This is a genomic window from Inquilinus limosus (genome assembly GCF_002195995.1).
GTDB lineage: Bacteria > Pseudomonadota > Alphaproteobacteria > DSM-16000 > Inquilinaceae > Inquilinus > Inquilinus limosus_C.
Genome location: NZ_NHON01000046.1, coordinates 1 through 50044, shown reverse-complemented (window position 1 = coordinate 50044; position 50044 = coordinate 1). Strand labels below are relative to the sequence as shown.

Here is a 50044-nt window from a genome sequence, read left to right as displayed (position 1 = left end):
GCGCCGAAGCCCGCCCCGCAGGCTTCGGCGCCGGTCGCACCGCCCTCGCCGCGGGTGCTGGGGGGCGGGTTCGACGAGCCTCCCCAGATCGCCGGCGCCCCGGCCGTCACCGCCCTGGCCCCACGCCGGAACGACACGCCGAAGCCGGAAGCCTCGGCCGAACCGCCGCAGCCGTCGCCTCAGCCCCCGGCTTCGGCCGAACCGCCGCCGTCGCCGGCCCAGCCTCAGGCTGCGGCCCAGCCGCCGCAGGCGCCGCCCATGCCCCAGGCTTCAGCCCAGCCGCCGCAGACTCCGGCCCCGCCTGCTGCCGATGCGAAGGAGCCGGCGGCACTCGGCTTCGACGCCATCCGGGTGAACTCGGATGGCGGCGTCACCATCGCCGGGCGCGGCCCCGCCGGGGCCCGCATCCTGCTGATGGATGGCGACCGGCAGATCGGTTCGGTCCAGGCCGACAGCTCCGGCGGCTGGGTGTTCCTCTCCGACGCGCCGATCCCGGCCGGTGACCACCAGATCTCGCTGCGCCTTGCCGATGGCGGCAGCGCCGCGGGCGAGGTCGCCACGGTGGTGGTGCCGGAGCGGGGCCATGACATCGCCGGACGCCCGGCGACCGGCAGCGGCGGCAGCGCCCTGGTGATGGTGACGCCGCAGCAGGGCTCCTCGACCGTGCTGCAGGCGCCCTCGGCCGGTTCGCCGGGCCCGGCCGCGCCGGATGGGACGTTGTCGATCGACGTCATCGACTATGGCGACGGCGGCGCCGTCTTCGTCAGCGGCCGCGGCCAGGCCGGCGCCACCGTGCGGCTCTATCTCGACAACCGCCCGATCGGCGGGGGCGGTATGGATCCGCACGGCCGCTTCCGCATTCAGGCGGCGGGGGCGATCGCGCCCGGCATCTATCGCCTGCGCGCCGACCAGATCGACGCCGCCGGCAAGGTGACGGCGCGGGCCGAGACGCCGTTCCAACGCGCCGCACCGGCCGAGGTCGCGGTGGCCGAGGGGCGGGTCGTGGTCCAGCCCGGCAACAGCCTGTGGCGGATCGCCCGCCGGGTCTATGGCGAGGGGCCCCGCTACACCGTGATCTACCAGGCCAACCAGGAGCAGATCCGCGACCCCGACCTGATCTATCCGGGGCAGATCTTCACGGTGCCGGCGGCGGGCGCCACGGCCGCCGTTCCCGGCTGACGCGGAAATCGACCGTGGTGACGCCCGTCACAGCGACAGGGCAGGCGCCGGGTTAGGTTAGGGGTAGCTCGTAAGCGTCTCCCGCTCGAGCAGCCTCCCTGTTCACCTCTCGGGCCCTGGTCCTCCAGGGCCCGTTTTCTTTGCCTCAGGCCAGCAGCGCCGCCATCACCGACCGGTAGCGCGCCGCCACCGCGGCCTCGTCCGCATGCCGGCCGTCGCGCACGCGCCAGCGGCCCCCGGCCATGACATGGCGGATCGGCGAGTCATTGCCGGCGAAGACGAAGCTGTCGAGCAGCGTGTCGCCGCGCCGGCCGATCAGCGCCGGATGGTCCGGATCCAGCACGATCAGATCGGCGCGGGCGCCGGCCTCGATCCGGCCGGTGGGACGGCCGACCGCGCGGGCGCCGCCGTCGATCGCGGCCTGGAACAGGGTCGCGCCGACCGAGGGCCGGGCCGGGCCACCGGCGACACCGCGCTTCCGCTGCGTCAGGCGCTGGCCGTATTCCAGCCAGCGCAGCTCCTCGATCACCCCGACCGAGATGTGGCTGTCCGAGCCGATGCCGAGCGCGCCGCCGGCGGCGAGATAGGGGGCGAGGGGGAACAGCCCGTCGCCGAGATTGGCCTCGGTGGTCGGGCACAGCCCGGCGACCGCGCCGCTGGCCGCCATGCCGGCGGTCTCGGCCTCGTTCAGATGGGTGGCATGGATCAGGCACCAGCGGTCATCGACCGCGGCGTGGCCCAGCAGCCATTCGACCGGGCGGGCGCCGCTCCAGGCCAGGCACTGCTCGACCTCCTTCACCTGCTCGGCGATGTGGATGTGGATCGGCGCCGTCGGATCGGCCGCATTGATACCCGCCACCACCCCGGCCAGCATCTCGGGCGGCACGGCCCGCAGCGAATGCGGCGCGACGCCGATGCGGACATCCGGGTCGCCGTCATGGTCGGCGCGCAGCCGGCCGATGATGTCGAGGATGCCGTCGACATCGTTCAGGAAGCGGCGCTGGCCGTCGCCGGCCTTCTGCCCGCCGAAGCCGCCGGTGTTGTACAGCACCGGCAGATGCGCGATGCCGAGGCCGGTGGCCTTGGCCGCCGCGATCACCCGGCGCGACAGTTCCGCCCGGTCGGCATAGGGCGTGCCGTCCGGCTGGTGGTGCAGGTAGTGGAACTCGGCCACGCAGGTGTAGCCGGCCTTCAGCATCTCGACATAGAGCTGCGCGGCCACCGCCTCGACCTGGGCGGGGTCGAGCACGCGGACGAAGCGGTACATCTGCTCGCGCCAGCTCCAGAAATCGTCGCCGGGGCCGGCCGTGGTCTCGGCCAGCCCGGCCATGGCGCGCTGGAAGGCGTGGCTGTGCAGGTTCGCCATGCCCGGCAGGACGACGCCGGCAATGGGTTCCGCGTCGCCCCGCGCCGCGCCGGCCGAGACGCGGGCGATGTCGCCCCGGTCATCGATCTCGATCAGGACATTCTCGGCCCAGCCATCGGCCAGCAGGGCGGCATCGGCGAAATAGCGCGTGGTCAAGAGGCGGCATCCCGTGAGATGAAGCGCGGTGCGGCAGAATAGACCCGGATTGCCGAAGGGAAAGAGGGATGTGGGATCGGCTGTGGATCAATGCGCGGCTGGCGACCATGGTGAGCGACGGCTACGGCGCTATTCCCGAGGGCGCGATCGCGATCGCGGGCGACCGCATCGCCTGGGTCGGGCGGCAGGTGGACCTGCCCGGCGCCCTCGACCGCCTGGCCGCTTCCGTCGAGGATGCCGGCGGCGCCTGGGTCACGCCCGGGCTGATCGACTGCCACACCCATCTGGTCCATGGCGGCGACCGGGCCCGCGAATTCGCGATGCGGCTGCACGGCGCCAGCTATGAGGAGATCGCGCGGGCCGGCGGCGGCATCGTCTCGACCGTCGCCGCCACCCGTGCCGCCGCCGAGGAGGAGCTGCTGGCTTCGGCCCGGAAGCGCCTCGACGCGCTGGCGGTGGAGGGCGTGACCACCGTCGAGATCAAGTCCGGCTATGGGCTCGACCTGTCGACCGAGGCCAAGATGCTGCGCGTCGCCGGCCGGCTGGGGCAGGAGAGCCGCCTGCGGGTGCGGCGCAGCTTCCTCGGCGCCCATGCCGTGCCGCCGGAGGATCGCGACCAGCCCGAGCGCTATCTCGACCGCGTGATCGACGAGATGCTGCCGGCGATCGCCCGGGACGGCCTCGCCGATGCGGTCGACGCCTTTGGCGAGAAGATCGCCTTCTCGCCGGTCCAGGTCGAGCGGGTGTTCCGCGCCGCCAAGGCGCTCGGGCTGCCGGTGAAGCTGCACGCGGATCAGCTCTCCGACCAGGACGGCGCGGCGCTGGCCGCCCGGTTCGGCGCGCTGTCGGCGGATCATCTCGAATACACCAGCGAATCGGGCGCCAAGGAGATGGGCCGGGCCGGCACCGTGGCGGTGCTGCTGCCGGGCGCCTTCTACTTCCTGCGCGAGACCCAGCTGCCGCCCGTCGGGGCGTTCCGCCGGCACGGCGTGCCGATGGCCCTGGCCACCGACAACAATCCCGGTACCTCGCCGGCAACGTCGCTGCTGCTAATGCTGAACATGGGCTGCACCTTGTTCCGGCTGACGCCGGAGGAGGCGCTGGCCGGCGTTACCCGCAACGCCGCGCGGGCGCTGGGCCTGGCCGATGAGTGCGGCCGGCTGGCCCCGGGATTGGCGGCCGATCTGGTGTTCTGGGACGTGGACGACCCGGCGGAGCTGTCCTACCGCATCGCCTACAACCCCTGTCGTGCCGTGATCCGGGCCGGTCGGTCGGTTTAATACGGCGGTATTCTGCCGAATCGGAGCTTTGTGCTAGAAGCGTCTGATCGATTGGCGGGGGAAGCCGGTTGCGTTGGTGAGGGGATTCGGTCGGATCGCGGCGCTCGCGATGGTCCTGTTCGGCCTGGCCGCGGCATCCGCGCCGGCGCGGGCGCAGGAGAGTTGCACGCCTTATATCCTGGCGATGGAGGGGGCGTTCGGCATCCCCCGCGGCATGCTGCTGGCGATCGCGCAGACCGAATCGGGCGGGAAGGGCGATCCCTATCCCTGGGCCCTCAATGTCGGCGGGACGCCGATGTTCCCGAGCAGCCTGGCCGCCATGAAGGCGGCGATCGAGGACAACGGCGGCGGGGAAAGCCCCAACATCGACGTCGGCTGCATGCAGATTTCTCTGCGTTATCACAAGCAGACGCTGCCGGATTACACGCTCATCTTTCAGCCACAATACAATGTGATCTACGGCGCCTATTTCCTGCGGCGGTTGTTCAACAAATACGGGAACTGGCTGCAGGCGATCGCGCATTATCATTCCAGCGACCCGGACCGGCAGTTCGCCTATGCCTGCCGGGTGCTGGAGCGGCTGAAGAAAATCCGCGGCCAGGGGGCCGAGCCGATCGAAGTCTGCGCGTCAGGTTGAGGGGACAGGGGATTGATTCGGGTTTTCTTTACCGGCCAGATCGTTCAGAAGTTGGGCCATTGGGGGCGTTGGCTCGATCTGCGCCGTGATCGGGCATTTAGAAGTCAGAAGCGGGGGACCATGAAGCCTGTGCACAGTGACCGTCGCCGCGACCGGCAGGGCGAGGCGCGTCGACTCCGATGGACCCTTCGCTACGGAATCGGCCCGGCCCTCCTGGCCTGCGGCATTCTGGTGCTGACCCCGGTGTCGGGTCATGCTCAGCTGAACGCGCTGGTCGACCAGCTGCAGCAGCTGGGCATCAACCCGTCGCAGCTGCAGCCGCAGGGCACCCAGTCCGATGGCGTGACGATCCCGAGCGGGCCGCGCGTGCCGTCGACGACGCCGGGCCAGATCACCGAGCCGGCCGTGGTCTCGCCGGGGCTGCCGTCCTCCACCGTCTCGGCCGCGCCTGTCTCGCGCATCGAGGCCGATTACGCGCGGCGCCTGAGCAGTGACATCAACCAGTTCGGCTATGACGTCTTCGGCGGCGGCGCGCCGGCGAGCCAGGTGGTCAGTGGTGCCGTCAGCGAGAACTACGTCATCGGCATCGGTGACCAAGTCGTGGTCACGCTGCGCGGCCAGGTGAACCAGGGCATCAGCGCCACGGTCGACCGCGAGGGACGCCTGATCCTGCAAGATCTGCCGCCGATCCCGGCCGCCGGCCGCTCTTTCGGCGATCTGCGCCGCGAGATCGAGACTCGCGTCAAAGAGAACTACGTTTCGACCGAGGCCTTCGTCTCGCTCGGCGATGTCCGGGCGATCTCGGTGACCCTGACCGGCGAGGTCGTCAAGCCCGGCACCCAGACCCTGACCAGCTTCTCGACCCTGGTCGACGCGCTGACCGCGGGCGGCGGCATCAAGAAGACGGGCTCGCTGCGCACGGTCTCGCTGATCCGGCAGGGGCAGACCAAGGTGGTCGACCTCTACGGCTTCCTGATGGGATACAGCAATGAAGCCGACCTGCTGCTGCAGGACGGCGACCGCATCTCCATCCCCACCATCGGGCGCACGGTCGCGGTCGCTGGCGATGTGGTCCGGCCCGGCATCTTCGAAATGCCGCCGGATGCCGCCGGCCCGCTCAGCGTCGCCGAAATGCTGGATTATGCCGGCGGTCCGATCCGCCCGGCCGGCAACCGGTTCAACCTGCTGCGGCTCGACCGCAACGGCCAGGACCAGGTGCAGAACCTGTCGGGCCAGACCGCGGTGCCGGTGCAGACCAACGACATCATCCAGGTGACGCTGTCGCAGGACCTGCGCGTCGGCAGCGTCTCGATCACCGGCAATGTCACGGTCGCCGGTGTCCGGCCGCTGACCAGCGCGCCGACCCTGCGCGCCCTGCTGGCGGATCCGCCGATCCTGGCGGACGACGCCTATCTGCCGTTCGGCGTGATCCAGACGACCGACCCGACCACGCGGATCCGCAAATTCGTGCCGGTCAACCTGGGCGTGGCGCTGCGCGGCGGCGGCAACTTGCGGCTGCACGACCGCGACAAGCTGATCGTGCTGTCGCGTGAGGACATCCGCTATCTCGGCTCGGACGACGTCCAGACCATGCTCGCCGGGATCCAGCCGGCCCAGGCCCGCTCGGCGGCGGCGGACCAGTCGCAGAACGTTCAGGCCCAGAACCAGACGCTGACCTCGAGCCTGCCCCCGGCCAACAACGTCAGCGGCAGCTGCCTCGGCCTGCGGTCGCTGGCGGAAGCGGTGCGCGCCGACTCCACCGGCCGCTTCCGCAACGCCCGGCAGACCTTCCAGAACACCGAGGCGGGCGGCTCGCTGCAGGTGAACCGGGCCTGCCCGCAGATCTTCGACGACATTCCGGACCTGCTGCCCTTCGTGATCGAGCATGTGGTCTCGCTCAACGGCCAGGTGCGGGTGCCGGGCAGCTATCCGATCATCCCGGGCACGTCGCTGTCGACCGTGCTCGACATCGCCGGCGGCACCACGATCGAGGCCGATCGCCGCGCCATCGAGGTCGGTTATTTCTCGACCCTGTCACCTTCGAATCTCAGCGGCTCCTGGCGGTCGGTGCAGAGCCTCGGCGCCAGCACCGCCTCCATCAAGCTGAACCCCGGCGACAGCATCCGCATCCCGCAGAACCCGCAGCTGCGCGAGGACGGGTCGGTCACCTTGGCTGGCGAGTTCACCCATCCCGGACGCTACGTGATCCGTCGCGGCGAAACCCTGCTGCAGCTGATCCAGCGCGCCGGCGGCTACACCAACCAGGCCTTCCCGTATGGCGCGGTCTTCACCCGCGAGGCCGTGCGGCAGCAGCAGCAGCAGGGCTATGAGCGCACCGCCCGCGAGATTCAGGCGGGGCTGCCCCAGCTGGTCCAGCAGAGCGGTGACGACAGCGGCAGGAGCGCGACCGCGGCCCTGCCGGCGATCCAGAGCCTGATTTCGGAGCTGAAGACCATCCCGGCCGCCGGCCGAGTGGTAATCGAGGCCGATCCCACAGTGCTGGCCGCCAAGCCCGAGCTCGACTTCGCCCTCGACGCGGGCGACCAGCTCTTCGTGCCGAAGCGGCCGCTCTTCGTCACGGTGTCGGGCGAGGTGCTCAACCCGGGCACGGTGCAGTACGACGGCAAGCTGACCGCCGACGACTATGTCGAGTTCGCCGGCGGCACGACGGAGGCCGCCGATACCGGCCGCACCTTCGTCGTCATGCCGAACGGCCAGGCGCAGCCGCTCGACCTGTCGTCGTGGAGCTACAGCTCGGTCCGGGTGCCGCCCGGGTCCGTCATCATCGTGCCGCGCGACCTGAATCCGTTCGACCTGTACCGCCTGGTCAAGGATGTGGGCTCGATCGTGCAGAGCCTGGCGGTGTCCGCCGCCTCGCTGGTGGTGATCAGCCGGCGCAACTGACGCCGGATCGATCGGCAGGAAGGGCGGTGCCGCCGGCGCCGCCCTTTTTGTTTGCGGCCGTGCCATCCGGATCGCGGGCATGCGCCAGGCGCCATTGTCCCGCGGGCGCGAAGCACACTAGCCTGACCGGGTCTGGCGGAAGCGGAACGAGCGCCTCATGCAGATCACCGACCTCATCAACTCGATCGCCGATCGCGGCCTCGAGCTGTTCGCTTTCGGCCGCGGCCGGCCCTGGCCGCAGGGGCCCGCCGGTCTCTGCCGCGCGCTGCTGTCGGAGCGTGGCGAGGCGTCCGGCATCGCCCTGGCGCGCGAGCTGGTCGCCCTCTATCGCGGCCTGGACGCCGCCGAGCGCGAGGCCTTCTTCACCCTGCTGGCGCGGGAGTTCGGGCCCGACCATGCGGCGATCGCCGCCGCCGCGCGCGCGTTCATGGCCGAGCCCAGCGCATCCGGCGCCCTGGCCCTGGCCGAGGCGGCCGAGCCGCCGCGGCGGGAGCTGCTGCGCCGCATCAACATGCTGCCCGAGGGCACCGAGTTCGTGATCGGGCTGCGTGCCGACGCGCTCGACCTCGCCGACGGGAATCCGGAGCTGCGGATCGTGGATGCCGACTTGAAGCATGTGCTGACCGACTGGTTCTCCGGCGGCTTCCTGGAGCTGCGGCGGATCACCTGGGAGACGCCGGCGATCATCCTGGAGAAGCTGATCCAGTACGAGGCGGTGCACGCCATCCCGGGCTGGGAGTTCCTGCGCCGGCGCCTGGCCGAGGACCGGCGCTGCTACGCCTTCTTCCATCCGGCCCTGCCGAACGAGCCGGTGATCTTCGTCCAGGTGGCGCTGGTGCGCGGCCTGGCGGGGGAGGTGGCGCCGCTGCTGGACCCCAAGGCCCCCATCGGAGATCCGGCCGCCGCCGACACGGCGATCTTCTACTCGATCACCAACACCCAGAAGGGGCTGCGCGGCATCTCCTTCGGCAGCTTCCTGCTGAAGCAGGTGGTGGCCGACCTGCAGCAGACCCTGCCCAACCTCGCCACCTTCTCGACCCTGTCGCCGATCCCCGGCTTCCGGCGCTGGCTGGAGACGGCGGCGCCGCAGCACGAGGTCGCGGCGGTGCGGGACGCGGCCGATGATCTCCTGCCGGCCCTGGCGGCGGGCGGGATCGAGGCCGTGGCGGCGGACAAGGCGCGGAAGGCGGCGCTGACCGGCCTTTGCGCCCGTTATCTCGCCGCCGAGCTGCGGCCGAACGGGCGGCTGGTCGACCCGGTGGCGCGCTTCCATCTCGGCAACGGCGCCCGACTCGAGCGGCTGAACTGGGCCGGCGATATCGCGCCAAAGGGGCTGGAGCAGGGCTGGGGACTTCTAGTCAACTACCTCTATGATCCGGCGGAGCTGGAGCGCAACCACGAAGCCTTCGTCAATGCCGGCAAGGTGGCGACGAGCCGCGCGGTGGCGCGCCAGCTGAAGCCCTATCTCTGACCCGCCGAGCCGCATGACCAATCTCTACGACGCCCTGTCCGCCCGTTTCCCCGCCGACCGGTCCAAGCCGGCGCTGGCGCTCGCCGACGGCCGCGCCATCTCCTATGCGGAGCTCGACGCCGCCAGCGCCCGCTATGCCAACCTGCTGCGGCGGCTGGGCGTGGCGCCGGGCGACCGGGTGATGGTGCAGGTCGACAAGTCGCAGGATGTGGTGGCGCTCTATCTCGGCTGCCTGCGCGCCGGGGCGGTCTACCTGCCGCTCAACACCGCCTACACCAAGGGCGAGGTCGCCTATTTCGCCGGCGATGCCGAGCCCGCACTGGCGGTGTGCCAGCCGGCCCGGCTGGCCGAGATCGAGGCGGTGGCCGGGCCTGCCGGCGCCAAGGCGGTGCTCACCCTCGGCGCGGCCGGGGAGGGGACCCTGGCCGAGGCCGCGGCGCGGGAGCCGGACGGGTTTGAGACGCTACCGCGCGAGCCGGACGACCTGGCCGCGATCCTCTACACCTCCGGCACCACCGGGCGGTCCAAGGGGGCGATGCTCAGCCACGACAACCTGCTGTCGAACGCCCTGACCCTGCACGATTATTGGGGCTTCCGGCCGGACGACGTGCTGCTGCACGCCTTGCCGATCTTCCACACCCACGGCCTGTTCGTCGCCACCAACTGTGCCCTGCTGGCCGGGGCGACGATGCTGTTTCTGCCGAAGTTCGACGCCGCCGAGGTGCTGCGCCTGCTGCCCCGGGCCAGCGTGATGATGGGCGTCCCCACCTTCTACACCCGCTTGCTGGAGCAGGCCGGCCTCACCGCCGAGGCCTGCGCTCATATGCGGCTGTTCATCTCCGGCTCGGCGCCGCTGCTGGCCGACACCTTCGAGCAGTTCCGGCAGCGCACGGGGCACACCATCCTCGAGCGCTACGGCATGACCGAAACCAACATGAACACCTCGAACCCCCTGGACGGCGAGCGGCGGGCGGGGACGGTCGGCTTCCCGCTGCCCGGCGTGTCGCTGCGGGTGGTGGGCGAGGACGCCAGGCCCCTGCCGCAGGGCGAGATCGGCGTGATCGAGGTCAAGGGCCCGAATGTGTTCAAGGGGTATTGGCGGATGCCGGAGAAGACCGCGGCCGAGTTCCGCGCCGACGGCTTCTTCATCACCGGCGATGTCGGGGTGGTGGATGACCGCGGCTATGTCTCGATCGTCGGCCGGGCCAAGGACCTGATCATCACCGGCGGCTTCAACGTCTATCCGAAGGAAGTCGAGAGCCTGATCGACGCCATACCGGGCGTCGAGGAATCGGCGGTGATCGGCCTGCCGCATCCGGATTTCGGCGAGGCGGTGGCGGCGGTGGTGAAGATGCGGGCGGGGGCGGCGCCGCTCGACCCCGCCGCGATCCAGGCGGCGCTGCAGGACCAGCTGGCCCGGTTCAAGCAGCCCAAGGCGGTGTTCGTGGTGGCGGAGATCCCGCGCAACGCCATGGGCAAGGTGCAGAAAGCCGCCCTGCGCGAGCAGTACGGGACGACCTTCAAGACCCCGGCCTAGTCTCGCAGCGGGTCGGTCGTCGGATTGCTCAGGAAGCCCTGGTGCCGCGCCACGTGGTTGCGGCCGGCCAGGCGGGCGACGGGATCGAATTCGGGCGCGGCCTCGATCCGAACCAGGCCGGGCTCCTGCCAGGGCGATCCGATCCCGCGCAGCGGCGGCCGGTCCGGCGCGAAGCCGGTGGCCAGGAGGGTCGCATCGAGATAGCGGCGCGCATCCTCCGGGTCCTCGGCGAAGACGATCATGTCGCTCATGAAGTCGGCGCCGTTGTCGGGGTCGACGGCGCGCCACAGCGGGGCCTGGCGGCCGGCGGGCACGATCCGGACGGAGTAGGCGTGCATGGGGCCTCCTTGCCAAACCTGGCCAACGCGGCGGGCGCGGCGCCGGTTCCAGGGATCAGCGGCAGGCGGCCTTGCCGGCCTCGATATGGAAGCTGCGCGGGCCCGGCATCGCCGGCTTGGTGCTGCTGGCGGGGTCGTCGACGATGCGGATGTCGAGCGAGCAGGGGCCTGCCTGGACCCGGTAGAGGTCGTCGCCCGGCCGCTCGATCCGGTCGATCGGATGCCCCTGAAGCCTCTCGGACAGCTCGTTGCTGTCCAGGATCGCCTTGATCTCCTCCAGGCGCTGCCAATAGGGCGGCAGCGCCGCTCGGGCCCCGGCCGCGGCCATGAGGAGCAGCAGCGCCGTCACGCAGGCGGCGGCGATGCGGCGAGGGCCTGCAGGAAACAGCGTCATCGGGCCTTCTCCTCGGCGGTCCCGCCTCAGGCGCCGACGTTCGGGATGAAGAAGCAGCGCATCGAGCCGTCCGGCTTGCGGCACAGCCAGTAGTTCTGGTCTTCGCTGAACTGGGCCTGGTCGGTCGGTATCAGCATCGACAGGGGGCGGATCATATACCCGTCGGGGCGCACTTGGACATCGCGGGACGCGAAGGCGGCGCAGTCATGCGGGCCGCAGCATTGCTCATGCGTGCCGGACAGGTTCCGGTACTGACCGTTCTGGATCCACGCCGCCGGTCCATGGGCGGCCGCGGTGCCGGCGGCGAGTGCGAGCACGGTCGCGATGGGAAAGAGGATGCGCATCAGCGCCCTCCTGGCCAGGATTGCGGGCGACCGGGCATCCCGCCCGACCGGCCGGCCCAGTGCGGCCGTCTGCAACAGGCCTGCAGAAGGAACAACGGAACCGACCCGCATCTTCGTTCCCTTGAACCAAGGGCCATGGCGCCGGGAACCCGCGACTCCAGCCGCGGCCGGAGGTCCGGAGCGGTCGGCCCGGCCAGCGCGGAAAGCCGCTGCGGCCCAGGCGCTCCGCGGCATATGCTTTGGCCTTGACTCCGAGGGGGCGCGGGCATACATCGCCGGTGACGCCGAGCGAGCCCAGGCCCGCCCGACGCCAATCTCACAACGAGAGACAGATGGACGACCACCCTAGTCGTGGCGTCGCCAAGGCCGATCCGGCCGCGGTGACGTCGCCCGAACATCACTGGATCGCACTCGGCCTCGGCCGGGTGGATGGCGTGAGCCGGACCTAGGGTCGGAGCGCCGTTCGCCCCGCTTCCGCCGCGTGCGGGATACGGAGCGAACGATGAACCTCGCTTTTCTCTCCTGCTTCGATCGCCGCCTGCGCCTGGCGCTGGGCGCCGTCATTTCCCCGCGGGCCGAGGCGCTTGCCGCCCTCCCGCGCTTCCGCAACCGCGACTTGCGCCACGACCCGATCCGGGACGGGGACAAGGTCCTGCTGCGCTGGACCCGCGATGCGGAGACCGGCAAGCTCGTCGCCCGCTGGGACGAGCCGGCCGCCGAGCCGACCCAGCCCGCCGCGCCGGTCGACGATCTGGCCGAGCACCGCGCCCGCCGGGCGCAGCGCTACCGCTCGCGCTTCGTCTGGACCGACCGCCGCAGCGCTTAGAGACCGCCTGTAAATTCGCTGGCGCGGCCGTCTGACGGCGGTTTCTGTGCTTCCGGTGCTCACGGACTATAACGTCCGCTGCGCTCCGGTTCTCGAAACCACCGCCAGCCGACTCACGCCAGCGAATTTCCAAACGGTCTCTGAACCGTACCGACCGGGCAACCGATCGCCCGGCTTGCATTTCCCGGGCGCAGGGCGTATCAACCGCGCCGTCGTCAATCCCACACGCGGGCATCGCGGCCTGCCACGGCAGTGGCTCGGTCGCTCCGGTGCTTTTCGCCATATCCGCAATCCGCGGTGCGGCGAGGGGCAAAGCCCGCGGCGGAACAACCGGAAAAAGGACCTTCCGACCATGGCTACGCCGACCTTCACCATGCGCCAGCTCCTCGAAGCGGGCGCGCATTTCGGCCACCACACCCGCCGCTGGAACCCGAAGATGGCTCCGTACATCTTCGGCGTGCGCAACGGCGTGCACATCATCGACCTCGAGCAGACCGTGCCGCTGCTGCACCGCGCGCTCGATGCCGTCCGTGAGGTCGTCGCCAATGGCGGCCGCGTCCTGTTCGTCGGCACCAAGCGCCAGGCGCAGGACCAGATCGCCGACGCGGCCAAGCGCTGCGGCCAGTACTTCGTCAACCATCGCTGGCTCGGCGGCATGCTGACCAACTGGAAGACGGTGTCGCAGTCGATCAAGCGCCTGAAGGAGATGGACGAGCAGCTGAACCAGGGCGCGGTCGGCCTGACCAAGAAGGAGCAGCTGACCCTGACCCGCGAGCGCGACAAGCTCGAGAAGGCGCTGGGCGGCATCCGGGACATGGGCGGCCTGCCCGACATCCTGGTGATCATCGACACCAACAAGGAATCGATCGCGGTCCTGGAAGCCGCCAAGCTCGGCATCCCGGTCGTGGCCGTGCTGGACAGCAACTCCAGCCCGGACGGCATCACCTTCCCGGTGCCGGGCAACGACGACGCGCTGCGCGCGATCGAGCTCTATTGCGAGCTGTTCTCCGGCTCGGTCATCGCCGGCATCCAGGCCGAGATGAGCGCCAGCGGCGCCGATGTCGGCGGGCTGGAGGAGGCGCCGGTCGAGGAGGAGCTGCCGCCGCCGGCCGAGACCGGCGGCGAGGCGGAACAGCCGGCCGCCTGAGCCGAGAGCGAACCAGGGGCGGCCCAGAAAGCCGCCCCTTTCTGTCGATGAGGGTGCCTGCGACCATGCTGGGGCGCGGCGCCGAACGAACCGGATGCGAGGACGATATGGCGGAGATCACGGCAGCGCTGGTGAAGGAGCTTCGTGAGAAGACCGGCGCCGGCATGATGGATTGCAAGAAGGCGCTGAACGAGGCCGCCGGCGACCTGGAGGCCGCGGTCGACTGGCTGCGCAAGAAGGGCCTGGCCGCCGCCGCCAAGAAGGCCGGCCGCGTCGCCGCCGAGGGCCTGGTCGGCGCGGCCGTCGAGGGCAATCGGGGCGCGCTGGTCGAGGTCAACTCCGAGACCGACTTCGTGTCGCGCAACGACAAGTTCCAGGGCCTCGTCTCGACCCTGGCCGGCCTCGCCCTGCAGGCGAATGGCGATGTCGCGGCGCTGGCCGCCAGCGCCTTCCCGGGCACGGGCCGCACCGCCGGCGAGGAGGTGACCCAGCTGGTCGCCACCATCGGCGAGAACATCAGCCTGCGCCGCAGCGCCGCCCTGTCGGTGTCGAACGGCGTCGTCGCCGCCTATGTGCACAGCCCGGTCGCCGCCGGCCTGGGCAAGATCGGCGTGCTGGTGGCCGTGGAGTCGACCGGCGACAAGGCCAAGCTCGAGGCGTTCGGCAAGCAGGTCGCGATGCATATCGCGGCGGCCCGGCCGGATGCGCTGCACATCGCCGATGTCGACGCCAGCAACCTGGAGCGCGAGCGCGCCGTGCTGGTCGAGCAGGCCCGCGCCAGCGGCAAGCCCGAGGCGATCATCGAGAAGATGGTCGAGGGCCGGATCCGCAAGTACTACGAGGAAGTGGTGCTGCACGAGCAGGTCTGGGTGCTGGACGGCGAGACCAAGGTCCGCGCGGCGATCGAGGCTGCGGCCAAGGACGCCGGCGCCCCGGTCACCGTGACCGGCTTCGTCCGCTTCGTGCTCGGCGAGGGCATCGAGAAGGAGCAGGGCGACTTCGCGGCCGAAGTGGCGGCCACGCTCGGCCGCTGAGCCGAACGCAAGACCAGATTGGCGGCGCTGAGGGAGTGGAGCGACATGGCGAAGGCGGCCCAGTATCGACGGGTGCTGTTGAAGATTTCCGGGGAAGCCCTGATGGGCGACCAGGATTACGGCATCGACCCGAAGATGGTGGAGCGCATCGCCGATGATGTCGCCCAGGTCCACGCCCTCGGCGTCGAGATCTGCATGGTGGTCGGCGGCGGCAACATCTTCCGCGGCATGAGCGGCGCCGCCTCCGGCATCGAGCGGGCGACCGCCGACTACATGGGCATGCTGGCCACGGTGATGAACGGCCTGGCGCTGCAGAGCGCCTGCGAACACAAGGGCCTGCACACCCGCGTGGTCTCGGCCATCCCGATGCAGACGGTGTGCGAGCCCTATATCCGGCGCCGGGCGATCCGGCACATGGAGAAGGGCCGCGTCGTCATCTTCGTGTCCGGCACCGGCAACCCGTTCTTCACCACCGACACCGGCGCCGCCCTGCGCGCCTCCGAGATGGGCTGCGACGCCCTGCTCATGGGCAAGCAGGTCGACGGCGTCTACGACGCCGACCCGCTGCGGGTCGAAGGGGCCAAGCGCTTCGACCGCTTGACCTACATGGATGTGCTGGCAAAAGATCTCCGCGTCATGGATCATGCGGCGATCTCGCTGGCCCGTGAAAACAAGATCCCGATCCTGGTCTTCTCCATCAACGAGCATGGCGCGTTCGCGGAGGTGGTCGCAGGGCAGGGACGCTACACCATCGTGACCGAGGAGGGCTGAGCGTGGCCAAAGCCGATCTCGACGACATCTCCCGCCGCATGGCGGGTGCTCTGGAGTCCCTGCGCAAGGATCTTGCCGGTCTGCGCACCGGCCGCGCCAGCATCAGCCTGCTCGAGCCGATCACGGTCGACGTCTACGGCGCCCAGATGCCGCTGAACCAGGTCGGCACCATCGGCGTGCCGGAGCCGCGCATGCTGACCGTGACGGTCTGGGACCGCAGCGCGGTCAAGTCGGTGGAGAAGGCGATCCGCGATTCCGGCCTCGGCCTGAATCCGCAGACCGAGGGCCAGACCGTCCGCGTGCCGCTGCCGGAGCTGAGCGAGGAGCGCCGGCGCGAGCTGACCAAGGTCGCCGGCAAATACGCCGAGGCCGCCCGCGTCGCGGTGCGAAACGTCCGCCGCGACGGCATGGACGCGCTGAAGCGCGCCGAGAAGGACCATGAGATCTCCGAGGACGAGCACAAGCGCCTCGCCGACAAGATCCAGGGCCTGACCGACGGCCGCATCCGCGAGATCGACGAAGCGGCGGCGCAGAAGGAAAAAGAGATCCTCCAGGTCTGAGCACCGGGATGCACCGTTTCGCCCCCAAGGCCGAGGATCAGCCCGCGCTCCATGTCGCGATCATCATGGACGGCAACGGCCGTTGGGCGACCGCCCAGGGCCTGCCGCGCGCCATCGGCCATCGCCAGGGCGTCCATGCCGTGCAGCGGACGATCGATGCCGCGATCGCGCTGGATGTCGGCTATCTGACGCTGTTCGGCTTCTCGACCGAGAACTGGCGCCGGCCGATCCTCGAGATCGGCGAGCTGATGAAGCTGCTGCGCTTCTTCCTGCGCGGCGAGCTCAAGGCCCTGCACCGCAAGGGCGTGCGGCTGCGTTTCATCGGCGACCGCGAGCGCCTGGCCCCCGACATCGTCGACCTGCTGGTCGAGAGCGAGACGCTGACCGCGGCCAACACCCGGCTGAACCTGACCGTGGCGCTGAGCTACGGCGCCCGGCAGGAGATCGCCGAGGCGGCGCGCCGGGTGGCGCGCGAGGTCGCCTCGGGGGCCTTGCTGCCGGAGGCGATCGATGAAGGGCTGTTCGCCGGCCGCCTGTTCACCGCCGACCTGCCGGACCCCGACCTGATCATCCGCACCAGCGGCGAGCAGCGGATCAGCAACTTCCTGCTGTGGCAGGCCGCCTATGCCGAGCTGATCTTCGTCGACACGCTGTGGCCGGATTTCGGCCATGCCGACCTGGAGGCCGCCCTCGCCGAGTTCCGGCGGCGGGAACGTCGCTATGGCGCCGTCGGTGGCCAATAGCCCCGGGGCGAAGCGCAGCAACCTGACGCTGCGGATCCTCTCCAGCCTCGTTCTCGGACCGCTGATCCTTGCCGCCGTCTATGTCGGGCAGTGGGAGTTCGCGGTCATCGTCGGGCTGCTCGGCGTGCTCGGCGTCGACGAGTGGCTGCGGCTGGTGCTGCGCCGGCCGCCGCCCGGCTGGGCCCGGGTCTCCGCCGCGATCGCCGTCGTCGCCGTGACCATCGCCACCGGCTGCGCCGGCGCCGTCGCCGGCCTGCTGGTGCTGGCCGCCGCGACCGTGCTGTTCGACATCGCCGTCAATCTCCGCCTCGGCACGCCCGGCCGCATGCCGGCGCTGGGGCTGCCCTATCTCGGCCTGACCGTCGTCGCGCTGCTGCATCTCCGCCAGGATGGCTGGCAGCCGGTGATCTGGCTGCTGGTGGCGGTCTGGGGTACGGATATCGGCGGCTACATCTTCGGCCGCTGGATCGGCGGGCCGAGGCTGGCGCCGCGGCTGAGCCCGAAGAAGACCTGGGCCGGGCTGATCGGCGGCGCCGGCCTGGCCGCCGTGGCCGGCGCCGTCGCCATCGCGGTGCTGCACCGCGCCGGCTCGGCCCTTGTCGCCGTGCCGGGGGCCGCCCTGCTGGCCCTGGTGGCTCAGGCCGGCGACCTTGCCGAATCCGCGGTCAAGCGCCATTACGGCGTCAAGGACAGCGGCGACCTGATCCCCGGCCATGGCGGCGTGCTCGACCGGATCGACGGGCTGCTGGCCGCGGCGCCCGTCTTTGCCCTGTTCACCGCCCTTTTGGATGCATCCTTCACATGACCTCGGCCCCGTCCGCGGACGCTCCGCGCTCCGTCACCATTCTCGGCGCCACCGGCTCGGTCGGCGCCAGCACCGTCGACCTGATCACCCGGTCGCCGGAGCGCTTCACGGTCGAGGCGGTGACCGCCAACAAGGATGCGGAACGGCTGGCGGCGATCGCCCGGCAGCTCGGCGCCCGCACCGCCGCGGTGGCGGATGAGGCCGCCTATCCGGCGCTGAAGGCGGCGCTGTCCGGCAGCGGCATCGAGGCGGCGGGCGGCGCTGAGGCGGTGGTGGAAGCGGCGGCCCGGCCGGCGGAATGGGTGATGGGCGCCATCGTCGGCGCCGCCGGCCTGCGGCCGATCCTGACCGCGATCCGGCGCGGCGCCATGGTCGCCTTCGCCAACAAGGAGTGCCTGGTCTGCGCCGGCGAGCTGATGATGGCCGAGGTGCGGCAGCACGGCGCCACGCTGCTGCCGGTCGACAGCGAGCACAACGCCATCTTCCAGGTGTTCCAGCCGGGCGCCAAGGTCCGCCGGCTGATCCTGACCGCCTCGGGCGGGCCGTTCCGGGAGTGGAGCCGCGAGCAGATGGCGGCGGCGACGCCCGCCCAGGCCGTCGCCCATCCGAACTGGAGCATGGGCGCGAAGATCTCGGTCGACAGCGCCACCCTGATGAACAAGGGGCTGGAGCTGATCGAGGCGTCGCACCTCTTCGCCATGCCGGAGGACCAGATCGAGATCGTGGTCCACCCGCAATCGGTGATCCACAGCCTGGTCGACTATGCCGACGGCTCGGTGCTGGCGCAGCTCGGCGTCCCCGACATGCGGGTGCCGATCGCCTACACCCTGGCCTGGCCGGAGCGGATGGAGACGCCCTGCGCCGCGCTCGACCTGGCGAAGATCGCCCGGCTCGATTTCCGGCAGCCGGACCCGGAACGGTTCCCGGCGCTGCGGCTGACCCGGGAATGCCTGCGGCAAGGCGGCTCGGCCGCCACCGTGCTGAACGCCGCCAATGAGGTGGCCGTGGCGGCCTTCCTCGAGGGCCGGATCGGCTTCCTCGACATCGAGCGGATCGTCGAGGCCACCCTTGCCATGATTCCGGCACAAGCTGTGGCGACTCTGGACGAGGTGTTCGCCATCGACGCCGAGGCGCGACGGCACGCCGCTGCGCTTTGAAATCGCGGGCGAGCGGGCCTACATAGGCCCTCTGGCCGAGAGGACCCTATGACGCTGTTCACCTATCTGATCCCGTTCCTGGTCGTGCTGACCGTCCTCGTCTTCGTGCACGAGTTCGGCCACTACTGGGTCGCGCGCCGCAACGGGGTCCGGGTCGAGACTTTCTCGATCGGCTTCGGGCCGGAGCTGTTCGGCTTCAACGACCGGCACGGCACCCGCTGGAAGTTCAGCGTCGTCCCGCTCGGCGGCTATGTGAAGATGTTCGGCGATGCCGATGCGGCTTCGACCCCGTCCAGCGCGGCGCTCGACGGGATGTCCGAGGATCAGCGGGCGGTGTCGTTCCACCACAAGCGGGTGGGGCAGCGCGCGGCCATCGCCGCGGCCGGACCGGTCGCCAACTTCCTGTTCTCGATCGTCGCCCTGTTCTTCCTGTTCCTGATCGGCGGCCACCCGTTCCCGCCGGCGGTGGTGGGCGACGTTTCGGCGGGCGGCGCCGCCGCCGAGGCCGGGATCCGGCCGGGGGACCGGATCGCCAGCATCGACGGCACCGCGGTCGACCGTTTCGCCGAGCTCGGCGAGGCGGTCCGCAACAGCGGCGGCAAGAGCGTGACGCTCGGCATCGACCGCAGCGGCGAGGCCTTGAGCTTCGCCTTGACACCGCGGCAGGAGACGGTGCCGACGACCGATGGCGGCAGCGCGACCATCTGGCGCCTCGGCATCGCCGCCGACACCGGGCCCTATGGCGTCGTCGAAGCGGCACGGATGTCGGTCACCGAGAGCTGGGCGATCGTGTCGATGACCGCCCAGGCCCTCGGGCAGATGGTGTCCGGCCAGCGCGGCACCGAGGATCTCGGCGGCCCGATCCGCATCGCCCAGATGTCGGGTGAGGTCTATCAGGTCGGCATCGTGGCGCTGCTCTGGTTCATGGCGATCCTGTCGATCAATCTCGGCCTGATCAACCTGGTGCCGATCCCGATGCTCGACGGCGGCCACCTGCTGTTCTGCGCGATCGAGGCGGTCCGCGGCCGTCCGCTGGGCGCCCGTGCCCAAGAATACGGTTTCCGCCTAGGGCTTGCTTTGGTATTAACCCTGATGCTCTTCGCGACCTGGAACGACCTGGTCCAACTCAAGGTAGTGGCCTTTTTCAAAGGCTTGGTGTCCTGAGCCGGGACGTGTTACCGGATCACGGCGGCTGTGACTCGCCGCGATCCGCAGCCGCTGGCAGTGGGGGCGGCGGTCGTTCGTCAAACCTCTTGTGCCCGATCGGTCGGGGGCGAGAGGGATGGGTGTGAGTTTGAGGGGAAAGCAGAAACCGATGTCGACCGTGACCTCCCGACTCTGGCTCGCGGCCGTGGCGGCTGTTGCCCTTGGGACCGCGCCCATGGCGGCGCCGGCACAGACCCGCGGTGGCGGTGGAACCGTCGCCGACGTCAAGGTCGAGGGTTCGCAGCGGATCGAGCCCGCCACGGTGATCTCGTACATGGCGCTGAAGCCGGGCGACGAGTACAGCGACCGCGCCGTGGACGAATCCGTCAAGAGCCTGTTCGCCACCGGCCTGTTCGCCAATGTGCAGATCCGGCGCCAGGGCTCCAGCCTTGTGGTGACGGTCGAAGAGAATCCGATCATCAACCAGATCGCGTTCGAGGGTAACGACCGCTTCGACGACACCAAGCTGACGGCCGAGATCGAGGAGCGCCCGCGGCAGGTCTACACCCGGACCAAGGCCCAGAGCGACGCCGACCGCATCCAGCAGCTGTATCGCCGCAGCGGCCGCTTCGCCGTCGCGGTCGAGCCGAAGATCATCAAGCTCGACCAGAACCGCGTGAACCTGGTGTTCGAGATCCGCGAGGGCGACCTCGCCAAGATCGAGCGGATCAACTTCGTCGGCAACCGCGCCTTCTCCAACGGCGACCTGCGCGACGAGATCCTGACCAAGGAGACCGAGTGGTGGAACATCCTCGCCTCCAACGACACCTATGACCCGGACCGCCTGGCCGTCGACCAGGAGATGCTGCGCCGTTTCTACCTGAACCGCGGCTATGCCGATTTCCGCGTGGTCTCGGCGGTGTCGGAGCTGGCGCCGGACGGCGAGGGCTTCTTCATCACCTTCACGGTCGACGAGGGCGAGCGCTACAAGTTCGGCAAGATCGACGTCAACAGCGCCCTGCCGGGCGTGACGCCGGAGGAGCTGAAGACCGTCATCGTCACCAATGAGGGCGACTGGTACTCCAGCAAGTCGGTCGAGGACACGATCCAGGCCCTGACCACCTATCTGGGCGACCGGCAATACGCCTTCGTCGACATTCAGCCCTCGGTGCAGCGCAACCGCGACGAGCAGCTGATCGCGATCACCTACGAAATCTCGGAAGGCCCGCGCGTCTTCGTCGAGCGTATCGACATCAGCGGCAATGTCCGCACCGCCGACGAGGTGATCCGCCGCGAGTTCGAGCTGGCCGAAGGCGACCCGTTCAACGCCTCGCGCCTGAAGAAGTCCGAGACCAACATCCGCAACCTCGGCTTCTTCAGCAAGGTCGACATCAAGCCGACCCCGGGCACGGCGCCGGACCAGACGGTGATCCAGGCGGCGGTGAGCGAGCAGTCGACCGGTGAACTGCAGCTTGGTGTCGGTTACTCGACCAGCGACGGTCCGCTCGGCAACGTCACGGTCCGCGAGCGCAACCTGCTCGGCCGGGGCCAGGACCTGCGGCTGTCGACCTCGCTCAGCGGCGTGTCGTCCGAAATCGACCTGAGCTTCACCGAGCCGTACTTCATGGGCCGCAACCTCGCGGCCGGCTTCGACCTGTTCCGCACCACGCGCGACAATCAGAGCTTCAGCTCCTACAACGAGACCAACACCGGTTTCGCGCTGCGCATGGGCTATCCGCTGAGCGAGAACCTGCGGCAGACGCTGCGCTACCGCCTGAACTACCGGCAGGTCTCGGACGTCAGCGACGACGCCTCGCGCTTCATCAAGGAGCAGGAGGGCAACACCCTGTCCTCCGCGGTGCAGCAGTCCCTGACCTATGACCGGCTGGACAGCCGCATCAACCCGACCGACGGCTACCGGATCACGCTGTCGAACGAAATCGCGGGTCTCGGCGGCGACGTGCACTACCTCAAGTCCCAGCTCAGCGCCGACTGGTACTACCCGGTCACCGATTCCATGGTGCTGAACATCGGCGGCCAGCTCGGCCATATCATCGGCCTGGGCGAGGACGTCCGTATCAACGACCGCTTCTTCCTCGGCGGCAACTCCTTCCGCGGCTTCCAGACCGGCGGCCTCGGCCCGCGCGATCTCGGCTCCGACGACAAGGATGCGCTGGGCGGCAACAACTTCGCCCTCGGCTCGGTCGAGCTCAGCTTCCCGCTCGGCCTGCCCAGCGAGTTCGCCCTGCAGGGGCATGCCTTCACCGATTTCGGCACGCTGTGGGGAACGGACGACAACGGCCCCGGCGTCGTCGACGACGCTGCGCTGCGCGCCTCGGCCGGCGTCGGCGTGTCCTGGGCCTCGCCCTTCGGGCCGATCCGGCTCGACTATGCCTATCCGTTCGCCAAGGAGAGCTACGACAAGCAGGAGCAGATCCACATCAGCTTCGGCACGCGGTTCTGATTGGCGCGGCAGCGGTCCGCCTCCGCGGTCGCGCGTCCCTTCGCGGCGCCGGTTCCAGCCGGCGCCGCTTTCGTTGGTCAGTGCCTCGACGTCATGGCCGGGGCGCAACTCTGGACGGACGGGCGGGGGACCGTCCTTCGCCAGTCGTGAGCAGAGAGAACGCCCATGCCCGATCCGCGGTTCTTTCGCAGCGCCGGTCCGTTCCCGCTCGGCCGCCTCGCCGAGATCGCCGGCGCGACCCTGTCGCCCGGGGCTGACCCGGAGCGGCCGATCGCCAGCGTCGCGCCGCTCGACGCGGCGGGGCCCGACGACATCAGCTTCCTCGACAACCGCAAATATGTCGACGCCTTCGCCGCCAGCAAGGCGGGCGCCTGCGTGATCGCCCCGGCCCTGGCCGACAGGGCGCCGGCCGGCATGGCGCTGCTGCTGACGCCGAAGCCCTACAAGGGCTACGCGCTGATCGCCCAGGCCTTTTTTCCGGCGCCGGTGGCGCGCCCCGGCATCGCCGCCACCGCCGCGATCGACCCGACGGCGGTGATCGGCGAGGGGGTGGAGGTCGGGCCCGGCGCGGTGATCGAGGCCGGGGCGGAGATCGGCGCGGGCTGCCGGATCGGTCCGAACGCGGTGATCGGGGCCGGCGTGGTGCTGGGTGAGCGCAGCGTGGTCGGGCCCGGGGCTTCGCTGACCCATTGCCTGGTGGGGGCGCGGGTCACGATCTATCCCGGCGCCCGCATCGGCCAGGACGGGTTCGGCTTCGCCATGGACGCCGAAGGCCATGTCCGGCTGCCGCAGCTCGGCCGCGTCATCATCGAGGATGATGTCGAGGTCGGCGCCAACTCCACCATCGACCGCGGGGCCGGCCCGGACACGGTGATCGGCCGGGGGGCGATGATTGATAATCTGGTCCAGATCGGGCACAACGTGCAGGTCGGACGAGGCGCCGTCATCGTCGCGCAGGCAGGCGTGGCGGGGAGCACCAAGTTGGGCGATTTCGCCGTTCTGGCTGCCAAGGCTGGTGTCGCGGGCCATCTCACCATCGGTGCAGGGGCGAGGATCGCCGCGAATGCGGGGGTGATGCGCGACGTCGACCCCGGTGCGGAGGTGGTGGGTTCACCCGCGATCCCGAAACGGCAGTTTTTCCGGCAGCAGGTCATGCTAGCGCGTCTAGCCGAAGGGAAGGGCGACTGAGATGGACGGAGCCGCCAGCGACAAGAAGAACATGTCGCAGCTGGACATCCTCAAGATCATGGAGATGATCCCGCACCGTTATCCGATGATCCTGGTGGATCGGGTGATCGACGTGGTGCCGGACGTCAGTTGCACCGGGATCAAGAACGTCACGATCAACGAGGGCTTCTTCCAGGGGCACTTCCCGCGCTACCCGGTGATGCCGGGCGTGATGATCGTCGAATCCATGGCCCAGACCGCGGCGGTGCTGGTGGTGGCGACGCTGGGCGAGGACGCCAACGGCAAGCTGGTCTACTTCATGACCGTCGACAACGCCCGGTTCCGCCGGCCGGTGACGCCGGGCGACAGCCTGCGCGTCCATGTCAAGAAGCTGCACCAGCGCCGCAACGTCTGGAAGTTCGCGGGCGAGGTGAAGGTCGACGGCACGCTGGTGGCGGAGGCCGAGTTCGCCGCCATGATCATGGACGATCTATGAGCGCTGCCGCCACCATCCATCCGATGGCCCTGGTCGACCCCGCGGCGAAGCTCGGGGCCGGCGTCACGATCGGCCCGTTCTGCACCGTCGGCCCGGAGGTCGAGCTGGGCGACGGGGTCGAGCTGATCTCGCATGTCGTCGTCGCTGGCCGCACCAGCATCGGCCCGAAGACGAAGGTGTTTCCCTTCGTCTCGCTCGGCCTGCCGCCGCAGGACCTGAAGTTCTCCGGCGAGAAATCGCAGCTGATCATCGGCGCCAACAACGTCATCCGCGAGCACGTGACCATGAATCCGGGCACGCGCGGCGACAAGATGAAGACCGTGGTCGGCGACAACTGCATGTTCATGGTGAACACGCATGTCGCCCATGACTGCATCCTCGGCAGTCACATCATCATGGCCAACAACGCCGTCCTGGCCGGCCATGTGACGATCGAGGACCATGTCATCATCGGCGGCAACAGCGCCATCCACCAGCATCTCCGCCTCGGCGCCCACAGCTTCGTCGGCGGCATGACGCCGGTGCGCAACGACATCATCCCCTTCGGCCTGGCGATCGGCGAGACCGCGACGCTGAACGGGCTGAACCTGGTCGGGCTGAAGCGCCGCGGCTTCACCAAGCCGCAGATCCAGTCGCTGCTGGCCGCCTACCGCACCCTGTTCGACGGCGAGGCGCAGTTCGCCGAGCGCATCGAGGAGACGCGCCAGAACTTCGGCGACAACGAGGTGGTGCAGCGCATCCTCGCCTTCATCGACGCCGATTCCGGCCGCAACGTGATGCAGCCTGCCCGCCGCCGGCATGCCGGATAAGCTCGGCATTCTGGCCGCCGCCGGCCCGTTGCCCGGGCGGCTGGTCGAGGCGTGCCGCCAGGCCGGGCGGGACTTCGTCGTCGTCGCCTTTCGCGGCATGACCGACCCGGCCCTGGTCGAGGGCGCGGCCGTGCCGCATTTCTGGACCCGGCTGGGCGCCGCCGGCCGCTGGATCGACGAGCTGAAGCGCCAGGGCGCCCACACGCTGTGCCCGGTCGGCAACATCCGCCGGCCGAGCCTGTTCGAGCTGATGCCCGACTTCAAGGCGGTGCGGATCCTGACCCGCATCGGCTTCTCCTCGCTCGGCGACGACGCGCTGCTGACCGCGCTGCGTCGGGTGCTGCAGGAGGAGGGGTTCCACCTCGTCGCCCTGCATGAGGTGATCGACGACTTCCTGGCCAAGCCCGGCCTGCTGACCCGGACCGCGCCGGACGAGCTGGCCCAGGCCGACATCGCCAAGGCGCGCGAGATCGCCCGCGAGATCGGCCGGCTCGACATCGGCCAGGGCTCGGTGGTGCAGCATGGCTATGTCCTGGCGGTCGAGGCGGCGGAGGGCACCGATGCGATGCTGCGCCGTTGCGGCCCGCTGGCCCGGCCCGGTCCGGGCGGCGTGCTGGTCAAGGCCAAGAAGCCGCAGCAGGACGTCCGGCTGGACCCGCCGACGATCGGCGTCACCACGGTCGAGTTGGCCGCCGCCGCCGGGCTGCGCGGCATCGTGGTCGAAGCCGGCGGGGCCATGATCATCGATTCCGAGGCGGTGCGGCAGGCGGCCGACCGGCACGGCCTGTTCGTGCTCTGCCTGGCGGAGGGCGAATGATGGTGTCGGAGGACACGACCGCGCCGCACATCTTCCTGGTGGCGACCGAACCCTCGGGCGACCTGATGGGCGCCAGCCTGATGGCGGCGCTGAAGCGGCGCTGCGGCGACGGGGTGCGCTTCAGCGGCGTCGGCGGCGCCCGCATGGCGGCGGAGGGGCTGCAGAGCCTGTTCCCGCTGGCCGATATCGCGGTGATGGGCGCGGTCGAGCTGCTGCCGCAGCTGCCGCGCCTGTTCGACCGGATCCGCCGCACCGCCGACGCGGCGCTGGCGGCGAAGCCGGACGCGATGGTGTCGATCGACGGGCTGGCCTTCAACGCCCGGGTCGCGGCCCGGCTGGCGGGCCGGACCTTCCCGATCGTGCATTTCGTCGCGCCCAAGGTCTGGGCCTGGCGGCCGGGCCGGGCGCGCAAGCTGGCCGGGCTGGTCGACCACCTGATGGTGCAGCTGCCCTTCGAGCCGCCCTGGTTCGAGCGGCACGGCCTGCCCACCACCTATGTCGGCCACCCGATCATCGAGACCGCGGCGGGGCAGGGCGACGGCGCCCGCTTCCGCCAGGCGCATGGCATCGCGCCGGACGCCAGGCTGCTGACCGTGTTGCCCGGCAGCCGGCGCGGCGAGATCCAGCGGCTGCTGCCGGTCTTCGCCGAGACGGTGCGGGCCCTGGCGGCCCGTCATCCCGGGCTGCGCCTGGCCGTGCCGACGGTGGAGACGGTGGCGGCGCCGGTGCGCGCGGCGGTGGCCTCCTGGCCGGGCGACCCGATCGTGATCGAGGGCGACGGCGAGAAATACGACGCCTTCGCCGCCAGCGACGCGGCGCTCGCCGCCTCCGGCACCGTAGCGCTGGAGCTGGGGCTGGCCCGGGTGCCGAGCATCATCGCCTATCGCGTCAATCCCCTCTCGGCCTTTGTCGTCCGGCGCATGCTGACGACCAAATACGCCAATCTGGTCAACATCATGCTGGACCGGCCGGCGGTGCCGGAGCTGCTGCAGGAGAACTGCACGCCGGAGAAGCTGACCGCAGCCGTGGACCAGCTGCTGACCGATCCGGCCGCCGTCGCCGCCCAGCGCGCGGCCTATGACGAGGTGGCGCGGATGATGCGGCTGCCGGACGGCGCCGTGCCCGGCGACCGGGCGGCGCAGGTGGTGCTCGACGTGATCCGGCAGGGGCGCCGCCGGGCCTGATCCCGGCTCAGCAATTGCCCTTCTTGGCCTGTCCGGGCGGGCAGAAATTATTGCCGTAGCCGCCGCGCGGATGGCCGTCCCCGGCATAGACGCAGCCGCTCAACAAGCCTGCCGCGACCAGCAGAAGGCAGATCAGTTTTGTCATGAGGCTCTCCGCGGCGGTGCCGGATGGCGGTGCACCGTCAAGGCCGGAGGCCGGGATTTGTTCCCGATCCGGGCCGCGGAACGCCGGACTTCAGGAAAACAGATAGGTCAGCAGCGCCGCGCCGGCCAGGACCGCGACGATGGCGGCGGCAGCGCGGAGCTTGGCGCGCAGCGGCGCCCGGTTCGTGTTCGCGGCCCGGGGCACCGCCCGCGGTATGGTCGAAATGCCGACCGGCCGGCCCGGGCGCCCCGTGGCGCGCGGGCCGGTTCGGTCGATCCGGGTGTTGCCCGGTTTAGCCACGCTCGCTCAGCGGCACGAAGTCGCGCGGCGTGTGCCCGGTGAAGAGCTGGCGCGGACGCCCGATCTTCTGGTGCGGGTCGCCGATCATCTCGGTCCACTGGGCGATCCAGCCGACGGTGCGGGCCACGGCGAACAGCACGGTGAACATGCTGGTCGGGAAGCCCATCGCCTTCAGGATGATGCCCGAATAGAAATCCACATTCGGGTACAGCTTGCGCTCGACGAAATACTCGTCCTCGAGCGCGATCTTCTCCAGCGCCATGGCGAGGTCGAGCAGCGGATCCTTGATCCCGAGCTCCTCCAGCACCTCATAGCAGGTGGCGCGCATCACCTTGGCGCGCGGGTCGTAGTTCTTGTAGACGCGGTGGCCGAAGCCCATCAGGCGGAACGGATCGTCCTTGTCCTTGGCGCGCTTGACGAACTCGCCGACGCGGTCCTTGGAGCCGATCTCGCCCAGCATTTTCAGCACCGCCTCGTTGGCGCCGCCATGAGCCGGGCCCCACAGCGAGGCGATGCCGGCGGCGATACAGGCGAAGGGGTTGGCGCCGCTGGAGCCGGCGAGGCGCACGGTCGAGGTCGACGCGTTCTGCTCGTGATCGGCATGCAGGATCAGGATGCGGTCCATGGCGCGGGACAGCACCGGGTTCACCTTGTACTGCTCCGCCGGCACGGCGAAGGTCATGTACAGGAAGTTCTCCGCGAAGCTGAGGTCGTTCCGCGGATACATGAAGGGCTGGCCGATCGAGTACTTGTAGGCCATGGCCGCCAGGGTCGGCAGCTTGGCGATCAGCCGGTGCGACGCGACCTCGCGCTGGCGCGGGTCATGGATGTCGGTGGAGTCGTGGTAGAAGGCCGACAGCGCGCCGGTGACGCCGCACAGCACCGCCATCGGGTGGGCGTCGCGGCGGAAGCCGCGGTAGAAGTGGTGGATCTGCTCATGCACCATCGTATGGCGGGTGATGGTGTGCTCGAACTCCGCCTCCTGGGCCGCGTTCGGCAGCTCGCCATGGAGCAGCAGGTAGCAGACCTCGAGGAAGTTGCTCTTCTCCGCCAGGTCGTCGATGGCGTAGCCGCGGTGCAGCAGGACGCCTTCGTCACCGTCGATATAGGTGATCTCGCTGTCGCAGGAGCCGGTCGAGGTGAAACCGGGGTCGTAGGTGAACATCCCCGTCTCCGCATACAGCTTGCGGATATCGATGACGCTCGGGCCCATGGTCCCGTCGATCACGGGCAACTCCACCGACTTGCCGGTCGAGTTGTCGGTCAGCGTGACGGTCTTCTGCGCCACGGGGGTCTTCGTATCGGGCATGACGATGTCCTTGAGCGGGGGCTTCGTACTGGAAACGCAGGTCGTCCGCTCCGTCGGCCGCGAGGATAGTCGCGCGGCGGAGCAAGATCAACGCGACTTGGGCCCTTCCAACGACAGTTTTCGATCGCCTGTTTTTTAGGCTTTTTCTGAATTACGAAACTGGATCAATGGCTTGTCGGCACCCCTTAAGAGGCGCCGGCAGCTTCGCGGATCCGGCGCAGCGCCTCGTCCCGGCCGAGGATCGCGGCCACCTCGAAGATACCTGGTGACACGTTCGATCCGGTCAATGCTGCGCGCAGCGGTTGCGCCACCTTGCCCAGCTTCAACCCCTCGGATTCGGCGATGCGGTTGACCTCCGCCTCCAGCGCCGCCTCGGTCCAGTCGTTCAGGCCGGACAGGGCTGCCAGCAGCCGGCCGAGCAGGGCGCGGGCGTCGCCGGTCAGGATCTTCAGCGCCGCCTCGTTCATCGGCAGCGGGCCGGAGCGGAGGTAGAACAGGGCGCTGTCGGCCAGCTCGACCAGCGTCTTGGCGCGCTGCTTCAACCCGGTCATCGCCAGCAGCAGGATGGCGCGGTCGGCATCGTCCAGCGACCTCTCCAGCGCGGTCTCCAGATTCGGCGTGATCCGCTCCAGGAGCTCGGCATCCGCCGTCTCGCGCATGTAGATGCCGTTCAGGTTCTCCAGCTTGGCGAAGTCGAGCCGCGAGGGCGACCGGCCGACACCGTCGAGGTCGAACCACTCGATCGCCTTCTCGGTCGGGATCACCTCCTCGTCGCCATGGCCCCAGCCGAGCCGCAGCAGGTAGTTGCGCAGCGCCGCCGGCAGGTAGCCCATGTCGCGATAGGCCTCGATGCCCAGCGCCCCGTGCCGCTTCGACAGCTTGGCGCCGTCCGGCCCGTGGATCAGCGGGATATGGGCGAAGTCCGGCGGGGTCGCGCCGATCGCGTTGTACAGCTGCACCTGGCGGAAGGTGTTGGTCAGGTGGTCGTCGCCGCGGATGATCTGGGTGATGCCCATGTCGATATCGTCGACCACCACCGACAGCATGTAGACCGGCGTGCCGTCGGCGCGCAGCAGCACCATGTCGTCCAACTGGTCGTTCTGCACCGTGACAGTGCCCTGGACCTTGTCCTGGACCGTGGTCTCGCCGTCCCGCGGCGCGCGCAGCCGGATCACCGGGTCGAGGCCTTTCGGCGCCTCGGCCGGGTCGCGGTCGCGCCAATAGCTGGTATAGTACGCCCAGGGCTTGCCCTCCGCCTTGGCCTTCTCGCGCAGGGCCTCCAACTCGGCCGGCTGCAGCCAGCAATGATAGGCCTTGCCCTCGGCCAGCAGCCTGCGCGCCACCTCGGCATGCCGCTCGCGCCGCTCGAACTGCGACACGATCTCCTCGTCCCAATCCAGCCCGAACCAGGCCAGCCCGTCGATGATCTTCCGCACCGCGTCCTCGCTGGAGCGGGCGCGGTCGGTGTCCTCGATGCGCAGGCGGAACACGCCGCCGTGGTGGCGGGCATAGAGCCAGTTGTACAGCGCCGTCCGGGCCCCGCCGATATGCAGGTAGCCGGTCGGGGAGGGGGCGAAGCGGGTCACGACCGTCATGGGCCAAATTCCACAGGGGCTGCTACGATGAATGCGAGAGGTCCATAGCATAGGCCTTCGGGCGATGGCTAATGCGGGGGCATCGGTCGGGGTTCCGAAATCCGTGCGGGCGTCGCTGCGGCGCGCCGGCACGGCCGGGTGGGCTGTTGCCTGGCCGGGCTGGGGCGAGGCGGCCGAGGCCGTGTCCGGCGGCATCCGGCGCCGGCTGGTGCTGCTGGTGCCCTGCTGCCTCGGCGTCGGGATCGGCGTCTATTTCGGGCTGCCGTCGGAGCCGCCTTTGGCTGCCGGGCTGATCGCGGCGGGGCTGGCCGGGCTGCTGGTGACGCTGCTGCACCGGCGGCCCCGGGTCGTCAGCTTCGCCGTGCTCCTGCTGGCCGTGGCGCTGGGTTTCCTGGCGACCGAGCTGCGCACCCGCATGGTGGCGTCCCCGCTGCTGGACCGGGAGCGGTGGGGCACCGTGACCGGAACGGTCGAGACGGTCGACCTGCTGCCGGACGGCATGCGCGTGATCCTGGGCGATCTGACGATGGAAGGGCTGGCGCCGGAGGCGACGCCCGCCGCGGTCCGGCTGCGCCTGATCCGGTCGGACGCGGTGCCCTCCGCCGGTGACCGGATCCGTGTCCGGGCGGCGCTGGCGCCAGTGGCCGGCCCGGCCTATCCCGGCGGTTTCGACTTCCGGCGGCAGCTGTTCTTTCAGGGCATCGGCGGCACCGGCTTCGCCATGGGCAAGGCCGAGCGGCTGGAGACTGTGGATTCCGCCCCGTCCAGCCTGGCCCGGCTGCAGGACGCGATCGCCGCCCGGGTGCGGGCGCAGGTCTCCGGCGACGCCGCGGCCATCGCCGTCGCCTTCCTGACCGGCGAGCGGGCCGGGATCAGCGATTCGGCGAACCAGGCGATGCGCGATTCCGGCCTGTCGCATCTGCTGTCGATCTCCGGCATCCATATCAGCCTGGTGGCGATCCTGCTGCTCGGCACGGTGCGGTTCGGCCTGGCGCTGATCGAGCCTGTGGCGCTGCGCCGGCCGATCAAGAAATGGGCGGCCGGCATCGCGCTGCTCGGCATCGTCGTCTACACCATCCTGGTCGGCGCCTCGGTGCCGACGGTGCGATCGACCGTCATGACCGGCGTGGTGCTGCTGGCGGTGATGGCCGACCGGGTGGCGATCTCGATGCGCCTCGTCGCCCTGGCCGCCGCCGGCATCCTGCTGGTGGCGCCGGAGGCGCTGCCGGGGCCGAGCTTCCAGATGTCCTTCGGCGCGGTGATCGCGCTGATCGCGGCCTATGAGGCGCTGCGGCCGCATCTGTCGCGCTGGCATGCCGGCGGCGGGCCGCTGCGCCGCGTGCTGCTGTATCTCGGCGGTATCGTGCTGACCACGGTGGTGGCCACCGCCGCGACCACGCCCTTCGCCGTCTACCATTTCCAGCGTTTCGCCCCGCTGGCGGTGGCCGCCAATCTGATGGCGATCCCGCTGACCTCGATCCTGATCATGCCGGCGGTGCTGCTGGCCTATCCGGCCATGCTGCTCGGCCTCGACGGCTGGGTGCTGCCGCTCTTGGGCTGGGGCAATGAGGCGATGCTGTGGGTCGCCTACACGGTGTCGTCCTGGCCGATGGCCGCCTTCACCGTGCCGGCGATGCCCGCCTGGGGGTTGATCGCCGGGTCGATCGGCGGGCTCTGGCTGTGCCTGGCCTCCGGCCGCATCCGCCTGCTCGGGCTGCTGGCCCTGCCGGTGCTAGTCCTGGCGTCGCTGACGACGTCGCCGCGGCAGATCCTGGTCGACGCCGCGGGCCAGGCGGTGGCGGTGCGCACGCCGGATGGCAGCCTGGCCTTCTCTCCCGGCAGCCGGCGCTTCACCCGCGAGATCTGGCTGCGGGCCGAGGCCACGGCGTCGGAGGGGGCGCCCTGGCCGCAGCAGGGCATGGCCGCCGGCGGCCTGCTGGGCTGCGACCCGCGCGGCTGCCTGTACCGCTTCGGCGGCACCACAGTCGCCTTCACCCGCAGCGGCGAGGGCTTCGACGACGACTGTGCCGGGGCCGACATGGTGATCACCGGACTGGTGGCGCCGCGCTGGTGCCGGCCACGCCTCGGCGTGTGGGACCGCTTCGACCTGCGCCGCGCCGGCGGCATCGCCGTCGATCTGTCGGGGCCGGAACCGACGGTGGATACGGTGGCCGAGGCGGTCGGCGACCGCCCCTGGGCCCTGGTCCCGTTCCGGGCGGCTGCGCCGAACTGACGATCAGCGCGCCGTCATCATCCTGCGGCCCTCGGCGTTGCCGGCCTTGGCGGCGTCCAGCACCTCCGGATAGGGGTAGTTCAGCCCCAGCAGCTGGCGCAGCTCCGGGCTGGCCTGCTCGACGAAGGCGCGGGGCAGGGCGGCCGGCATGTCCTCCATCGGCTTCACGAATTTCGGCAGGTACTGGATCAGGATCGCCGACCGCTCCTGCCGCGACCGGTTCGGCATGGCGCAGTGCCAGACCGCGCCGAAGAACACCACCGTGTCGCCCGGCTCGCCCAGCATGCGACTGCAGCGCTCGTGGAAACGGTCGCTCTCCGCCGGGTAGCGCAGCGCCTTCTGCGTGCCGGGGACATAGGCGGTGGCACCGGTCTCCTCGGTGAAGGGATCCAGGAGGATCGTCGCCTGGGCGTTCAGCGGGAAGGCGCCGTTGATCCGCACCGGGTGCGACTCCGGCTTGTGCATGTCCCAGTAGGGATAGTCGATATGCGGCTCCTGGCCCGGCCCGCCGGGCAGGATGCGGTTGGCGGCGATCGACCCCATGATGAACTCGGTGCCCAGGAAGGCCCGCATCACCGCCATCAGCGCCGGATGCGCCGCCATGCGCGAGAACACCTCGCCCTTGGCCAGCAGGTTCCACACCCGCCGCTGCAGGGCGATCCTGCCTTCCTGCTCGGCCGCACCCTGGAAATGCGTGACCTTCGGGGCCGCATCCTCGGATTCGCGCATCACCACGGCCCGCGCCTCGGCGATCTCGCCCGGGGTGAACAGGCCGCGCAGCAGCACCGCGCCGGGGCCGTCCAGCAGCTCCGCGACGATCGCCTCCGGATCCAGCGTCTCCTGGGTAAAGATCTTCATGCTGTTCCTCCCTTGCCGGGACCGCAGCGTATCTGATTTGCAAGCGCTTGCAAATCAGATGAAGGCCGGTAGAGTCGGTAAGAACGGACAGGGAGGATCGCGATGACCGGGACGCTGCGGATCGGGCTGATCGGTGCCGGCTACATGGGCAAGGCGCACAGCATCGGCGTGCAGCTGGTACGCACGGCATTCCAGCCGCCGCTGGCTCCGGTCTGCGAGATGATCTGCAGCACGACGGAGGAGGGCGCGGCCGCCCATGCCCGTGCCTGGGGCTGGAACCGGTCGACCGCGGATTGGCGGGCGCTGGTGGCCGACCCGGCGGTTGACGCCGTGATCATCGCCACCCCGCCGCGCACCCATCTGGCGATGGCGACCGAGGCACTGGGCCTGGGCAAGCCGGTGTTCTGCGAGAAGCCGCTGGGCTGCGACCCGGCCGAATCCAAATCCTTGGTCGATGCGGCCGAGGCGGCGGGCGTCGCCACCATGGTCGGCTTCAACTACATCCGCACCCCGGCCAGCCAGCTGGCGAAGCAGATCATCGATTCCGGGGAGATCGGCGACGTCATCCAGGTCACCGCCGAGCATGTCGAGGACTACCTGCACGACCCGCTGGCGCCGGCCTCCTGGCGCACCCGCATCGCCACGGGCACCGAGGCCGGGGCGCTGGGTGACGTCGCCCCGCATATCGTCAATGCCTGCCTGCGGTTGGTCGGGCCGATCGAGGAGCTGGTCGCCGACCTCAACACCGTCGTGACGACGCGCCCCGGGCTGCGGGGTGCGGAGCGGGTGGAGAATGACGACCAGGGGCAGATGCTGCTGCGCTTCGCCAATGGCGCGGCCGGATCGCTCAGCTTCAGCCGCGTCGCCGCCGGGCGGAAGATGGGCTACACCTACCGCATCACCGGCACCAAAGGCGCCCTGGCCTTCGACCAGGAGAACCAGAACGAGCTGTGGCTGTACGACGCCGCGCGGCCGGCGGCGCGCCAGGGCTTCCAGCGGTTGCTGACCGGGCCGGCCCATCCCGACTACCTGGCCTTCAACCAGGGCGTCGGCCACGGCACCGGCTACAATGAGCAGATCGCGATCGAGGCGCGGGACTTCGTCGAGGCGGTGGCGACCGGCCGGCCGATCTGGCCGACCTTCCGCGACGGCTGGGAGGTCGACCGCGTCACCGCCGCCGCCCTGCGTTCCGCCCGCGACCGCGCCTGGGTGCGGATTGCGGAGATCTGAGCCTCAGCCGCGCAGGCGCGACCGCGTGGTCGGCGACAGGAATGCCACCTCCGGCGGCTCGGCCAGATGCGGCCGCAACGCCTCGGCGAAGCCGGGGGCAAGGGCGGCCGCGTGGCTCTCATAGGCCGCCCGATCCGGAACACGCGAGAACCAGACGAAGACCCGCGCATCCTCCCGCACCGGCAGGGCCGGGAAGCCGTTCCCGCCATGCTCGGACACGAAGCTGGCGAGGACCGGGGCGCCGGCATCGCCCAGCATCGGCGCCAGCACGGTCTCGAACACCTCCGGGAACCCGGCCTCGCTTGCCGGCTGTAGGTGCCAGGTGGTGGCGACGATGATCCCGCCCGGCGCCGCGCCGCTGCCCGGGGCAGGGCGGTCGCGGCCGAGCCGGAAGCCCGCTTCCGGATGCGCCGGCCGCAGCAGCAGGACATCGTCCGAATCGATCATGGTGGCGTTGGCGGCGCCGCGATGCGCCTGCCACACGGGCCCGCCATAGAAGGCCCGCAGCGAGACCGTCCGCGCCGCCAGGTCCGGGAAGCCGCGCAGCCAGACGAACTGGTCGGGCGCGTCCAGGTCGCGGAACTGGCCGATGACATCCATCCCGACCGCCTCCTGCGTCTCGACGAACTCCCGGTCGAACAGCTCGATCAGTACATCGCGCTGCCCCGGATGCAGCGTGTAGCGCCGCAGCTCCACGATCGGGCTGAAGACCTCGTCTGCCATGGTTGCCTCCTGTTTGAAACAGACCGGTTGTCCTGTTTTAAAACAGACTGATTGTCCGGTTGAGTCAACATGCTACTGTCCGGGCATGAGCGAGACGGCGAGCGACAGCAGGCGGAAGCGCAGCTATGACCCCGAGGGCACGCGCCGGCGCGTGCTCGATGTCACGGCGGCGGCGTTCCAGTCGCGCGGCTATCAGGCCACGGGAATGCATGAGCTGATGCGCGAGGCCGGGGTGACGGGCGGGGCGCTGTACCACCATTTCCCGACCAAGAAGGCGCTGGGCCTCGCCGTGATCCGCGACCGGGTGGCGGCGGAGGTGGCGGAGACCTGGATCGAGCCCGTCCGCAGCGCGCCGGACGCGCTGGACGGCATCGCCGGGGTGTTCGACCGGATCGCCGCGGGGTTGCGGCGGCGTGGCGCCGTCTCCGGCTGCCCGCTGAACAACCTGGTGCTGGAGCTGGCCCTCGCCGATCCGGACTTCCGTGAGGCGATGGATCAGGTGTTCGGCGTCTGGCGGTCGGCGATCGCCGCGAGGCTGCGCGCCGACCAGGCGGTCGGCCGGCTGGCGGAAGCGGATGCCGACGAGCTGGCCGCCTTCATTGTCGCCGCCTATTCCGGGGCGATGGCCCAGGCCAAGGCGCAGCAGGATGCGGCCCCGCTGGAAGCCTGCGCCCGGCAGTTGACGCGCTGCCTGGAGGGGCTGCGGACCGGCGTCTAAAGGCTGTCCCGCTCCACCAAAGCGATGTCGAACAGCCGGTCCTCGATCGTGTGGCCGGCATCGGCCAGGCGGGCGGCGATCTCGCCGATGGCGTGGCGCACCATCTCTGCCATCGGCTGGCGGATCGTGGTCAGGCGATAGCCGGGCCAGGCGGCCAGCGGCATGTCGTCGAAGCCGACGATGCCGATGTTCCGCGGCACGGCCAAGCCGCGCTCGCGGCAGGCATCGACGGCGCCGAGCGCCAGGATGTCGTCGCCGCAGAACACCGCCTGGGGCCGGTGCCGGTCCAGCAGGGCGTGCAGGCCGCGGCGGCCATGTTCATGCGAATAGTCGCCGGCGAACTCGACGGCCAGGGGCTGCAGCCCCGCCGCCGCCAAGCCCTGGGCGAAGCCGGCGGCGCGGTCGATCGAGGACGAATCGGTCGCCGCCCCGCCCAGGAAAGCCAGCCGTGTCAGGCCGCGCGCCAGCATCACCTCCGCGGCCAGGCGCCCGCCGGCGACATTGTCCACCGTCACCGCCGGCACCGCAGCCTGGGGACCGGGCCGGCCGAACACATGCACCACCGGCAGCCCGGCATCGGCGCAGGACTCGGCGAAGCCTTCGGGCGGGGCGGAGGTGGCGATCAGCACCGCATCGACGCTGTATTGCAGCATCATGTCGAGGGCGGAGTCGGCGCCGCCATCCTCCGACAGGTTGGCGATCAGCGGCCGCAGCCCGCGGCGCTGCAGTTCGCGCGTGAACAGGTCGAACACATCCATGAAGGCCGGGTTGGCGAAATGGGTCGAGACCAGCCCGACCAGCTCGGTCCGGCCGGTCATCAGTCCGCGCGCCAGCCGGTTCGGGCGATAGCCCAGCGCCTCGGCCGCGGCCAGCACGCGGGCGCGCATCCGCGGCGAGACGCTGGCGTCCTTGGTGAAGGTGCGGGAGACGGCGGAGATCGAGACTCCGGCCGCCTCGGCGACCTGCTGCGCCGTGGCCCGCTCCGCGCCCGCCGGCCGGTGGCCCGACCGGCTGCTCAAGGCGTCTTGGTTGGCTGAGCGCGGGCCAGGCGCAACAGCGTGCCGTTGTGGTCCTCGGTGATCAGGACGCTGCCATCCGCCATCTCGGCCAGGCCGAGCGGCGCGCCTTGCGGCCGGATGCCCTTGGCGGCGTCCCAGCCGGAGACGAGGGGCTGCGGCTGGCCCTGCGGGGCGCCCCGATCGTCGATCGCCAGAGCCATGACCCGGTGCCCGGTGTCGCGATAGCCGTGCCAGGTCATCAGCACCCGGCCATCCAGGCCCGGCAGCGCCGTCCCGCGATAGACCAGCATGCCCAGCGGCGCGGCATGAGCCGGCAGCAGCAGGGCCGGCACCTCGACCTTGCCGCAGTCGAAATGCGGATATTCAGGGCTGGGCTTGCGGTCGTCATAGCAATATGGCCAGCCGTAATCGGCGCCGTCCTTCAGCACGGTGTAGAAGTCGTGCGGCAGCGCTTCGTCCGACAACTGGGGGTCGGCCTGGTCGATGGCGTCGCGCGCATTCACCGCGGCCAGCGGCGTGCCGTTCGCCAGCACCGCCAGCCCCATGCTGTTGCGCAGCCCGCGGGCGAAGGGGGAAAGGGCGCGGGCATCGGCCGGCAGCGCGCCGGCCATGATACGCAGGACACTGCCGCGCGGCGGAGTTCCTTCCGTCTCCGGGCAGGGCTTGGCGGGATCCGGCGCCGAATCGTCGGCCCGCTCGCAATGGTCGGTGGCGGTGCCGACATTGACGTAGAGGGTGCCGTCCGGCGCCAGGGCCAGGGCGGCGAGCGGGTGGCGCCCGTCATTCGGCAGGTTGGTCACCACGTCGCGCAGCGCGCCGGCCGGCGGATCCGCCTTCGGATCGACCGACACGATCCGGCCGGCCAGGCCCAGCAGCAGCGTGCCGTCCGGCGCCGCCACCAGGCCGTTCGGCCGGTCCAGCTTGGTCAGCAGCACCTGCGGTGCTCCGTGGCCGCGGTCAGGGATGCGCAGCAGCCGGCCGCGCCCCTTCTCCCAGCTGCCCATGTCGGCGACGTAAATGTCGTCCCCGATCACCGCCACGCCGCGCGCGAAGCGGAGCCCGGCGGCGACGAGGCCGACGCAGAGCCCGTCCGGGGTGCGGAGCGAGACCTTCGGGAAGCCGTCGCAATCGCCGGAGGTGCGGTAGCTGCCGGCCGCCTGGGCCGGGGCGCCGGCGAAAAGCCCGATGCAGGGCAGGGCGAGAGCCAGCAGGCGAAGCAGCGATCGACGCAGAGTCATGCACGGTCGTCCGGTGGGTTGCGGGACGCCGTACAGAGGACCGGACAATGCGCCATTCGGCAACACCCGGAATGCGCCGGGCGGTCGCCGGCGGCGATCTTCGAGGACCGCCGGCCGGTCTTACGAATAGGTCCGCAGCAGCCCGACCAGACGGCCCTGGATGCGGACGCGGTCGGTGGGCAGGTAACGGGTCTCATAGGCCGGGTTGGCGGCCTCCAGTCCGATCGCGGCGCCCTTCTTGCGCAGCCGCTTCAGCGTCACCTCGTTGTCGTCGACCAGGGCGACGACGATGATGCCGGGATCGGCCGAGTCGCAGCGCTTGATGATGACGGTGTCGCCATCCAGGATCCCGGCCTCGACCATGCTGTCGCCGGCGACCTCCAGGGCGTAGTGTTCGCCCGGGCCGAGCAGCGAGGCCGGCACTTCGGCGTAGTTGGAATGGTCCCGCAGCGCCTCGATCGGCATGCCGGCGGCGATCCGGCCGTAGAGCGGCAGGCGGACGCCCAGTTCAGGGTTGCTGAGATCGGCGCGCTCCAGCTTGCGGCCTGGCAGGGCGGCATCGGACCGCACGGGGCGGAAGGGAACGACGTTGTCGTCCTCGGTTGGCGCCGCTCCGTCGGCCTTCAGGCAGTCCGGCAGCTTGAGCACCTCGAGCGCCCGGGCCCGATGCGGCAGCCGGCGAATAAAACCGCGCTCCTCAAGGCCGGTGATCAGTCGATGGATCCCCGATTTCGACTTCAGGCTGAGCGCATCCTTCATCTCGTCGAAGGATGGACTGACGCCGTCCGCCTCCAGACGGCGATGGACGAACAACAACAACTCCTGTTGCTTTCGCGTCAGCAAGGCATCCTCCGTTCGCAGGGGCCGCGGCGCGGCCGAATCCCTGGACAGAACATTAGGAGGAACAAAACAAAAACACAAGCGCCTAACTGTGTCGCGCCCGGTTCTTTACTTCCGTGTAACGATCGGGGGGTCAGATGCCGTCGCCGAACAGCACCGCATCCACGGCGTCGCCGCGGGCCGCGGCCGGGGCGTGGGGCGGGCGGATCACCAGCCCGTCGGCCGCGGCCAGCAGTGACAGCATCGAGCTGTCCTGCGCCGGGAACGGGGTGGCGACGAAGCCCGACCCCGTACGCTCGATCCGCGCCCGCAGGTAATCCTCGCGCCGGTCATTGGCCGGCAGGTCGCGGCCCAATGTCGCGGCGATGCGATTCTCCGGCGCCTCGGCCCCCTGCAAGGCCCACAGGGCCGGGCGCAGGAACAGCCAGCCGCAGACCATGGTCGAGACCGGATTACCGGGCAGGCCGAGCAGCGGCGTGTCGCCGAGCCGGCCGAAGATCAGCGGCTTTCCGGGCCGCATCGCGATCTTCCAGAAATCCAGGGCCAGGCCGTGCTCGCCCAGCACCGAGCGGATCAGGTCATGCTCGCCGACCGAGGCACCGCCGGTGGTGACGATCAGGTCGGCGCCATGGGCTCCGGCGGCCAGCGTCGTCAGCGATTCGGCATTGTCGCGGGCGATGCCGAGATCGACCGGCTCGCCGCCGCAGCTGCGGATCAGGGCGCTCAGGGCATGGCTGTTGGAGCTGACGATCTGGCTCGGCCCCAGCGCCTCGCCGGGCAGCACGATCTCGTCGCCGGTGGCCAGGACGGCCACGCGCGGCCGGCGCCGCACCCGAAGCCAGGGATGGTTGGTCGAGGCGGCGATGCCGATATCGCGCGCGGTCAGGCGGCGGCCCGGCTGCAGCAGCACGTCGCCGGCCCGGAAATCGAGACCGGCCTTGCGCACATGGCGGCCGGCGGCGACACCCTCGCGCACCGTCACGCGGTCGCCCTCGGAATCGGCGTCCTCCTGCAGCACCACGGCGTCGGCACCGTCCGGCAGCGGCGCACCGGTGAAGATGCGGACGCATTGGCCGGGGCCGACAGTGCCCTCGAACCGGCCGCCGGCCGGGACCTCGCCGATCCGGCGCAGCATTGCCGGAACGGTCGCGACATCGGCGGCGCGCACCGCCCAGCCATCCATGGCGGAGACATCGAGCGGCGGCTGGGTCAGCCGCGCCGCCACCGGCCCGGCCAGGATGCGCCCGAGCCCCGCGGGCAGGGGCACGGTCTCGGCCGGCAGGGCGGCGAAGGCGGCGAGGATGCGGGCGCGGGCCTCGGCGACCGGGATCATGGCTGGGCCTCGTAGGTTCCCGACCGGCCGCCGGATTTGTGCAGCAGCCGCAGATCGGTCACCACCATGCCGCGATCGACCGCCTTGCACATGTCGTAGACGGTCAGGGCGGCGACCGAGGCGGCCGTGAGCGCCTCCATCTCCACTCCGGTGCGGTGGGTGACCTTGACCGTGGCCTCGATCTCGACCCGGCTGTGCTCGGCATCGCAGCGCAGCGCCAGCTCGACGCTGGACAGCGGCAGCGGGTGGCACAGCGGGATCAAATCGGCGGTGCGCTTGGCGGCCATGATGCCGGCGATGCGGGCGATGCCCAGCACGTCGCCCTTGGCATGACCGCCGGAGGCGATGAGCGCCAGCGTCTCCGGCTTCATCTCGACACGGCAGCCGGCCCGCGCCACCCGCACCGTCGCCTCCTTGTCGGAGACGTCGACCATGCGCGCCTGGCCGGCCGAATCGAAATGGGTCAGCTCGCCGGTCATGGAGCCCATCCTGCGCAACGCGTGACCTCTCCCGCCTGGCGGGAGAGGTCGGACGCCCACCAGGGCGTCCGGGTGAGGGCTGGTCCCGGCCTCGACGAAATCCCCTCACCCGGAGCCGCTTCGCGTCTCCGACCTCTCCCGCAAGCGGGAGAGGCAATGCAAGGGGACAGGCCCGTCCGGTCCCGAGAGGGCTGCGGCCCGGTCATGCAGCGCTCGACCTCTCTTCCCGCGCCAGCAAGGCCCGGGTGGCGGCGACGACGTCGTCGTGCCGCATCAGGCTTTCGCCGATCAGGAAGGTGGTGGCGCCCACGCGGGCCATCCGCGCTAGGTCGGTCGGGGTGAACAGCCCGCTTTCGGAGACCAGCAGCCGGTCGCCCGGCACCTGCGCCGCCAGTGCCTCGGTGGTGGCGAGGTCGANTTTCGCCGATCAGGAAGGTGGTGGCGCCCACGCGGGCCATCCGCGCTAGGTCGGTCGGGGTGAACAGCCCGCTTTCGGAGACCAGCAGCCGGTCGCCCGGCACCTGCGCCGCCAGTGCCTCGGTGGTGGCGAGGTCGACCTGCAGGGTYTTGAGGTTGCGGTTGTTGATGCCGAGCAGCGGCGACCGCAGCGTCAGCGCCCGGTCCARCTCGGCCGCRTCATGCACCTCGACCAGCACGTCCATGCCSTKGTCGATCGCCGCYTGYTCCAGCTCSCGCGCCGTGGCRTCGTCCAGCGCCGCCATGATCARGAGGATGCAGTCGGCRCCCAGCGCCCGGGCCTCCAGGATCTGGTAGCGGTCGACCATGAAGTCCTTGCGTAGCACCGGCAGCTCGACCGCGTTGCGGGCGGCGGTCAGGTACTCGTCGGCGCCCTGGAAATACGGCACGTCGGTCAGCACCGACAGGCAGGCGGCGCCGCCGTCGCGATAGGCGCGGGCGAGGGCGGGCGGGTCGAAGTCCGGGCGAATCAGCCCCTTCGACGGCGAGGCTTTCTTGATCTCGGCGATCAGGCCGTAGCGGCCTTCCGCCTGCGCCCGGCGCAGCGCCGCGACGAAGCCGCGCGGCGGCGCGGCCCGGTCAGCGAGGTCGGCCAGCCGGCCGATCTCCGCCAGCGGCACCGCCGCCTTGCGGGCCTCGATATGCCGGCGCTTGTCGGCGACGATGCGGGTGAGGGTATCGCTCATGATGCGTCCCGGGCTGGTCCCTGGCTGGTGATCCGAGCCAGCCGCTCCAGCACGCGGGCGGCCGACCCGTCATCAATGGTGCGGGCCGCGAGGGCGGCGCCGTCCGGCAATGTGGCCACGCGATCGGCGATGATGAAACAGGCTGCGGCGTTAAGCAGCACGATGTCGCGATAGGCCCCGTGCGTCCCGCCCAGCACGGCCCGCAGGGCCGCCGCGTTGGTGGCGGGATCGCCGCCCCTCAGGTCTTCCGGGACCGCGCGGCGCAGCCCGGCATCCTCCGGCGTCACCGTCAGGCGCCGGACCTGGCCGCCGCGCAGCTCGGCCACGGCGGTCGGGCCGGTGGTTGTCATCTCGTCCAGCCCGTCGCTGCCGTTCACCACCCAGGCCGCCTCGCTGCCCAGCTGGCCCAGGGCGTGCGCCACCGGCTCGATCCAGGCCTCGGAAAAGACGCCGAGCAGCTGGCGCTTCACCCCGGCCGGGTTGGCCAGGGGGCCGAGCAGGTTGAAGATGGTGCGAGTGCCCAGCTCCTGCCGCGCCGGGCCGACATGGCGCATGGCGCTGTGATACAGCGGCGCGAACAGGAAGCCGATCTGGGTCTCCCACAGCGCATCGCGCATCACCTCCGGCGGCGCCTCGACATTGACGCCGAGCTCGGCCAGCACATTGGCGGCGCCGGTCAGGCTGGAGGCGGCGCGGTTGCCGTGCTTGGCCACCGGCACGCCGGCGCCGGCCAGCACGAAGGACACGGCGGTCGAGACGTTGAACGAGCCGGAATTGTCGCCGCCGGTGCCGCAGCAATCGATGGCGCCGGCCGGCGCGTCGATGGTCACCGCCTTGTCGCGCATCACCCGGGCGGCGGCGGCGATCTCCTCCGGCGTCTCGCCGCGGACACGCAGCGCCATCAGGAAGCCGCCGATCTGCGCCGGCGTCGCCTCGCCGGACATGATGATCTCGAAGGCGGCGCGGGCGTCGGCCGCGTCCAGCGGCGTGCCGAGCGCGGCCTTGGCGATGAACGGTCGCATCTCGGTGGTCATGCCGCGTTCCGTCGTTCGGCGATGGCCAGGAAGTTCTGCAGGATCTTGTGGCCGTATTGCGAGGCGATGCTCTCCGGATGGAACTGCACGCCGTGGATCGGCAGGGTCCTGTGGCGCAGCGCCATGATCACCCCGTCCGCGGTCCAGGCCGTGGCCTCCAGGCTGTCCGGCATGGTCTCGGGCGCGATGGTCAGCGAGTGGTAGCGCGTGGCCTCGAAATTGTCCGGCAGCCCGGCCAGCACGCCGCCGCCATGGTGGTGCACCGGGCTGATCTTGCCGTGCATCGGCTCCGGCGCGCGGACGATCCTGCCGCCGAAGACCTGGCCGATTGCCTGGTGGCCGAGGCAGACGCCGAACACCGGCACCTTTCCGGCGGCGGCCTGGATCAGGTCCATGCAGATGCCGGCCTTGTCCGGGTCGCAGGGGCCGGGGGAGATGACGATGCCGTCGGGCCGCAGCGCCAGCGCCTCGTCGACTGTCAGCGCGTCGTTGCGGCGGACCTCGGTGTCGGCTCCGAGCTCGCCGAGGTAATGCACCAGGTTGTAGGTGAAGCTGTCGTAGTTATCGATCAGCAGAAGCATGGGAGTCGCCCTTTCGAGGCGTGAGGATGGGGAGGAACGGCGGGAATCCGGCCGGCCTCACCATCGGTGCAGCAGCGGGCGATGCTGCTGCGAAAGGATGCGATCTCTAGACATGACCCATGGGCCGGTTGCCGTTGCGCGGCCGGTTGGCGAAGCGTACCGCATCTTCGGCGGCGCGCACCAGCGCCCGCGCCTTGTTGCGGGTCTCCTGGTACTCCCCCTCCGGGCTGCTGTCGGCGACCACGCCGCCGCCGGCCTGGATGTACAGGGTGTCGTCCTTCACCACCGCGGTGCGCAGGGCGATGCAGGTGTCCATGTCGCCATTGGCGCCGAAATAGCCCATCGCCCCGGCATAGACGCCACGCCGCGCCACCTCCAGCTCCTCGATGATCTCCATCGCCCGCACCTTCGGTGCGCCGCTGGTGGTGCCGGCCGGGAAGCCGGCGGCCAGCGCCGCCACCGCGTCGTGATCCGGCGTGATCCGGCCGACGACGTTGGAGACGATGTGCATGACGTGGGAGTAGCGCTCGATGATGAAGCGGTCGGTCACCTTGACGGTGCCGATCTGCGACACCCGGCCGACATCGTTGCGGCCCAGGTCCAGCAGCATCAGATGCTCGGCCCGCTCCTTCGGGTCGGCCAGCAGGTCCTGCTCCAGCGCCACATCCTCCTCCGGCGTGGCGCCGCGCGGGCGGGTGCCGGCGATCGGCCGGATGGTGACCTCGCCCTCGCGCAGCCGCACCAGGATCTCCGGGCTCGACCCGACGATGGCGAAGTCGCCGAAGTTCTGGAACACCAGGAAGGGCGACGGGTTCAGCCGCCGCAGCGCCCGGTACAGGGCGAAGGGCGGCAGGGTGAAGGGCAGGGAGAAGCGCTGCGACAGCACCACCTGGAAGATGTCGCCGGCGCGGATGTACTCCTTCGCCCGCTCGACCACCGCGTGATACTCCTCGCGCGTCATGTTCGAGCTCGGCTCGGGCAGGGCGGGCAGGGTGCCCTCGGCCGCCGCCTCGCGGTGCGGCAGGCTCGATTCGAAGCGGGCGACCACGTCCGACAGCCGCTCGCACGCCGCCTCATGCGCCTTCTCGGCCGTCACCGCCGGGTCGTGGAACACGGGCGTGACGATGGTGACGACGTCGGCGATGGTGTCGAAGACGCAGACGATGGTCGGCCGCATCATGATCGAATCCGGCACTCCCAGCGTGTCCGGATTGGTGTCCGGCAACTGCTCCATCTGCCGGACCATGTCGTAGCCGAGATAGCCGAATAGCCCGGCGGCCAGCGGCGGGAAGCCGCGCGGCAGGTCGATGCGCGATTCCGCGATCAGGTCGCGCAGGCTGTCGAGCGGGGCCTTGGCGACCGGCGTGAAGGTGCCGAGGTCGGCAAGGGCCCGGCGGTTGATCTCGACTGCGTTGCCGCGGCAGCGCCAGATCAGGTCGGGGCGCAGTCCGATGGCGCTGTAGCGGCCGCGGATGGCGCCGCCCTCGACCGATTCGAGCAGGAAGGAATAGGGCTCGTCCCCGGCCAGCTTGAGCATGGCCGAGACAGGTGTGTCGAGATCGGAGACGAGGCGGGTCCAGACGACCTGGGGCTTGCCGGCGCGATAGGTCTCGGCGAAGGCGTCAAAAGCCGTGGATTCCGGCATGGGTGTGACCTGCGATGAGGGGAGCGGGATGGGCGGGGGCGGAGCGGTCGCCGCCACGCCATCGCTCCCCGCCGCCCGCCTGGACACCCCGCGCCGCAGCCCCCTTGAGCGCCGGCCAGCGCCAGCCCGCCGCCACTCCGCGCAGGGAGGACGAGGCCGCCGGATGAGGTCCGGCGATGGGGCGCAGCGACGCCGCGAGGGGGCTCATCGATCTCATTCCTGGTAGTTCAGCCGGGCGAGGACCGCTTGGTCAACAGTCACTCCATACCGGGCGCGCAGCGCCTGGTCCAGGCCGCCGCCGACATCGACCGCGAGGCCGCGCATCAGGTCCTGCTTCACCGCAGCCTCCGCCGCGGCGTCGGGCTTGGCGGGCTCGATCTTGGTCAGGCGCGCGACGATCCGGCCGCCCGGGGTCTCGGCGGTGGCGGTGCCGCCGACCTGGGCCGCGAACAGGTCGCGCACCAGCGCCGCCGGAACGGCGCCGGCATTGCTGCTGTCGCGCAACAACGCCGGCGTCTCGCCAGCCTGCCCGCCGACCGCCTTGGCAACGTCCGCGGCGGCTTCGCCGGCGGCCAGGCGCTTGGCGACATCCGTGGCCAGCGCCGCGGCCGCATCGGCCTGCTTCTGCTCGGTCCAGGCGGCGGCGACCTCGTCGCGCACCTTGGCCAGCGGCTCGGTCGCCGGCGGGATGATGCTGTCGACCCGGACGATGAAGGAGGTGTTGTCGTCGACCGTGCCCATCGGGCTGACGTCGCCCTGCTGCAGCTGGAAGGCGGCCTGCAGCACCTGCGCCTGGCCGGGCAGGGCCGGCAGCGGCTGGCCGCTCTGGGTCGTCCCGTCCTGGGCCACGGCCGGCACCGCGGTGACGGTGAAGCCGAACTCCTGCGCCGCCTTGTCGATCGCCACGTTGTCGGCCAGCGCGTCCTCGAACTTGTTGGCGGCGTCGTACAGCGCGTCGGCGGCCTTGCTCTGCTTCAGCTGGGCCTCGATGCCGGCGCGTGCTTCGTCGAAGGGCACGGTCCGGGCGGCCTGGATGCCGGTCAGCACCAGCACGTGCCAGCCGAAGGGCGACTGCACCGGGTCGGTCGCCTGGCCCTGGGCCAGGGCGAAGCCCGGATCGGCCAGGGCCGGGATCGGCATCGCCGATTTGGCGGTGAAGTCGACCGGGATCAGCTTGACCGCGGCGTTGCCGGACTCATCGACCGCCTGCTGCACCGGCTTGCCGCCGCGCACCGCCGCGGCGATCTGGTCGGCCAGCGCCTTGGATGGCGCGATCACCTGGTCGAAGCGGCGCATCTCCGGCTTCTGGTAGCCCGCCTGATTCTTGTCGTAGGCGGTGCGGGCCTCGTCCTCCGACACCGTCACCGACTTGGCGAATTCGTCGGTCTTCAGCAGCACGAGGCTCAGAGTCCGGTATTCGGGCGACTGGAACTTGTCGCCATGATCCTTGTGATAGGCCTCGAGATCCGCCTGGGTCGGCTGCGGCACGCTGGTCTGGTCGGCGTTGCGCAGCGTCACCGTGTCGGCCATGCGGGTCTCGCGGCGGTACTTGGTGATCGGGTCGACCAGCGCCTGCGGCGGCTCGGCGCCGCTGAACAGCGCCTGCATCACGTTCTGCTGCTGCAGCTGGCCGCGCATGGAGGCGATGTAGCCGGCCTCGTTGGTGCCGTTGGCCTGCAGCAGCTGCAGGAAGCGGTCACGGCTGAACTGGCCGGTGGCCGGGTCCCGGAACGTCGGGTCGTTGCGCACCGCGTCGGCGACCGCGTCATTCGACAGGCTGTAGCCGAGGTCGGCGGCGATCTGGTCGTACAGGGCGCTGGAGATCATGCTGTCCAGCACCTGCCGCGGCAGGCCGAGCTGCTGGGCGACCGACATCGGGATCCGCTGGCGCTGGGCGATCGACCGGAACTGGGTGTCGAGCTGCCCCAGGCTGATCGTCACGTCGCCGATCGTGGCCACGGTGTCGGACTGGCCCCGGTTGCGGAAGATGTCGCCGACGCCCCAGATCGCGAAGCTGAGGATCAGGAGGACGAACAGCACCTTGACGACGATGGAGCCGGCCTTGTGGCGGAGGATCTGCAGCATGACGACCGTAAAGGAAGGACGAGGCCGCGCCGGTCTCCCGGGCGGTTAGGGCCGCGCATCATAGGTGCGGCCTTCCCGGGCAGCAATGCACAAGGCGTGCCCGTGACGTCGCACTGGAGTCCATATGGCGTCGCCGCGCCCGGGTTGGTACATCAAGGGCGACATTGGGGAACCAGCGGGAGAGAGGCCGATGGCGCGCAAGCTGATCGCGGGCAACTGGAAGATGAACCTGTTGCGTCCCGAAGGGACGGCACTGGCGCGCGACCTCGCCCTGCGGCTGGCCCGCACGGTCGACCCGGCCTTCGACCTGCTGATCTGCCCGCCGGCCACGATCATCGCGCCGATCGCCGATGCGGTGCAGGGCAGCGGCCTGCTGGTCGGCGGCCAGGACTGCCACAGCGCGCAGGACGGCGCCCATACCGGCGACATCTCGGCGCGGATGCTGGCCGATCTCGGCTGCAGCCATGTCATCGTCGGCCATTCCGAGCGCCGCCAGGACCATGGCGAGATCGACCTGGTGGTGGCCGAGAAGGCGGCGGCGGCCCAGGCCGAGGGGCTGGTCGCGATCATCTGCGTCGGCGAGACCGAGGCCGAGCGCAATGACGGCCGGGCCCTGCAGGTGTGCAGTCGCCAGATCGCCGGCTCGCTGCCGCAGGGCGCGACGGCGGAGAACACGGTGATCGCCTATGAGCCGGTCTGGGCCATCGGCACGGGCCGCACCCCGACCACGGCCGATGTGGCCGAGGTGCACGCCCATATCCGCGCCGCGCTGGGCGCCCGCGTCCCGTCCGAGGCTGCGGGCATCCGCATCCTCTATGGCGGCTCGGTCAAGCCGGGCAACGCGGCCGAGCTGCTGGCGGTGCCGAATGTCGACGGCGCCCTGGTCGGCGGTGCCAGCCTGAAGGCCGATGATTTCTGGGCCATCGCCGAGGCCAGCGTGGGCTGAGTTGCATCGTCGTTGCATAGGGGCGGGGCGGTGGCTATAGTCCCGCCCGCTCGCCGCCCGGCACCTGCCCGGCGGTGGCCCCCGGTCGGAGCGTAGCGCAGCCTGGTAGCGCACTTGCATGGGGTGCAAGGGGTCGCGAGTTCGAATCTCGCCGCTCCGACCATTTTCTTCCGGATCGACATCATGATCGTCGCCCTCGACTGGGGAACCTCCTCGCTCCGCGCCTGGCTGCTCGACGCCTCCGGCGCCGTGCGGGACGAGGCCGCTGCCCCGCTCGGCATCCTCAAGGTCCCCGGCGGCGATTTCGACGCCGTGTTCCGGCAGATCGTGGAACGCTGGAGCCCCACCGCCGCCATCGCCTCCGGCATGATCGGCAGCCGCCAGGGCTGGGCCGAGGCGCCCTATGCCGACTGCCCGGCCGACGAGGCCGCGCTGGTCAAGGGGCTGATCGAGGTCCCGACCTCGCTCGGCATCACCCTGCGAATCGTCCCCGGCGTCAGCCGGGTCGATGCCGACGGCATCCCCGACGTGATGCGCGGCGAGGAGGTGCAGATCCTCGGCGACGCGCCGGCCGCCGGCCGCCGCCTCTACGTCCTGCCCGGCACGCACAGCAAATGGGCCCTGGCCGAGGACGGCCGGATCGCCTGGTTCGCCACCTCGATGACCGGCGAGGCCTTCGCCGTGCTGGCCGAGCACAGCATCCTGGGCCGGCTGATGGACGGCCGCGCCTATGACCGGCCGGCGTTCCGCCGCGGCCTCTCGGTCGGCGCCGGGGCCGGCGGCGGCCTGCTGCGCCGGCTGTTCAGCGCCCGCACGCTCGGCCTGTTCGGCGAGCTGGAGCCGAAGGCCGCCGGCTCCTACCTCTCCGGCCTGCTGATCGGGGCCGAGGTGGCCGATGCCCGCGCCACGGTGGCCTCCGCCACCGGTACGGCCCCGGACGAAGTGACCATCGTCGGCGGCGCCGAGCTGTCGGCCCGCTATGCCGAGGCGATCGAGGCGGCCGGGCTGACGAGCCGCATCGCCCCGGCCGACACCACGGTCAGGGCGCTGTGGCGCCTGGCCAAGCATGCGGAGCTGGTGTGACATGACCCTGTCGCTGCACGATTCCCTCGCCGGGCTGCCCCTGGTCGCCATCCTCCGCGGCGTCAAGCCGGAGGAGGTCGAGGCCATCGGCGCCGCCCTGGTCGAGGCCGGGTTCCGCTGCATCGAGGTGCCGCTGAACTCGCCCCAGCCCTTCGACAGCATCCGCCGCCTGGCCGACCGCTTCGGGCCGCAGGCGCTGATCGGCGCCGGCACGGTGCTGAAGCGTGAGGACGTGGCCCGGGTCCAGGCCTCGGGCGGCAACCTCATCGTCATGCCGCATGCCGATGTCGAGGTCATCGCCGAGGCCAAGCGGCTGAACCTGGTCTGCGCCCCCGGCGCCGCCACCCCGACCGAGGCCTTCGCGGCGCTGAAGGCTGGGGCCGACGCGGTGAAGATCTTCCCGGCCGAGGCGGTCCCGCCCGCCGTGGTCAAGGCCTGGCGGGCGGTGGTGCCGGCCTCTGTGCCGCTGATCGCGGTCGGTGGCATCACGCCGGACCGGATGGCGGCCTATCGCGACGCCGGCACCACCGGCTTCGGCCTTGGCTCCGCCCTCTACAAGCCCGGCATGACCGCGGCCGAGGTCGCCGCCACCGCCGCCGCCTTCGCCCAGGCCTGGCGGGCGCTCAAGGGCTGAGGTTCCAGCGCCCGGCCGCCCCCTCACCCGAAATCGCTGCGCGATTTCGACCTCTCCCCAAGGAGAGGTAAGAGGGGCGCCACCTTGTTCCCCTCTCCCGCGGGGAGAGGGAGGGGCCCGC

The 50044-nt window shown here is 70.6% G+C and carries 46 protein-coding genes, 1 tRNA gene and 1 pseudogene; 28 read left to right on the top strand and 20 right to left on the bottom strand.

Going from position 1 to position 50044, the window contains the following annotated elements:
- Positions 1-1179, top strand: a 1179-nt coding sequence (locus BWR60_RS22185; RefSeq protein WP_088153207.1) for a LysM peptidoglycan-binding domain-containing protein, incomplete at its 5' end; no start/stop codon positions are given.
- Between the two features lie 145 nt (positions 1180-1324).
- On the opposite strand, the gene BWR60_RS22180 is transcribed toward BWR60_RS22185, so the two are convergent.
- On the bottom strand, positions 1325-2701 hold the full coding sequence (locus tag BWR60_RS22180) for a formimidoylglutamate deiminase (protein WP_088153206.1): 1377 nt from the start codon (positions 2699-2701) through the stop codon (positions 1325-1327).
- Positions 2702-2769: 68 nt separating this feature from the next.
- Here BWR60_RS22180 and hutI point away from each other — a divergent pair, with 68 nt between their 5' ends.
- From hutI to BWR60_RS22155, 5 genes are all read left to right on the top strand, one after another.
- Positions 2770-3981 carry an imidazolonepropionase gene (gene hutI / locus BWR60_RS22175; protein ID WP_088153205.1) on the top strand — a complete coding sequence of 404 codons (1212 nt, stop codon included), beginning with the start codon at positions 2770-2772 and terminating at the stop codon, positions 3979-3981.
- Between the two features lie 109 nt (positions 3982-4090).
- Complete coding sequence (locus BWR60_RS22170; RefSeq protein WP_088153204.1) at positions 4091-4618, top strand: lytic transglycosylase domain-containing protein; 528 nt, start codon at positions 4091-4093, stop codon at positions 4616-4618.
- Positions 4619-4738: 120 nt separating this feature from the next.
- Positions 4739-7522: an SLBB domain-containing protein gene (locus BWR60_RS22165; protein ID WP_088153203.1), complete on the top strand. Its 2784-nt coding sequence runs from the start codon at positions 4739-4741 to the stop codon at positions 7520-7522.
- A gap of 157 nt (positions 7523-7679) precedes the next feature.
- Positions 7680-8993, top strand: coding sequence for a malonyl-CoA decarboxylase domain-containing protein (locus tag BWR60_RS22160; protein WP_088153202.1), 1314 nt, complete (start codon positions 7680-7682; stop codon positions 8991-8993).
- A 13-nt stretch (positions 8994-9006) separates the two neighbouring features.
- Positions 9007-10530, top strand: a complete 1524-nt coding sequence (locus tag BWR60_RS22155; protein WP_088153201.1) for a malonate--CoA ligase — start codon at positions 9007-9009, stop codon at positions 10528-10530.
- On the opposite strand, the gene BWR60_RS22150 is transcribed toward BWR60_RS22155, so the two are convergent.
- From BWR60_RS22150 to BWR60_RS22140, 3 genes are read right to left on the bottom strand one after another with little or no spacing between them, the layout of a single operon-like run.
- A complete protein-coding gene (locus BWR60_RS22150; RefSeq protein ID WP_088153200.1) occupies positions 10527-10868 on the bottom strand; it encodes a hypothetical protein in 342 nt (113 codons plus the stop codon). The genes BWR60_RS22155 and BWR60_RS22150 overlap by 4 nt on opposite strands.
- 55 nt (positions 10869-10923) lie before the next feature.
- Positions 10924-11262 carry a hypothetical protein gene (locus tag BWR60_RS22145; protein ID WP_088153199.1) on the bottom strand — a complete coding sequence of 113 codons (339 nt, stop codon included), beginning with the start codon at positions 11260-11262 and terminating at the stop codon, positions 10924-10926.
- A 26-nt stretch (positions 11263-11288) separates the two neighbouring features.
- Positions 11289-11717 carry a hypothetical protein gene (locus BWR60_RS22140; RefSeq protein WP_218823616.1) on the bottom strand — a complete coding sequence of 143 codons (429 nt, stop codon included), beginning with the start codon at positions 11715-11717 and terminating at the stop codon, positions 11289-11291.
- A 391-nt stretch (positions 11718-12108) separates the two neighbouring features.
- On the opposite strand from BWR60_RS22140, the gene BWR60_RS22135 reads away from it, so the two are divergent.
- The 15 genes from BWR60_RS22135 (at position 12109) to lpxB (ending at position 26732) form a co-directional block, all read left to right on the top strand.
- Complete coding sequence (locus BWR60_RS22135; RefSeq protein WP_088153197.1) at positions 12109-12432, top strand: hypothetical protein; 324 nt, start codon at positions 12109-12111, stop codon at positions 12430-12432.
- 352 nt (positions 12433-12784) lie between these two features.
- Entirely contained in the window at positions 12785-13579 is a 795-nt protein-coding gene (gene rpsB / locus BWR60_RS22130; protein ID WP_088153196.1) for a 30S ribosomal protein S2, read from the top strand.
- Between the two features lie 107 nt (positions 13580-13686).
- Entirely contained in the window at positions 13687-14613 is a 927-nt protein-coding gene (gene tsf / locus BWR60_RS22125) for a translation elongation factor Ts (protein WP_088153208.1), read from the top strand.
- A 45-nt stretch (positions 14614-14658) separates the two neighbouring features.
- Positions 14659-15384: a UMP kinase gene (pyrH, locus tag BWR60_RS22120; protein ID WP_034840559.1), complete on the top strand. Its 726-nt coding sequence runs from the start codon at positions 14659-14661 to the stop codon at positions 15382-15384.
- Between the two features lie 38 nt (positions 15385-15422).
- On the top strand, positions 15423-15944 hold the full coding sequence (gene frr, locus BWR60_RS22115) for a ribosome recycling factor (protein ID WP_218823617.1): 522 nt from the start codon (positions 15423-15425) through the stop codon (positions 15942-15944).
- An 8-nt stretch (positions 15945-15952) separates the two neighbouring features.
- Complete coding sequence (locus tag BWR60_RS22110; RefSeq protein ID WP_088153194.1) at positions 15953-16687, top strand: isoprenyl transferase; 735 nt, start codon at positions 15953-15955, stop codon at positions 16685-16687.
- Positions 16677-17492 carry a phosphatidate cytidylyltransferase gene (locus BWR60_RS22105; protein WP_230983139.1) on the top strand — a complete coding sequence of 272 codons (816 nt, stop codon included), beginning with the start codon at positions 16677-16679 and terminating at the stop codon, positions 17490-17492. Before BWR60_RS22110 ends, BWR60_RS22105 begins: the two co-directional genes overlap by 11 nt.
- On the top strand, positions 17489-18649 hold the full coding sequence (locus tag BWR60_RS22100; RefSeq protein WP_088153192.1) for a 1-deoxy-D-xylulose-5-phosphate reductoisomerase: 1161 nt from the start codon (positions 17489-17491) through the stop codon (positions 18647-18649). Before BWR60_RS22105 ends, BWR60_RS22100 begins: the two co-directional genes overlap by 4 nt.
- Before the next feature lie 48 nt (positions 18650-18697).
- Positions 18698-19813 (top strand): RIP metalloprotease RseP, encoded by a 1116-nt coding sequence (rseP, locus tag BWR60_RS22095; RefSeq protein WP_088153191.1) that lies wholly within the window; start codon positions 18698-18700, stop codon positions 19811-19813.
- Positions 19814-20030: 217 nt separating this feature from the next.
- A complete protein-coding gene (gene bamA, locus BWR60_RS22090) occupies positions 20031-22259 on the top strand; it encodes an outer membrane protein assembly factor BamA (protein WP_230983138.1) in 2229 nt (742 codons plus the stop codon).
- A gap of 165 nt (positions 22260-22424) precedes the next feature.
- A complete protein-coding gene (gene lpxD / locus BWR60_RS22085; RefSeq protein WP_088153189.1) occupies positions 22425-23447 on the top strand; it encodes a UDP-3-O-(3-hydroxymyristoyl)glucosamine N-acyltransferase in 1023 nt (340 codons plus the stop codon).
- A gap of 1 nt (position 23448) precedes the next feature.
- Complete coding sequence (gene fabZ / locus BWR60_RS22080) at positions 23449-23922, top strand: 3-hydroxyacyl-ACP dehydratase FabZ (protein WP_088153188.1); 474 nt, start codon at positions 23449-23451, stop codon at positions 23920-23922.
- Positions 23919-24731, top strand: coding sequence for an acyl-ACP--UDP-N-acetylglucosamine O-acyltransferase (lpxA, locus tag BWR60_RS22075; protein ID WP_088153187.1), 813 nt, complete (start codon positions 23919-23921; stop codon positions 24729-24731). The genes fabZ and lpxA overlap by 4 nt, the downstream gene beginning before the upstream one ends.
- Positions 24721-25548, top strand: a complete 828-nt coding sequence (locus BWR60_RS22070) for an LpxI family protein (RefSeq protein ID WP_088153186.1) — start codon at positions 24721-24723, stop codon at positions 25546-25548. The genes lpxA and BWR60_RS22070 overlap by 11 nt, the downstream gene beginning before the upstream one ends.
- On the top strand, positions 25545-26732 hold the full coding sequence (gene lpxB / locus BWR60_RS22065) for a lipid-A-disaccharide synthase (RefSeq protein WP_088153185.1): 1188 nt from the start codon (positions 25545-25547) through the stop codon (positions 26730-26732). Before BWR60_RS22070 ends, lpxB begins: the two co-directional genes overlap by 4 nt.
- Before the next feature lie 7 nt (positions 26733-26739).
- Here lpxB and BWR60_RS37195 read toward each other — a convergent pair whose 3' ends face one another.
- From BWR60_RS37195 to gltX, 4 genes are all read right to left on the bottom strand, one after another.
- Positions 26740-26877 carry a hypothetical protein gene (locus tag BWR60_RS37195; RefSeq protein ID WP_088153184.1) on the bottom strand — a complete coding sequence of 46 codons (138 nt, stop codon included), beginning with the start codon at positions 26875-26877 and terminating at the stop codon, positions 26740-26742.
- Positions 26878-26967: 90 nt separating this feature from the next.
- Positions 26968-27177, bottom strand: coding sequence for a hypothetical protein (locus tag BWR60_RS36460; RefSeq protein ID WP_144445701.1), 210 nt, complete (start codon positions 27175-27177; stop codon positions 26968-26970).
- Positions 27170-28486 carry a citrate synthase gene (locus BWR60_RS22055; protein WP_034846362.1) on the bottom strand — a complete coding sequence of 439 codons (1317 nt, stop codon included), beginning with the start codon at positions 28484-28486 and terminating at the stop codon, positions 27170-27172. The genes BWR60_RS36460 and BWR60_RS22055 overlap by 8 nt, the downstream gene beginning before the upstream one ends.
- A 185-nt stretch (positions 28487-28671) precedes the next feature.
- Entirely contained in the window at positions 28672-30081 is a 1410-nt protein-coding gene (gltX, locus tag BWR60_RS22050; RefSeq protein WP_088153183.1) for a glutamate--tRNA ligase, read from the bottom strand.
- Positions 30082-30184: 103 nt separating this feature from the next.
- Between gltX and BWR60_RS22045 the strand changes: the two genes are divergently transcribed.
- A complete protein-coding gene (locus BWR60_RS22045) occupies positions 30185-32314 on the top strand; it encodes a ComEC/Rec2 family competence protein (protein WP_179221893.1) in 2130 nt (709 codons plus the stop codon).
- Between the two features lie 3 nt (positions 32315-32317).
- On the opposite strand, the gene BWR60_RS22040 is transcribed toward BWR60_RS22045, so the two are convergent.
- Entirely contained in the window at positions 32318-33172 is an 855-nt protein-coding gene (locus BWR60_RS22040; RefSeq protein WP_088153181.1) for a phytanoyl-CoA dioxygenase family protein, read from the bottom strand.
- A gap of 102 nt (positions 33173-33274) precedes the next feature.
- On the opposite strand from BWR60_RS22040, the gene BWR60_RS22035 reads away from it, so the two are divergent.
- Positions 33275-34402, top strand: coding sequence for a Gfo/Idh/MocA family protein (locus BWR60_RS22035; protein ID WP_088153179.1), 1128 nt, complete (start codon positions 33275-33277; stop codon positions 34400-34402).
- 3 nt (positions 34403-34405) lie between these two features.
- Here the strand turns inward: BWR60_RS22035 and BWR60_RS22030 are convergent, their stop codons facing one another.
- Positions 34406-35125, bottom strand: a complete 720-nt coding sequence (locus BWR60_RS22030; protein WP_088153177.1) for an NIPSNAP family protein — start codon at positions 35123-35125, stop codon at positions 34406-34408.
- Between the two features lie 85 nt (positions 35126-35210).
- Between BWR60_RS22030 and BWR60_RS22025 the strand changes: the two genes are divergently transcribed.
- Complete coding sequence (locus tag BWR60_RS22025; protein ID WP_088153176.1) at positions 35211-35843, top strand: TetR/AcrR family transcriptional regulator; 633 nt, start codon at positions 35211-35213, stop codon at positions 35841-35843.
- Here BWR60_RS22025 and BWR60_RS22020 read toward each other — a convergent pair.
- The 10 genes and pseudogenes from BWR60_RS22020 to BWR60_RS21975 form a co-directional block, all read right to left on the bottom strand.
- Positions 35840-36862 (bottom strand): LacI family DNA-binding transcriptional regulator, encoded by a 1023-nt coding sequence (locus BWR60_RS22020; protein ID WP_218823615.1) that lies wholly within the window; start codon positions 36860-36862, stop codon positions 35840-35842. The two genes, BWR60_RS22025 and BWR60_RS22020, sit on opposite strands and share 4 nt — an antisense overlap.
- Positions 36859-38100: a PQQ-dependent sugar dehydrogenase gene (locus BWR60_RS22015; RefSeq protein WP_088153175.1), complete on the bottom strand. Its 1242-nt coding sequence runs from the start codon at positions 38098-38100 to the stop codon at positions 36859-36861. The genes BWR60_RS22020 and BWR60_RS22015 overlap by 4 nt, the downstream gene beginning before the upstream one ends.
- A 120-nt stretch (positions 38101-38220) precedes the next feature.
- Entirely contained in the window at positions 38221-38943 is a 723-nt protein-coding gene (lexA, locus tag BWR60_RS22010) for a transcriptional repressor LexA (RefSeq protein WP_088153173.1), read from the bottom strand.
- Positions 38944-39073: 130 nt separating this feature from the next.
- Entirely contained in the window at positions 39074-40273 is a 1200-nt protein-coding gene (locus tag BWR60_RS22005) for a molybdopterin molybdotransferase MoeA (protein ID WP_088153172.1), read from the bottom strand.
- A complete protein-coding gene (gene moaC / locus BWR60_RS22000; protein WP_088153171.1) occupies positions 40270-40752 on the bottom strand; it encodes a cyclic pyranopterin monophosphate synthase MoaC in 483 nt (160 codons plus the stop codon). Before moaC ends, BWR60_RS22005 begins: the two co-directional genes overlap by 4 nt.
- A 419-nt stretch (positions 40753-41171) precedes the next feature.
- Positions 41172-41915 (bottom strand): annotated as a pseudogene (trpC, locus tag BWR60_RS21995) (indole-3-glycerol phosphate synthase TrpC); the annotation flags it as partial.
- Complete coding sequence (gene trpD, locus BWR60_RS21990; protein WP_088153168.1) at positions 41912-42949, bottom strand: anthranilate phosphoribosyltransferase; 1038 nt, start codon at positions 42947-42949, stop codon at positions 41912-41914. The gene trpD and the pseudogene trpC, both read right to left, overlap by 4 nt.
- The gene (locus tag BWR60_RS21985) at positions 42946-43530 is read right to left on the bottom strand and encodes an anthranilate synthase component II (RefSeq protein ID WP_088153166.1); all 585 of its coding nucleotides are present in this window, start codon (positions 43528-43530) and stop codon (positions 42946-42948) included. The genes trpD and BWR60_RS21985 overlap by 4 nt, the downstream gene beginning before the upstream one ends.
- Before the next feature lie 106 nt (positions 43531-43636).
- Entirely contained in the window at positions 43637-45175 is a 1539-nt protein-coding gene (gene trpE, locus BWR60_RS21980) for an anthranilate synthase component I (RefSeq protein ID WP_088153164.1), read from the bottom strand.
- Between the two features lie 213 nt (positions 45176-45388).
- On the bottom strand, positions 45389-47260 hold the full coding sequence (locus tag BWR60_RS21975; protein ID WP_088153162.1) for a peptidyl-prolyl cis-trans isomerase: 1872 nt from the start codon (positions 47258-47260) through the stop codon (positions 45389-45391).
- 190 nt (positions 47261-47450) lie between these two features.
- Here BWR60_RS21975 and tpiA point away from each other — a divergent pair, with 190 nt between their 5' ends.
- The 4 genes from tpiA to BWR60_RS21955 all read left to right on the top strand — a co-directional run bounded on the left by tpiA (position 47451) and on the right by BWR60_RS21955 (position 49923).
- The gene (tpiA, locus tag BWR60_RS21970; protein WP_088153160.1) at positions 47451-48206 is read left to right on the top strand and encodes a triose-phosphate isomerase; all 756 of its coding nucleotides are present in this window, start codon (positions 47451-47453) and stop codon (positions 48204-48206) included.
- Positions 48207-48292: 86 nt separating this feature from the next.
- Positions 48293-48369, top strand: a tRNA-Pro gene (locus BWR60_RS21965).
- Positions 48370-48389: 20 nt separating this feature from the next.
- Positions 48390-49289 (top strand): 2-dehydro-3-deoxygalactonokinase, encoded by a 900-nt coding sequence (locus tag BWR60_RS21960; RefSeq protein WP_088153158.1) that lies wholly within the window; start codon positions 48390-48392, stop codon positions 49287-49289.
- Position 49290: 1 nt separating this feature from the next.
- Entirely contained in the window at positions 49291-49923 is a 633-nt protein-coding gene (locus BWR60_RS21955; RefSeq protein WP_088153156.1) for a 2-dehydro-3-deoxy-6-phosphogalactonate aldolase, read from the top strand.
- The last annotated feature ends 121 nt before the right edge of the window (positions 49924-50044 follow it).

Coding starts and splice junctions, on each gene's coding strand:
- hutI (WP_088153205.1), top strand. CDS start 2,770: ATGTGGGATCGGCTGTGGATCAATGCGCGGCTGGCGACCATGGTGAGC.
- BWR60_RS22170 (WP_088153204.1), top strand. CDS start 4,091: ATGGTCCTGTTCGGCCTGGCCGCGGCATCCGCGCCGGCGCGGGCGCAG.
- BWR60_RS22165 (WP_088153203.1), top strand. CDS start 4,739: ATGAAGCCTGTGCACAGTGACCGTCGCCGCGACCGGCAGGGCGAGGCG.
- BWR60_RS22160 (WP_088153202.1), top strand. CDS start 7,680: ATGCAGATCACCGACCTCATCAACTCGATCGCCGATCGCGGCCTCGAG.
- BWR60_RS22155 (WP_088153201.1), top strand. CDS start 9,007: ATGACCAATCTCTACGACGCCCTGTCCGCCCGTTTCCCCGCCGACCGG.
- BWR60_RS22150 (WP_088153200.1), bottom strand. CDS start 10,868: ATGCACGCCTACTCCGTCCGGATCGTGCCCGCCGGCCGCCAGGCCCCG.
- BWR60_RS22145 (WP_088153199.1), bottom strand. CDS start 11,262: ATGACGCTGTTTCCTGCAGGCCCTCGCCGCATCGCCGCCGCCTGCGTG.
- BWR60_RS22140 (WP_218823616.1), bottom strand. CDS start 11,717: ATGCGGGTCGGTTCCGTTGTTCCTTCTGCAGGCCTGTTGCAGACGGCC.
- BWR60_RS22135 (WP_088153197.1), top strand. CDS start 12,109: ATGAACCTCGCTTTTCTCTCCTGCTTCGATCGCCGCCTGCGCCTGGCG.
- rpsB (WP_088153196.1), top strand. CDS start 12,785: ATGGCTACGCCGACCTTCACCATGCGCCAGCTCCTCGAAGCGGGCGCG.
- tsf (WP_088153208.1), top strand. CDS start 13,687: ATGGCGGAGATCACGGCAGCGCTGGTGAAGGAGCTTCGTGAGAAGACC.
- pyrH (WP_034840559.1), top strand. CDS start 14,659: ATGGCGAAGGCGGCCCAGTATCGACGGGTGCTGTTGAAGATTTCCGGG.
- frr (WP_218823617.1), top strand. CDS start 15,423: ATGGCGGGTGCTCTGGAGTCCCTGCGCAAGGATCTTGCCGGTCTGCGC.
- BWR60_RS22110 (WP_088153194.1), top strand. CDS start 15,953: ATGCACCGTTTCGCCCCCAAGGCCGAGGATCAGCCCGCGCTCCATGTC.
- BWR60_RS22100 (WP_088153192.1), top strand. CDS start 17,489: ATGACCTCGGCCCCGTCCGCGGACGCTCCGCGCTCCGTCACCATTCTC.
- rseP (WP_088153191.1), top strand. CDS start 18,698: ATGACGCTGTTCACCTATCTGATCCCGTTCCTGGTCGTGCTGACCGTC.
- bamA (WP_230983138.1), top strand. CDS start 20,031: ATGGCGGCGCCGGCACAGACCCGCGGTGGCGGTGGAACCGTCGCCGAC.
- lpxD (WP_088153189.1), top strand. CDS start 22,425: ATGCCCGATCCGCGGTTCTTTCGCAGCGCCGGTCCGTTCCCGCTCGGC.
- fabZ (WP_088153188.1), top strand. CDS start 23,449: ATGGACGGAGCCGCCAGCGACAAGAAGAACATGTCGCAGCTGGACATC.
- lpxA (WP_088153187.1), top strand. CDS start 23,919: ATGAGCGCTGCCGCCACCATCCATCCGATGGCCCTGGTCGACCCCGCG.
- BWR60_RS22070 (WP_088153186.1), top strand. CDS start 24,721: ATGCCGGATAAGCTCGGCATTCTGGCCGCCGCCGGCCCGTTGCCCGGG.
- lpxB (WP_088153185.1), top strand. CDS start 25,545: ATGATGGTGTCGGAGGACACGACCGCGCCGCACATCTTCCTGGTGGCG.
- BWR60_RS37195 (WP_088153184.1), bottom strand. CDS start 26,877: ATGACAAAACTGATCTGCCTTCTGCTGGTCGCGGCAGGCTTGTTGAGC.
- BWR60_RS22055 (WP_034846362.1), bottom strand. CDS start 28,486: ATGCCCGATACGAAGACCCCCGTGGCGCAGAAGACCGTCACGCTGACC.
- gltX (WP_088153183.1), bottom strand. CDS start 30,081: ATGACGGTCGTGACCCGCTTCGCCCCCTCCCCGACCGGCTACCTGCAT.
- BWR60_RS22040 (WP_088153181.1), bottom strand. CDS start 33,172: ATGAAGATCTTTACCCAGGAGACGCTGGATCCGGAGGCGATCGTCGCG.
- BWR60_RS22035 (WP_088153179.1), top strand. CDS start 33,275: ATGACCGGGACGCTGCGGATCGGGCTGATCGGTGCCGGCTACATGGGC.
- BWR60_RS22030 (WP_088153177.1), bottom strand. CDS start 35,125: ATGGCAGACGAGGTCTTCAGCCCGATCGTGGAGCTGCGGCGCTACACG.
- BWR60_RS22025 (WP_088153176.1), top strand. CDS start 35,211: ATGAGCGAGACGGCGAGCGACAGCAGGCGGAAGCGCAGCTATGACCCC.
- BWR60_RS22015 (WP_088153175.1), bottom strand. CDS start 38,100: ATGACTCTGCGTCGATCGCTGCTTCGCCTGCTGGCTCTCGCCCTGCCC.
- BWR60_RS22005 (WP_088153172.1), bottom strand. CDS start 40,273: ATGATCCCGGTCGCCGAGGCCCGCGCCCGCATCCTCGCCGCCTTCGCC.
- moaC (WP_088153171.1), bottom strand. CDS start 40,752: ATGACCGGCGAGCTGACCCATTTCGATTCGGCCGGCCAGGCGCGCATG.
- trpD (WP_088153168.1), bottom strand. CDS start 42,949: ATGACCACCGAGATGCGACCGTTCATCGCCAAGGCCGCGCTCGGCACG.
- BWR60_RS21985 (WP_088153166.1), bottom strand. CDS start 43,530: ATGCTTCTGCTGATCGATAACTACGACAGCTTCACCTACAACCTGGTG.
- trpE (WP_088153164.1), bottom strand. CDS start 45,175: ATGCCGGAATCCACGGCTTTTGACGCCTTCGCCGAGACCTATCGCGCC.
- BWR60_RS21975 (WP_088153162.1), bottom strand. CDS start 47,260: ATGCTGCAGATCCTCCGCCACAAGGCCGGCTCCATCGTCGTCAAGGTG.
- tpiA (WP_088153160.1), top strand. CDS start 47,451: ATGGCGCGCAAGCTGATCGCGGGCAACTGGAAGATGAACCTGTTGCGT.
- BWR60_RS21960 (WP_088153158.1), top strand. CDS start 48,390: ATGATCGTCGCCCTCGACTGGGGAACCTCCTCGCTCCGCGCCTGGCTG.
- BWR60_RS21955 (WP_088153156.1), top strand. CDS start 49,291: ATGACCCTGTCGCTGCACGATTCCCTCGCCGGGCTGCCCCTGGTCGCC.